Source organism: Streptomyces griseoviridis, from assembly GCF_005222485.1.
Classification (GTDB): Bacteria; Actinomycetota; Actinomycetes; order Streptomycetales; family Streptomycetaceae; genus Streptomyces; species Streptomyces hintoniae.
Map to the genome: position 1 here is coordinate 6,186,178 of NZ_CP029078.1, position 57,013 is coordinate 6,243,190.

Below are 57,013 nucleotides of genomic sequence, written 5' to 3' on the forward strand. Positions count from 1 at the left end.
CGCCGGTCAGCGCGGCCTGGTCGGGGACGACGGGCGCGGAGGTGGCGCTCGCGGGGGTGCTGTCGCTGTCGTTCTTGCGGCCGAAGATGCCCATGAGGTGCTCCTGGGGGACGGGTCGCGGCTCCGGGCGGAGGCCGCGGCGATGAGGATGTTTAATCTTCAACGAGGTCAACGAGGACGACCGTAGACCCATTCCGTTCAAGTTTCAACATCATCCGCAGTGTCAGCAAGATCTTACGCTCCGTGACCATTCCTCGCACGGCCGGTGACGCACGGCGAACGCCGGGGCGAGCGGCGAGGGATCATCCGGAAATCCTGTGACGATCCGCGCCGCCCCTCTGGCGGACGCGCGTAGACCTCGGGCACCATCGGCGGGCACCACCTGCACGGCCGCCCCACAGGAAGAACGGCCCCGCACGGCCGCCCGGTCCACGGTTCCCCGCAGGAAAGGCCCCCCATGAAGCTCAGGTCCGTCCTGACCGCGCTCGCCCTCGTCGTCGCCCCCGGCCTCGCCGTCGTCGGCACCGCGGGCGACGCCTCCGCCGCCACCAAGATCAGCCACGCCACCGCCACCTCGATGTTCAGCGCGGTCGGCGTCACCTGGTCGTCCTCCGGCGGCTGCACCGACCGCAACAACTCCACCTGTACGTCGTTCGACCAGCTCAACCAGGCCACCGCCCAGGGCGCCCAGACCCTCAAGCGGGCCACCGGCTGCGCCCTGAACATCACCGGCGGCACCGAGACCGGCCACGCCTCCGGCACCTACTCGCACTGGAACGGCTACAAGCTCGACTACGGCAAGAACACCTGCGTCACCACGTACATCAAGAACACCTTCACCTACATCGGGCTGCGCGGCGACGGCGCCGCCCAGTACCAGTCGGGGTCCGGCAACATCTACGCCGACGAGGGCAACCACTGGGACGTCCTCTACTACAACTGCGGCGGCTGCTGAGGCACGTGACCCGTCCGCCGCGGCGGAACCGGCACCCCGCCCGGTTCCGCCGCGGCGCCCCGCGTGGTACCCAGCTTGGGTATGTCCCCCACGCGCCGCACCTTCCTCTCGGTGGCCGCCCTCGCCGCCACCGCCCTCGGCACGGCACCCGCCCCCGCCCGCTCCGCCGACCCCTACGACACGCTCCGCGCGCGCTGGCTCGACCTCGCCCTCGGCACCGGCTACGACCCGGCCGCCGAGCCCTACGCCTCCCGCCTCGCCGACCTCGGCGCCCGCGCACGGGCCCTGCGCGCCGCCATGGCGCCCACCGCCGGCTCGCTGTGGCCGGGGCAGCCGTTCGACCCGCCGTCCGGCATCACCCAGAGCTACAGCCGGCTGTGGACCATGACCCAGGCTGTCGTCCAGCACGGCACCGGCTCCACCGGCGACCCGGAGCTGCTCGCCGCCGTCCTGCGCGGCCTCGACCACCTCGCGGACACCGTCTACCACCCCGGCACCACCCCGTACGGCAACTGGTGGGAGTGGCAGATCGGCAGCCCCCGGCTGCTCATGGACATCACGGCCGCCCTGTACGAGGTGCTCGGCGCCGCCAGGACCGCCGCCGCCTGCGCCGCCGTCGACCACTTCGTCCCGGACTCCGCGCTCGCCGACTACTCCGGCACCTCGACCGGCGCCAACCGGGTCGACCTGTGCCGCTCGGTCGCCCTGCGCGGGGTCCTCGGCCGCGACGGCGCCAAGCTCGCCCTCGCCCGCGACGCCCTCTCGCCGGTCTTCCCGTACGTCACCCGCGGCGACGGCCTGTACGCCGACGGCTCGTACGTGCAGCACACCTGGGTCGCCTACTCGGGCACCTACGGCCAGGTCGCGCTCGACGGGCTGGGGCGGCTGTTCACGCTGCTGGCCGGCTCCGACTGGCAGGTGACCGACCCCGGCCGCCAACTCGTCCTGGACAGCGTCGAACACGCCTACGCGCCGTTCCTGCACGACGGGCTGGTGATGGACTGCGTCAACGGCCGTGCCATCAGCCGGGGTTACCTCGCCGCCGACGAGCAGCACCTGATGCGCGGCGACCACTTCCACGGCCAGGCCCTCATCGCCGCCATCACCGTGCTGGCCGGCGGAGCGAGCGCCGCGGAGCGCGAGCGGTGGTACGGGATGGTCAAGGGCTGGGCCCAACGGGACACCGTCACACCGCTGCTGACGGCGCCTCAGTTCGGCGTCGCCGATCTTTCGCGGCTGCGCGCGGTCGCCGACTCGGCGGTGCCCGCCACCCCGGAACCCGTCGGCCACCGTCTCTTCCCCGCCATGGACCGGGCCGTCCACCGCGGCGCGGGCTTCACCGCGAGCATCGCCATGTCCAGCGACCGCATCGCCGCCTACGAGTGCGGCAACGGCGAGAACCCGCGCGGCTGGCACACCGGCGCCGGGATGGTCGCCTGGTGGGCCGAGGGGACGGGCGACCAGTACACCGACTGGTACTGGCCCACCGTCGACTGGTACCGGCTGCCCGGTACCACCGTCTCCACCCGGCGTCTCGCCGACCGCGCGGGCGGCGAGTGGGGCGCGGCCCGGCCCGACGTCCGCTGGGTCGGAGGCACCACCGACGGCGTCCACGCGGCCGTCGGACAGCACGTCAAGGGCCTCGACTCCACCCTTGAGGCCCGCAAGTCGTGGTTCTGCCTCGACGACGCCGTCGTCTGCCTGGGCGCCGGGATCAGCTGCGCCGACGGGGTGCCCGTCGAGACGATCGTGGACAACCGCAACCTGGGGGAGGGCGGCACCCGGCGGCTGGCCCAGGGGCCGGGATGGGCGCACCTGGAGGGGCACGGCGGCTGGCTGGTGCCGCGGGGGCGGCTGCGCACCCTGCGCGAGGACCGCACCGGCGCCTGGTCCGACATCAACTCCACCAGCACCGGCGAGCGCGCCACCCGCCGCTGGCAGACCCTCTGGCTCGACCACGGCACCGACCCCGTCGACGCCCGCTACCGGTACGTCCTGCTGCCGGGTGCCTCCCGCGCCGGGACCGCCGCCCGCGCCGCCGACCCGCACTGGCTGACCGTCCTCGCCAACGACACCATCGCCCAGGCCGTCCACGTGCCCGCAGCGGGCCTGACCGCCGCCACCTTCTGGGGGCCGGGCGGCGCCGGTCGGCTCACCGCCTCGGCGGGCGCGAGCGTGCTGGTCAGGGAGGTCGGCAGGAGCGCTACCCTCTGGGTGAGCGAGCCGCCGCGCACGGGTGAGCCGCTGGAGATCACCTGGGACCGTCCGGTGCGCGGGGTGGTCGGCCACGACCCGTCGGTGCGGGTGCTGTCGGCCGGGCGCCGGCTGACTCTAGGGGTTACCCCAGGAGTGTCGTGTTCGACGCACCGATGTGAGGTGGCTCTCCCCTGACGACTTTGTGCGACCTCCACAAGCGGGACGGCCCTTGAGCAGTCGAAAGGGCTGCATGCCGCGAAGGTTCTGTTCGGTGCTACCAGGAAAACGGGCCGGAGACTGTACGGAGTCGACGGCTCGCTTTTCTTCGTGTCCTTCGTAAGGTCGCTACATGACCGTTTTGGACGATGCACCGGGTGAGCCGACGGACGCCCGCGGGCGAGTGGCCGAGCTGCACGAGATCCGCGCCCGTGCGCTGGCCGGACCGAGCGAGAAGGCGACCGAGGCGCAGCACGCCAAGGGCAAGCTGACGGCGCGCGAGCGGATCGAGCTGCTCCTCGACCCGGAGTCCTTCCAGGAGGTCGAGCAGCTGCGGCGGCACCGCGCCTCCGGCTTCGGCCTCGAGTCCAAGAAGCCGTACACCGACGGTGTCATCACCGGCTGGGGCACGGTCGAGGGCCGCACGGTCTTCGTCTACGCCCACGACTTCCGGATCTTCGGCGGCGCGCTGGGCGAGGCCCACGCCACCAAGATCCACAAGATCATGGACATGGCCATCGCGGCAGGCGCCCCGCTGGTCTCCCTGAACGACGGCGCGGGCGCCCGCATCCAGGAGGGCGTCTCCGCGCTCGCCGGGTACGGCGGCATCTTCCAGCGCAACACCAAGGCGTCCGGCGTCATCCCGCAGATCAGCGTGATGCTCGGCCCGTGCGCGGGCGGCGCGGCCTACAGCCCCGCCCTCACCGACTTCGTCTTCATGGTTCGCGAGACCTCGCAGATGTTCATCACCGGTCCGGACGTCGTCAAGGCGGTCACCGGCGAGGAGATCAGCCAGAACGGCCTCGGCGGCGCCGACGTCCACGCCGAGACCTCGGGCGTCTGCCACTTCGCCTACGACGACGAAGAGACCTGCATCGCCGAGGTCCGCTACCTGCTCTCGCTGCTGCCGCAGAACAACCGCGAGAACCCGCCGACGGTGGAGTCGTCCGACGACGCCGACCGGCGCAGCGACGTGCTGCTCGACCTGGTCCCCGCGGACGGCAACCGCCCGTACGACATGGCCAAGGTCATCGAGGAGATCGTCGACGACGGCGAGTACCTGGAGGTCCACGAGCGCTGGGCCCGCAACATCATCTGCGCGCTGGCCCGCCTCGACGGCCGCGTCGTCGGCATCGTCGCCAACCAGCCGCAGTCCCTCGCGGGCGTCCTGGACATCGAGGCGAGTGAAAAAGCTGCGCGCTTTGTCCAGATGTGTGACGCTTTTAACATCCCGATCGTCACCTTCCTGGACGTGCCGGGGTTCCTTCCCGGCGTCGACCAGGAGCACGGCGGAATCATCCGTCACGGCGCGAAGCTGCTCTACGCCTACTGCAACGCGACCGTGCCGAGGATCTCGCTGATCCTGCGCAAGGCGTACGGCGGGGCCTACATCGTCATGGACAGCCAGTCCATCGGCGCGGACCTCACGTACGCGTGGCCCACCAACGAGATCGCCGTGATGGGAGCGGAAGGGGCGGCCAACGTCATCTTCCGCCGGCAGATCGCCGACGCCACCGACCCCGACGCCATGCGCTCCCGCATGGTCAAGGAGTACAAGTCCGAGCTGATGCATCCCTACTACGCGGCCGAGCGCGGCCTGGTCGACGACGTCATCGACCCGGCCGAGACCCGCGAGGTGCTCATCCGGTCGCTGGCCATGCTCCAGAACAAGCACGCCGACCTGCCGTCCCGTAAGCACGGCAACCCCCCGCAGTAATCCCGCGGAAACCTCTCTCACGGAGACTGACATCCATGAACCCGCCTGACATCCGCGTCGAGAAGGGCCACGCCGACCCCGAGGAAGTCGCCGCGATCACCGCGGTCCTCCTGGCCCGCGCGGCATCCCGGCCCGCCCTCACGGTGCCGTCCCGCAGCCACGCCAAGGCGCCCTGGCGCCGTCTGGAGCGCGAGGGCGGCTTCCGCGCCCCGCACAGCTGGCACTGAGCCGCACGGCGGCCCCTGCCGACGACGCACCCGACCCCGTCCTCCCGTCCGGAGGGCGGGGTCGGGTGCGTGCGGCGCCGCCTGCGGGCCCCTGACACGCCGAAGGGCCCCTCCCGACGGGAGGGGCCCTTCGCACGTCGTCCGGCTACCGCAGCCGCGCCATCAGGGCGTGCTCGACCAGGGTGATCAGCGCCGACTTGGCGTCCGCGCGGTGGCGGGCGTCGGTCGTGATGATCGGGGTGTCGGGACCGATCTGGAGGGCCTCACGGACCTCGTCGGGGTTGTACGGCTGGCTGCCGTCGAAGCCGTTGAGGGCGATGACGAAGGGGAGGCCGCTGTTCTCGAAGTAGTCGACCGCGGGGAAGCAGTCGGCCAGTCGCCGGGTGTCCACCAGGACGATCGCACCGATCGCGCCGCGCACCAGGTCGTCCCACATGAACCAGAAACGGTCCTGCCCCGGGGTACCGAAGAGGTACAGGATCAGGTCCTGGTCGAGCGTGATGCGGCCGAAGTCCATGGCGACCGTCGTGGTCGTCTTGTCCCCGGTGTGGGTGAGGTCGTCGATGCCCGCGCTGGCGGACGTCATGACGGCCTCCGTGCGCAGCGGGTTGATCTCCGAGACAGCACCGACGAACGTGGTCTTGCCCACGCCGAAGCCCCCTGCCACCACGATCTTCGCGGAGGTGGTGGAGCGACTCTGAGAAACCGGCCCTCCGCTAGAGCTTGCGAAGTCCACTGAGCACCCTTTCGAGCAGTGTCACGTCTGGCTGGCCGCCGGCGTTCTCGTCGCCGCCGGGCTGATGAATGGCGACCAGGCCCGCCTCCGCCAAGTCGGCGACGAGGATCCTGGCCACGCCGAGAGGGATGGTCAGCAGAGCCGAGATCTCGGCCACCGACTTGATCTCGCGGCAGAGTTGGCAGATCCGCTGATGCTCGGGCAACTGGCCCTGCATCTGGTGCGGTTGCGCGGTGGTGTGCACCAGTGCCTCGATGGCGAGCTGGTAGCGGGGGCGCGTCCGGCCGCCGGTCATGGCGTACGGACGCACCAAAGGGTTGCTCGCCGCCCCTGCGGGCGCGGGCTCAGGGGTGCGTCGTTGCGGTTCCACGGGCTGGATGCGCGGGGCCGGCGGCTGGTCGTACGGCGAAGGGCCGGGGCCCTGCGGACCCTGGGGTGCGTACGGCTGACGGCGGTGGCTCGGTGCGGAGGGGAAGTTGTAACGGTTCGGGTTCTGGGAACCCTCACCCTGGTCCTGGCCAGGACCGTACGACCAGTTGCCGGTATGGGAACCGCCTGGTGGTGTTGTCACTTTCTCCTCCTCCGACTGTGCCGGGCACCCATCCTTGTGGAGCCGCGTCCCGAAACCTTACGGCCACGGGCCGTGAAAACGCACCGTCTGTCTGTTAGTTGAGAAGGCTGCCCTGGAGCTCCTGCCGGAGATCCGGGGTCAGAACGGTGCCCGCACGGTCGACCAGAAGGGCCATCTCGTACCCGATCAGGCCGATATCGGCCTCCGGGTGGGCGAGAACGGCGAGCGACGAACCGTCCGAGACGGACATGATGAAGAGGAATCCCCGCTCCATCTCCACCACGGTCTGATTCACGCTGCCGCCCTCGAAGATGCGCGAGGCGCCGGCGGTCAGCGAGGTCAGGCCGGAGGCGACCGCCGCGAGCTGGTCGGCCCGGTCCCGCGGAAACCCTTCGGACATCGCCAGAAGAAGTCCGTCGGCGGAGACCACCACCGTGTGGGACACCCCCGGGGTGTTGTCCACGAAGTTGGTGATCAACCAGTTCAGGTTCTGTGCCGCCTGGCTCATCGGGCTCACACTAACGCTCCTGGTCGTAGGTGCTGTCAGGACCGAAGCCCTGGCCGTTCTTTTCACTTCCCGCGTTGCGTCCTCGTTGGACGCCCCGACGCAGGTTGCTCAGCCTGCCCCGGATGTCCTCCGGAGCACGGGAGATCTGTGGACCTCCCTGGGGGGTGCTTTCGGCGGCTCCCTCGACCAGGTTGGCCTTGGGTACCCGCCGCGGCAGGCCGGAGGAGGTGACCCCGCCCGCCTTGGGCTTGCGGAGCTGCGAGGCCTGCTGCCAGCGCTCGTCGTTCGCCGACTGCCAGAGGCCGCCGTCGCCGTTGCCCGCGCCGCCGTTGCCGCCGAACGCGACGAAGGCGCTGGTGTTGCCGCCGCCCGTGCCCGGAGCCTGTGCCTCCTGGCCCGTGGGCCGGGCGCCGCCCGCGCCCGAACCGCGACGCGGAAGCCCGGCGTCGGTGAGTTCGTGGGACGCGGACGAGGTCGGTCCCGGACGGTCGAAGCCTACGCGGTCGAGATCACTTGCGTCTGCGCCCGGTGCGGACTCCGCTTCCGGAGCGTACTCGGCCTGGTAGTCGTTGCGGTAGCCGTCCTGCTGAGGCCAGTCCCCCTGGTAGGACGGCTGGTCGAACGAGGGGAAACCGTCCTGCTGAGGCGGCCTGCCGCCACCGTGCTCGTCCTGGCCGGATTCCGGATGCCCCGGCTCCCGGTACCCGCCCGGGGCGGAGAACGCGTCGTTCTGCGGCAGCGTGCCGTTCTGGGCGTAGTACGGCTCCTCGTACGCCGGAGGCTGCTGCTCCCCGTACGGCGCCTGCTGGGGCTCCTCGTACGCCGCTGGGGCGTCGAACGCCCCGCCGGGCGCCGGGTAGCCGCCCTGGGCGGCGTCGAACGCCGGACGCGCGTCGAAGCCCGCGGAGCCGAACGTGACGCCCTCAGAGCCCTGTTGGGGGCTCTGCTCGCCCTGCGGACGGGGTTCGGACGGTCCCTGGCGCTCCTCGCGCGGCAACGGGCGCCCCGCGGGGTCCAGTTCCCTGATGTCGTCGGGGACCCCGGTGTACTGGCTGTCGTCGAAGCCGAGTTCGGCGGCCGTGCGCAGCGGCTGGGCCTGCTGCTGGGCGAAGTCCTCGCCGAGCGCCGGGTGGCCGCCCTGCTCGGGCATGATCTGCGAGACGGTGAACTCGTCCCGGTCGAGGCGCTGTTCACCGCCGCCACCGCCGTGCGTGATGGCGTCGGGGAGCATGACGAGCGAGGTGGTGCCCGCCTGCTCGCCCGAGGGGCGCAGCTGCACCCGGATGCCGTGCCGGTCGGAGAGCCTGCCGACCACGAACAGGCCCATCCGCTGGGAGATCGCGGCGTCCACGGTCGGCGGGTTGGCCAGCTTGTGGTTGATGTCCGCGAAGTCCTCGGCGGTCAGGCCGATGCCCTTGTCGTGGATCTCGATCATCACACGGCCGTCGGGCAGCCGGGTCGCGGTGACCCGGACCTTGGTCTGCGGGGAGGAGAAGGTGGTGGCGTTCTCCAGGAGTTCGGCGAGCAGGTGCACGAGGTCGGTCACCGCGCGGCCGTGGATCTCCGCCTCGGGGACGCCGGACAGCTCGACGCGCTCGTACTGCTCCACCTCGGACGAGGCGGCGCGCAACACGTCGACCAGCGGCACCGGCTGGTCCCAGCGGCGGCCGGGCTCCTCGCCCGCGAGGACGAGGAGGTTCTCGCCGTTGCGGCGCATCCGGGTCGCGAGGTGGTCGAGCCGGAAGAGGTTCTCCAGCTGGTCCGGGTCGGCCTCGTTGTTCTCCAGGTCGGTGATCAGGGTCAGCTGGCCCTCGATCAGGGACTGGTTGCGGCGCGAGAGGTTGGTGAAGATCGCGTTGATGTTGCCGCGCAGCAGGGCCTGCTCGGAGGCGAGCCTGACCGCCTCGCGGTGCACCTGGTCGAAGGCGCGGGCCACCTCGCCGATCTCGTCCTTGGTGTGGATCGGGATCGGCGCGACCCGGGTGTCGACCCGGCCGGGGTCGGTGCGGGAGAGCTGGTCGACGAGGGTCGGCAGCCGCTGCTCGGCGATGCTGAAGGCGGCGTTGCGCAGCCGGCGCATCGAGCGGCTCATCTGCCGGGCGACCGCGCCGGCCAGGATGAAGGCCAGCAGCAGGGCGACGACGACGGCGGCACCGGTGATGATCGCGTCGCGCTGGGCGCCGGAGGCGATGTCCGACGCCTCGCCGACCGCCTTGTCGGCGAGGTCCGCCTCGATCTGCCGGTAGGCGTTGTACTTGAGGGTGTTCACCGCCCACCAGTTCTGCGCGGTGATGCCCTGCCGGGCCAGGTCGGCGCGCTCGTCGGTGTCGGTGTTGCTCAGCGTCGAGAGCGCGGTGACCATGTCGGTGGGGTTGCTCGGCGGCGCGACGTACGTCTCGCCCTTGGCCGCCGCGTCCTCCTCCGCCTTCTTGGCGAGCGCGGCGCCGTCCGTCTTGAGCTTCGCCTCGGCCTCGGTGAGCTTCTGGGCGTCGGCCTCGGTGCCACCGCCGATGTACTCCTCGACGGCGATGCCTTCGAGGTAGGCGTAGGAGGAGAGGGCGACGCGCTGCTTGGCGAGGTTCTTGGCGTCGGGCCCGGGGTTGATCAGCAGGTGCATGCCGATGGCACGCTCCAGCGACAGGGCGGCCTTGGTCAGCGAGATCGCGTAGACAGTCCGGCCGTAGCTGGTGATGTTCCCGGTGCCGAGGCCCAGCTCGTTGGCGAACTCCATCAGCGGGTGGGCGACGGTGACGTAGCCCTCCTCGGTCTGCACGGCGGGCAGCTTCGAGGTGTACGCGGCCGCCCGCAGCGCGGCGATCCTGGGCTCCTCCGCCCGGAACAGCGTCAGCCTGCGTTCGAGGCCCGGCTTCGCGGGCATGCCCTGCGCCGCCCGGTCGAAGGCGTCGGCGGCCTTGTCGGTGGTGGCGCGGGCGTCGCTGACGGTCTTCTTGTCGGCGGCCGTCTGCGACGTGCCCTTCAGCAGCGGCGCCGTGGTGATGTCGCGTTCGTTGTAGAGGGCGTCGGCGTAGGAGAGCGAGGCCCGCACCAGGCGGGCCGTGCTCTCCGCGTCCTCGGCGTCCCGCCAGGTGTCGATCGAGCTCTTGACCTGGAAGCCGCCCATGACGAGGCCGACCACCACGGGTATCAGGAGAATCGCGTTCAGCCGGGTGGGCACCCGCCAGTTGCGGGGTGAGAAGCGGCCGCCCGACGTGGTGGCGCCGGTGGGCTGCGGGCCGGGCGCAGGGGCGGACGCCGCGCCGCGCGGCGGCGGGGTGAAGTTGCCCCGGGCCGACGGCTCAGGACCGTTCTTGCTTCGCCTCACTCGACCAACAACCTCTCGGCGGTCGGCACCAACCGTGTGCCGCAGTGTCTCAGAGCCCGGTACGTCCTCGCGCCCACAGTGCTACGGAGTACGTCTTCGACCAGTGGGCAGTTCAGGCATTCCAGCACGACGACCAGCGCACTTCCAAACAGTGGAACGCGCCGTTCCCCTGTGATGTAAGCCCCACGTAAAACGGTCATAAAGAGCGAGCCCCGCCAAATGACGGGGCTTCCGTGCGCACAGCGGCACCGGACGAACGCGACGCGTTGCGGGTTCGGTGCATTCCTCTGCCGAAACGTTATGAACACCGGGGCCTGCCGTGTCAAAACCCACAGCCGGCTCCGGTGCTCCTACGACAACTGCCGTATGCCACGGCTGACTTGGCTGCTACCGCAACCGCGCCATCAGCGCGTGCTCGACCAGCGTGATCAGCGCGCTCTTGGCGTCGGAGCGGTGCCGGGCGTCGGTCGTGATGATCGGGGTGTCGGGACCGATCTGCAGGGCCTCCCGCACTTCCTCCGGGGCGTACGGCTGGTGCCCGTCGAAGCCGTTGAGGGCGACGACGAACGGCAGCCCGCTGTTCTCGAAGTAGTCGACCGCGGGGAAGCAGTCGGCGAGACGCCGGGTGTCCACCAGCACCACGGCGCCGATCGCGCCGCGCACCAGGTCGTCCCACATGAACCAGAAGCGGTCCTGGCCCGGGGTGCCGAAGAGGTACAGGATCAGGTCCTGGTCGAGCGTGATGCGGCCGAAGTCCATGGCCACCGTGGTGGTGGTCTTGTCCCCGGTGTGGGTGAGGTCGTCGATGCCCGCGCTGGCGGACGTCATGACGGCCTCCGTGCGCAGCGGGTTGATCTCCGAGACCGCTCCCACGAACGTGGTCTTGCCGACGCCGAAGCCGCCTGCCACCACGATCTTCGCGGAGGTGGTCGCCCGCCCGCCGTCAGAGCTTGCGAAGTCCACTGAGCACCCTTTCGAGCAGTGTCACGTCAGGAGCGCCCGTGGTCTCGTCGCCGCCCGGCTGATGGATGGCGACGAGCCCGGCCTCGGCCAGGTCCGCGACGAGGATCCTCGCCACACCCAGCGGCATGGCGAGGAGTGCCGAGACCTCGGCGACCGACTTCACCTCACGGCACAGGTGGCAGATGCGCTGGTGCTCCGGGAGCAGCCCCATGAGCGCTGCCGGGTCGGCCGTGGTGCTGATCAGCGCCTCGATGGCGAGCTGGTAGCGCGGCCGGGTCCGGCCGCCGGTCATCGCGTAGGGACGTACCAGCGGCTGGTCGCCCTCGTCCTCGTACGGCTCCGCGTACGGATCATGAGAGGCGGTGGGCGGGGTCATGGATCCTCCGGGCGGGACAGCAGGTCGGTCAGTCATGCCGTCTGACGTGGCCGGTGGGGGGAGTGTGGCGGCCGGACGGTGAGGTGATGTGACGGGTGGTGCCTGGGCCTGTCAGTGCAGCAGACTGCCCTGGAGTTCGGCGCGCAGGTCCGGTGTGAGCACCGCTCCCGCGCGATCGACCAGGAGGGCCATCTCGTAGCCGACCAGGCCGATGTCGCACTCGGGGTGTGCGAGCACGGCCAGGGACGAGCCGTCCGAGACGGACATCAGGAAGAGGAAGCCGCGCTCCATCTCGACGACCGTCTGCGCCACGCTGCCGCCCTCGAAGATCCGGGAGGCCCCGGCCGTAAGGGAGGTGAGCCCGGACGCGACGGCCGCCAACTGATCGGCGCGGTCCCGTGGGAAGCCTTCCGACATCGCCAGAAGGAGACCGTCCGCGGAGACGACGACGGTGTGGGACACCCCCGGGGTGTTGTCCACGAAGTTGGTGATCAACCAGTTGAGATTCTGTGCCGCCTGGCTCATCTGGCTCAACTAACGCTCCTGCTGGTGAGTGGGGCTCGGGAAGCTGTCGGTCTGCGGGCCGTTGCCGGCCTGTCGACCTTGCGCGATGCCCCGACGGAGATTGGTCAGCCGGCCGCGTACGTCATCAGGCGCACGGGAGACCTGCGGACCAGTTTGGTGCTGTTGCTGCTGAGCCGTGCCCGGAACGAGGTTCGCCCGGGGCACCCGGCGCGGCAGGCCGGAGGTGGTGACACCGCCCGCGGCGGGCTGCCGCACGCGCTCCGCCTGCCGGACGAGATCGTCGTTCGGGGAGGTGCGCCAGGAAGCGGCGGCCCGCTGGGGAGCGGACGTGGGAGGGGTCGGGGCCTGAGCCTGCGACGGAACGGGCGGAACGGGGGCCTGGCCTTCGCCGTAGCCGTTGTTCTGGTGCCCGTTGAGGTTCTGGTTCTGGTGCTGCTGCTGTTCCTGCTGCCCGGCGCCGTGGAACCAGTTGGTCTCCAGGGTGTCGTACAGCGGGGTGCGGCCGTCGCCGGGACCCGCGGCGGGCGGCAGCGCCTCCTGCTCAGGGCGGCCCGGCCGCTGCGGACGCTGCGGGACCGGCGGGAGCGGGGCGCCGAAGTCGCCGCCCTGACCGCCGTTGACCTGACCGCCGTTGACCTGCGGACGCTCGAACTGCCCGGTGTCGCCGCCGTTCTGACGGCCGGGCAGCGCGTGGTGCCCGGTCGAGCCCACGCCGTTGTCGTAGCCCGGCACCGCGAACTGCCCGGTGGATCCCGGGTCGTAGGACTGCGGGACGGCGAACTGGCCGGTGTTGGCGGGGTTCGCCGGGTTGTGCTGGCCGCCGTTGTACTGACCACCGTTGTGCTGGCCGCCGTTGGGCTGGCCGGCCGGGGGCGTGCCGAACACGTCCGAGCGGACGAACGCCCCGGAGTCCTGCCCGCCCGCGCCGTTGGCGTCGCCCGCGGGGGCGTTGTTGCGGCGCGGCGGGCCGAAGTTGGGACGCTGGAGCGGACCACCGGACGGCGGGGTGTGCCCGCCCTGGGCCGGTACGCCGAAGTCGGGACGCTGGAACTCCGAGGTGGAGCCGGTGTCCTGCCGGTCGTCGAAGCGCGGGACGGCCGGCATCTCGCTGGTCGCGGCCGGACCCTGCCGGTCGTCGATCCGCGGGAACTGCGCCGTCTGGGCGGCCTGCGCCGGGTCCTGCTCGTCGTGGCCGCGCGGGGCGTCGAGCGCGGAACGCGGCATCGGCGGCTGGGCGTTCTCGTCGCTCCAGCTCGGCACCCGCGGCTGCTGCGGGTTGCCGCCCGGCAGCTCGGCGCGCGGACCGCCACGGCCCGGGAGCTGCGGCTGGCGCCTGCGCCTGCCGCCCTGCTGCTCGCCGCCCTGGTTCCCGGCCTGCGGCTGCTGCGGGACCTGGCCCTGGTGGGCCGGGCCGAGGCTGTTGCCGAAGGCGTCCTGGCCGCCGGCCGCCTGCATGCCCTGCGGGGCACCCGGGGCCTGACCGCCGAAGCCCGCGCCCGCGGGAGCGGGCCTGCCCTGCGGGGGCAGCGCCGGTGACTGCGGCCCGCGCGGACCGCCGGGCCCGCCGGGACGTCCGTTGCCGTTGCCGCCCGCGCCGGGCAGCGCGGCCCGCGGACCCTGACCGGCGCCGAGCAGCCCACCGGAGGGGGCACCGGCGCCGAGGGCACCGCCGCCCGCCTGCTGCGTCTGCCGACGGGCCGCGGCGGCACCGGCTGCGGCCTGCGCGGCGGCGGGACCGCCCACCGGGGCGCCCTGGCCGGGCTTCGGCTGCGGCTTGCGGCCGCCCTGGGCGACGTCGACGGGGAGCATGACCAGCGCGGTCGTGCCACCGGAGTCGGACGGGCGGAGCTGGATGCGGATGCCGTGCCGCTGGGAGAGCCGGCCGACCACGAACAGACCCATCCGGCGGGAGACCGAGACGTCCACGGTCGGCGGCGAGGCCAGCCGCTCGTTGATCGCCGCGAGGTCCTCGGGGGAGAGGCCGATACCGGTGTCGTGGATCTCGATCAGCACCCGCCCGTCGGGCAGCGCGTGACCGGTGACCTTGACCTTGGTCTGCGGCGACGAGAACGAGGTGGCGTTCTCCAGCAGCTCGGCGAGCAGGTGCACGAGGTCGTTGACGACGCGTCCCGCGACCTCGGTGGTCGGCACCGAGGCCAGCTCGATGCGCTCGTACTGCTCCACCTCGGAGGCGGCGGCACGCAGCACGTCGACCAGCGGGACCGGGCGGGTCCAGCGTCGGCCGGGCTCCTCACCTGCGAGGACGAGGAGGTTCTCACCGTTGCGGCGCATACGCGTCGCGAGGTGGTCGAGCTTGAAGAGGGAGGAGAGCTGGTCCGGGTCGGCCTCGCGGGACTCCAGTTCGGAGATGAGCGACAGCTGACGCTGGATGAGGCCCTGGGAGCGGCGCGAGAGGTTGGTGAACATCGCGTTGACGTTGCCCCGCAGCAGGGCCTGCTCGGCGGCGAGCCGGACGGCCTCGCGGTGCACGTCGTCGAAGGCCGCGGCCACCTGGCCGATCTCGTCCCTGGAGTGCACACCGACCGACTCGACGGAGGTGTCGACGTCCTGCGGGTCCGACTCCGAGAGCTGCTTGACCAGCTCGGGCAGCCGGTCCTGGGCGACCTTGGTGGCCGTCTCCTGGAGCCGGCGCAGCGAGCGGATCATGGACCGGGCGACGACGAAGGCGCCGACCAGCGAGACACCGAGCACGAGCAGGATCAGCGCACCCGAGATGATCGCCTCGCTCTCCGAGGCGGAGCGCAGCTCGCGGGCCTTCTGCTCCATGTCCTCGAGGAGCGAGTGCTCGATCTTCTTCATCTGCTCGATCTTGGTCGAGCTGTCGTCCACCCAGTCCTGGTAGGACCGCTTCTGGAGGTCGGTCAGACCGTCGTCACTGGCCAGGGCGCGGGACGCGTAGGTGTCCGTGGCCTTGATGTTGACGTTGTTCTCCTCAATGGGCTTGAGGAGGGCGGCGGCCTTGTCGGTGCCGTAGATGCTCTTGAAACCGCGCAGCTCGGAGGACTGGCTCTGGAGCGCCGACTGGGCGTACAGGCGGTCGTTGTCCGAGAGGTTGCCGAAGGTCGTGTTGTTCGCGGGGAGCGCCGCGGCGAGGACCGCGCGCTGCACCGACGCGTACTCCTTGGCGGAGGAGAAGGAGGCCAGCGCGCGGGTGCGCTGGATCATCTCCGGGTTGCTCGTGGCCTCGGCCATGTCCTGGGAGAGGTCGAGCAGGTGCGTGATGAGGCGGTGGTACGCCTCGACCGTCTGGGTCGAGTTGTCCTTGGCCTCGTAGGCGGTGTTGCGGATCTTGGCGAGCTGGTCGAGGTCGCTGACCACGCCGACCAGGCTCTCCCGGACGCCCTGGAGGTTGCCGTTCTTGCTGGAGGCGTCGATCTCCTCGGCGGCGTCGACGAAGTTCTGGACCGCCCGGTCCGACTTCTCGCGGTAGCCCTTGACCGTGTAGTCGCTCGCCTTGGAGCCGTGCGCCAGCGGACCGGCCGACTGGTCGCGCTCCTCCTGGAGCGCCGCGGCCAGCTCGGTGGCCTGCTTGGTCATGTCCGTCAGCAGCTTCATGTTGTCGAGCTGCTGGATGTCGTCCATGTTGTCGCTGATGCGCAGGGCGCCCAGCGAGGTGGCCGCGACCACGGGGAGCGCGAGCAGCGACACCAGGCGGGTGGAGATGCGCCAGTTGCGCAGGGCGACCCGCGGTCCCGGACCGGTCGGGCTCTTGGCCGGCTTGGCCGACGGAGCGGGTGACGCCGACGGGCCCGACCCGGGCGTGCCGGGGCGACCGGAGCGGTCACCGCCGTCGCCGGACGGGGTCTGGCCCTGGTTCTGGGCGTGCTGGGGCGAGGAGCTGCCTGTCATGGGACCAGTCCCGTCGCGCAGCTCCGGCTCCGCCGAAGCGCTGCCATCCCTCTTGAAACGTCCCTGCACTAGCGTCGCAACCTCTGGACCAGGCGCCCTTCCGTGAAACGGAAGGACACGGTGTCGGCGTTGTAGGGAGCGTCCTGAACACGCCCCCCGTCGTCGGTCTGAGTGACCGGCGCTGCTCCCCCCATCTCGCCGCCGCCGGCGATTCTCCGCGGCCCCCTGTGCGCCGGTCTCGATACCTGCGGCGGTCCGTGGAATTCCAGCACAGTGCAGGATCTCCAACAAGGCCCGTGGTCCACGTGGTCCCCTAGGTGACCCCTTGTGAGTGCCGGGTCACCTGACGTAGAAAGTGATCTCGTCCAAAGCGGGTCCAACTGCGCGAATCGTGAAGGCCCCGGGGGTGTCCCAGTCGCCATGATCAGGAGCGGAATGATGGCTTCAGGTGGCCAATGTCCGTTTCGTTGGGGTGGGTTGTAGGTCGGGATTGACCGAAACATTCCCTCTGTGGTGAGCAAAATCACACGTCGATCACGAGGTCTCCATGACTTCCGTGGGGAAGGGAATGTTTAACCTGACGCTTTACAAGACGTGACAAGTTGACAACCTCCAGCCTTCAACAGCGCCCGCGCGTGAGGCCCTTCGGACCTCCTCCCCCCGGACGCCCGGACACGACAAGGGTCTGTGACAACCGTGACAACCGAGAAGACGACCGTGACGACGACGGCGTTCCGCCCCACCGCCAACCCGCGCCGCACCACCCTCGTGCACGTGAAGGACGCCGGTGTCCCGCAGGCCCCCGCGCCCGCCGAGCACACCACCGAACTGCCGGCCCAGACCGCCAACCCGCGCCGCACCGTCCTCGTCGACGTCCCGGTCCGCACCCCGGTCGCCGACTGACCGCAGGCGGCGCCCGCCCCCGCCGCGTTAGCCTGGAGCGTCAGACTCCAGCCAGCTCAGTGAGGGGCGCAAGGATCCCGTGCGCATCGCCAGGTTCTCCATCGACGGGAACGTCGCCTTCGGCGCGGTCGAGGGCGACCAGCCCGACGAGCTCGTCCTCGACATCATCAAGGGCATCCCGTTCGCGGACTTCGAGCTGTCCGGCACGAAGGTCCCGCTGAGCAAGGTCAGGCTGCTGCCGCCGGTGCTCCCCAGCAAGGTCGTCGCCTTCGGCCGCAACTACGCCGAGCACGCGCGCGAGCTGGGCAACGAGGTACCGGACGCGCCCTTCGCCTTCTTCAAGCCGTCCACCTCGGTGATCGGTCCGGGCGACGCCATCCAGTACCCGTCGTTCTCCGAGGAACTGCACCACGAGGCCGAACTGGCCGTCGTCATCGGCCGGATGTGCCGTGAGGTGCCCCGCGACCGGGTCCAGGACGTGATCTTCGGCTTCACCTGCGCCAACGACGTCACCGCGCGGGACGTTCAGCGCCGCGAGAAGCAGTGGGCCCGCGCCAAGGGCTTCGACAGCTCCTGCCCGCTCGGCCCCTGGGTGGAGACCGGCCTCGACCTCGCCACCGCCGCGGACCTCACCGTCCAGCTCACCGTCAACGGCGAACAGCGCCAGCTCGGCCGGACGAGCGAGATGACCCACTCCATCGAGGATCTGATCGTCAACGTCTCCGAGGCCATGACGTTGCTCCCCGGTGACGTCATCCTCACCGGCACCCCCGCGGGGGTCGGCCCCCTGCACGTCGGCGACGAGGTCGCCGTCACCATCGAAGGCATCGGCACTCTCACCAACAAGGTTGTCAAGCGTGGCTAGCGCACCCGGCTCCCCCGTACGCGTCCGTTTCTGTCCCTCACCCACCGGCAACCCGCACGTGGGCCTGGTCCGCACCGCCCTGTTCAACTGGGCGTTCGCCAAGCACCACCAGGGCACCCTGGTCTTCCGCATCGAGGACACCGACGCAGCCCGCGACTCCGAGGAGTCCTACGAGCAGCTCCTCGACTCGCTGCGCTGGCTCGGCTTCGACTGGGACGAGGGCCCCGAGGTCGGCGGCCCGCACGCGCCCTACCGCCAGTCGCAGCGGATGGACATCTACCGGGACGTCGCCGACCGGCTCCTCGACGCCGGCCACGCCTACCGCTGCTACTGCTCGACGGAGGAACTGGACGCCCGCCGCGACGCCGCCCGCGCCGCGGGCAGGCCGTCCGGCTACGACGGCCACTGCCGCGACCTCACCGCCGAGCAGAAGGCCGCCTACGAGGCCGAGGGCCGCACGCCGATCGTCCGGTTCCGGATGCCCGACGAGACGATCACCTTCACCGACCTGGTCCGCGGCGAACTGACCTTCACCCCGGAGAACGTCCCGGACTACGGCATCGTCCGCGCCAACGGCGCCCCGCTGTACACCCTGGTCAACCCGGTCGACGACGCCCTGATGGAGATCACCCACGTCCTGCGCGGCGAGGACCTGCTCTCCTCCACCCCGCGCCAGATCGCGCTCTACAAGGCGCTGATCGACCTGGGCGTCGCCAAGGACATCCCGGCCTTCGGACACCTCCCGTACGTGATGGGCGAGGGCAACAAGAAGCTCTCCAAGCGCGACCCGGAGTCCTCGCTCAACCTCTACAGGGAGCGCGGCTTCCTCCCCGAGGGACTGCTCAACTACCTCTCCCTGCTGGGCTGGTCGCTCGCGGCCGACCGTGACGTCTTCTCCATGGACGAGATGGTCGCGGCCTTCGAGATCTCCGACGTGAACCCCAACCCGGCCCGCTTCGACCTGAAGAAGTGCGAGGCGATCAACGCCGACCACATCCGGCTGCTCGACGTGAAGGACTTCACCGAGCGCTGCCGGCCGTGGCTCGCCGCGCCGTTCGCCCCGTGGCCTGCCGAGGACTTCGACGAGGCCAAGTGGCAGGCGGTCGCCCCGCACGCCCAGACCCGCGTCAAGGTCCTCTCCGAGATCACCGACAACGTCGACTTCCTGTTCCTCGCGGAGCCGGTCCGCGACGAGGCGAGCTGGACGAAGGCCATGAAGGACGGGTCGGACGCGCTGCTGCGCACCGCCCGCGAGAAGCTGGACGCCGCCGACTGGAACTCCGCCGAGTCCCTCAAGGAAGCGGTTCTGGCCGCAGGTGAGGCCCACGGCCTCAAGCTCGGCAAGGCGCAGGCGCCGGTCCGCGTCGCCGTCACCGGCCGCACCGTCGGGCTGCCCCTCTTCGAGTCCCTGGAGATCCTGGGCAAGGAGAAGACCCTGACCCGCATCGACACGGCCCTGGCCAGGCTCGCCGCGTAGCCTCGCGTTCCCTGAGGGGCGGTATCCGGACCTGGTTGCGGATGCCGCCCCTTTCCGGTGCCGTGCCGGGTACCGTCGACGCCATGGTGATCAAAGCCGTCGTCTGGGACGTCGACGACACCCTCTTCGACTACACCACCGCCGACCGCGAGGGCATGCGCGCCCACCTCGTGGCCGAGGGGCTCCTCGCCCGGTACGGAACGGCCGAACAGGCCCTCGCGCACTGGCGGGAGATCACCGAACGGCAGTGGGCGCGGTTCTCGGCGGGCGAGGCGGACTTCGAGACCCAGCGCAGGGACCGGGTCCGGGTCTTCCTCGAACGGGAGCTGACCGACCCGGAGGCCGACGACTGGTTCCGGCGCTACCTCACCCACTACGAGTCGGCCTGGTCCCTCTTCCCCGACGTGCTGCCCGTCCTCGACGCGCTGGCCGGCCTCCGGCACGCGGTGCTGTCCAACTCCAGCCTCACCGTCCAGGACCGCAAGCTGCGCAGCCTCGGGGTGCACGACCGCTTCGAGGTCATCCTGTGCGCCGTCGAACTCGGCGTCTCCAAGCCGGACGCCGCGGCCTTCCGCGCGGCCTGCGACGCCCTGGAACTCGCCCCGCACCAGGTCGCGTACGTCGGCGACCACCCGGAGATCGACGGCCGTGGCGCGGCCGGCGCCGGACTGCTCTCGGTGTGGATCGACCGCACCGGCGCGCACGCCCCCAGCGCCCCGGAGGGCGGCCCGCACCGGATCGCCTCGCTCGCCGAACTCCCCGTGATCCTCGGCTCGGATACCCGTTTTGGAGCCCCGTCCACCTTCGGGTAATGTTCTTCCTGCGCCGCCGGGAAGCGGGCCGAAAGGCCGGAACCGGGGGAGCAAGCTAGAACAAGATCCCTCACAGGATTTGCGTTCCAGTGGCCTATGGTGTAATTGGCAGCACGACTGATTCTGGTTCAGTTAGTCTTGGTTCGAGTCCAGGTAGGCCAGCTCGCAGAGCTCATCTGTGCCAGCGGATCACATCCGCAAGCCCCCGTTGTGTAGCGGCCTAGCACGCTGCCCTCTCAAGGCAGTAGCGCCGGTTCGAATCCGGTCGGGGGTACTGATCTCGGCCGAGTCGAGATCGCTAGGGCCCCCGTTGTGTAGCGGCCTAGCACGCCGCCCTCTCAAGGCGGTAGCGCCGGTTCGAATCCGGTCGGGGGTACGAACTGGTCTAAACCACATTGGTCTATGGTGTAATTGGCAGCACGACTGATTCTGGTTCAGTTAGTCTTGGTTCGAGTCCAGGTAGACCAGCTCGGATCTGCGGAAACGTAGATCCTCGCCCCCGTTGTGTAGCGGCCTAGCACGCCGCCCTCTCAAGGCGGTAGCGCCGGTTCGAATCCGGTCGGGGGTACGTACGGCAGAGGCCCTCCACTTCGGTGGAGGGCCTTTCGCATGTCCACGGCCGCCAGCCGATTCCGTGGAGAGAGCCTGCCGCGGCGTTGAGGCCGGCTCCCTCCTCGGGTGGTACGGCTCAGCCCGTGCGGCGCAGGGCCTCGGAGAGGCGGTTCGCGGAATCGATCACGGCCTGCGCGTGCATCCGGCCCGGGTGCCGGGTCAGCCGCTCGATCGGTCCGGAGACCGAGACGGCCGCGACCACGCGGTTGGAGGGTCCGCGCACCGGCGCGGAGACCGACGCGACCCCCGGCTCGCGCTCGCCGATCGACTGGGCCCAGCCCCGGCGCCGCACCCCCGACAGGGCCGTCGCCGTGAAACGGGCGCCCTGCAGACCGCGGTGCAGCCGCTCCGGCTCCTCCCAGGCCATCAGGATCTGCGCCGAGGAACCGGCCTTCATGGTGAGGGTGGAGCCGACCGGGACCGTGTCCCGAAGGCCGGACAGGCGTTCCGCCGCGGCCACACAGATCCGCATCTCGCCCTGGCGGCGGTAGAGCTGCGCGCTCTCGCCCGTCACGTCCCTGAGGTGGGTGAGCACCGGTCCCGCGGTGGCCAGCAGCCGGTCCTCGCCGGCCGCCGCGGCCAGCTCCGCCAGCCTCGGGCCGAGAATGAAACGTCCCTGCATGTCCCGTGCCACCATGCGGTGGTGCTCAAGGGCCACGGCCAGTCGGTGGGCCGTGGGTCGTGCCAGTCCGGTGGCCGCGACCAACCCGGCGAGGGTGGCGGGTCCGGACTCCAGGGCGCTCAGGACAAGGGCCGCCTTGTCCAGAACGCCCACGCCGCTACTGTTGTCCATGAAACGATACTCCCGTCTCACTCTGTGAAACGCAAGTTCATTTTTCCGTGAGACGCGCAACCCTGGTAGGCACAGTGGCCCGTCCAGCGGCGGGCCCGGCGGCGGGTGCCCGGGTACAGGGGCGTGGGCGCCGTCACCTCATGGATCTCTAGTTGGGCCGACGCCTCCGTGCGGTCGGCCGGAGGGAAAGCGATGGGTAGGACACTCGCGGAGAAGGTCTGGGACGACCACGTCGTCCGGCGCGCCGAGGGCGAGCCCGACCTTCTCTTCATCGATCTGCACCTCCTGCACGAGGTGACCAGCCCGCAGGCCTTCGACGGACTGCGGCAGAACGGCCGCCCGGTCCGGCGCCTCGACCTCACCATCGCCACCGAGGACCACAACACCCCCACCCTCGACATCGACAAGCCCATCGCGGACCCGGTCTCCCGCGCCCAGCTGGAGACCCTGCGCAAGAACTGCGCCGAGTTCGGGGTGCGGCTGCACCCGCTGGGCGACGTCGAACAGGGCGTCGTGCACGTGGTCGGCCCGCAGCTGGGACTCACCCAGCCCGGCACCACGGTCGTCTGCGGCGACTCCCACACCTCCACCCACGGTGCCTTCGGCGCCCTGGCGTTCGGCATCGGCACCTCGCAGGTCGAGCACGTGCTCGCCACCCAGACGCTGCCGCTGGCCCGCCCGAAGACCATGGCCATCACGGTCGAGGGCGAACTGCCCGACGGCGTCACCGCCAAGGACCTCATCCTCGCGATCATCGCCAGGATCGGCACCGGCGGCGGCCAGGGCTACATCCTGGAGTACCGGGGCTCCGCCATCGAGAAACTCTCGATGGAGGCCCGCATGACCATCTGCAACATGTCGATCGAGGCCGGCGCCCGCGCGGGCATGATCGCCCCCGACGAGACCACCTTCGCCTACATCGAGGGCCGCGCCCACGCGCCCCAGGGCGCCGACTGGGACGCGGCGGTCGCGTACTGGAAGACGCTCAGGACGGACGACGACGCCGAGTTCGACGCCGAGGTCGTCATCGACGCCACCGCGCTCTCCCCGTTCGTCACCTGGGGCACCAACCCCGGCCAGGGCGCCCCGCTTTCGAGCGACGTCCCCGATCCCGCTTCGTACGAAGACGCTTCGGAGCGCTTCGCCGCCGAAAAGGCCCTGGAATACATGGGGTTGGAGGCCGGCCAGTCGCTGCGCTCCATCACCGTGGACACCGTCTTCGTAGGTTCGTGCACCAACGGCCGCATCGAGGACCTGCGCGCCGCCGCCGAGATCCTCAAGGACCGCAAAGTCGCCGACGGCGTACGGATGCTGGTCGTCCCCGGCTCCGCGCGGGTCGGCCTCCAGGCCGTCTCCGAGGGCCTCGACACCGTCTTCAAGGACGCGGGCGCCGAGTGGCGGCACGCGGGCTGCTCGATGTGTCTGGGCATGAACCCCGACCAGCTGGCCCCGGGCGAGCGCTCCGCGTCCACCTCCAACCGCAACTTCGAGGGCAGGCAGGGCAAGGGCGGCCGCACCCACCTGGTCTCCCCGCAGGTCGCCGCCGCGACCGCGGTCCTCGGCCACCTGGCCTCGCCCGCCGACCTGTCCGACGTCCTCGTGCCCGCTGGAGTCTGAGAGCCATGGAAGCATTCACCACCCACACGGGCCGGGCCGTCCCGCTGCGCCGCTCCAACGTCGACACCGACCAGATCATCCCTGCCCACTGGCTGAAGAAGGTCACCAGGGACGGGTTCGAGGACGGGCTGTTCGAGGCCTGGCGCAAGGACCCCGAGTTCATCCTCAACCGCCCCGAGCGGCAGGGCGCCACCGTCCTGGTGGCCGGCCCCGACTTCGGCACCGGGTCCTCCCGTGAGCACGCCGTCTGGGCGCTGCAGAACTTCGGCTTCAAGGCCGTGATCTCGTCCCGCTTCGCCGACATCTTCCGGGGCAACTCGCTGAAGAACGGCCTGCTCACGGTGGTGCTCGACCAGAAGATCGTGGACGCGCTGTGGGACCTCGCCGAGCGCGACCCGCAGGCCGAGATCACGGTCGACCTCGAAGCCCGCGAGGTGCGCGCCGAGGGCGTCACCGCCCCCTTCGAGCTGGACGAGAACTCCCGCTGGCGGCTGCTGAACGGCCTGGACGACATCTCCATCACCCTCCGCAACGAGCCCGACATCGCGGCCTACGAGGCCAAGCGCCCCTCGTACAAGCCGAGGACGGTCCAGGTCTGACCCACCCGGCCACCGCGCGGCGGGTTTCGGCCACCGATCCACCCCTCCTGTACCCCCGATCAGCCCGATCGGGGGTACAGGCGTGTCTGCACCCGAACGGCCCTGCGTGGACCAGGACCGTTCGTCAACTTCCCACGTTATAAGGGTTGTTGTCGGGGTAGTCGACCCTTGCGTCCGAGACTTCCGCACCCGCCCGGAAGGCCGTTTGAGGTACCAGTTGCGACCCCCGCAGGCGACAACTCGCCCCAGATGGCACAATCTGTGCATGGGACACGACGGCCAACTCAAGCTCCATGCGGCAGTCGCGGACCGGAGCAAGGAAGCGCACACACCAGTGCGCGCACTGCAAGTCCCGGAGGGCGTACGGATGGCGCTGACCCGGAAGCTGCCGGTCATTACGGCCGCGGCCAAGCACGATCTCACCGACGCGGCAAGGCGACTGGAGCGGTTCAGCACGGGCCTCGACGAGGGCCGATTTCCTCCGAAGGGGAACGTTGAAGACGTCACCGGCAGTCGAAACCGTTGCGGCACAAGGGTGATAAGCCCGTTTCGTGTTTGATTTGCGGTATATATCTGCCTAACGTGCGAAAAAGCCGGAGCGCATTCGTTCCGGCAATGTCTCCGAAGGGGAAGACGTGAACAAGGCGCAGCTCGTAGAAGCGATTGCCGACAAGATGGGCGGCCGCCAGCAGGCCGCCGAGGCCGTCGACGCCGTCCTGGACGCCGTCGTCCGCGCGGTCGTCAGCGGCGACCGGGTCTCGGTCACCGGCTTCGGTTCGTTCGAGAAGGTCGACCGCCCCGCCCGCTACGCCCGCAACCCCCAGACGGGCGAGCGGGTTCGGGTCAAGAAGACGTCCGTGCCGCGCTTCCGCGCGGGCCAGGGCTTCAAGGACCTGGTGAGCGGCTCCAAGAAGCTCCCGAAGAACGACGTCGCGGTCAAGAAGGCGCCCAAGGGCAGCCTCACCGGCGGTGCTTCGGCCACGGTCAAGAAGGCCGCCGCGAAGAAGGCCACCACCAAGGCCGCCGCCGCCAAGAAGACCACCGCGGCGAAGAAGACCACCGCGAAGAAGACCGCGACCGCGAGCGCCGCCAAGAAGGCCACCGCGAAGAAGGCGACGGCCAAGAAGGCCACCGGCGCCGCCAAGACCGCCGCCGCCAAGAAGACCACCGCCAAGAAGGCGACGGCCAAGAAGGCCCCGGCGAAGAAGGCGACCGCCACCACGGCGCCCGCCAAGAAGTCGACGGCTCGCAAGACCACCGCCAAGAAGGCCACCGCTCGCAAGAGGTAAGGGCTGCACGGGCACTCACGCGCCGGGCCGGACTCCCAGTCGGAGTCCGGCCCGCGGCGTGTCCGGGCGCCGCCCGCCCCGCTCCTGGCGCCGTCCGGCACCCCGAGTGCTGCCCGCCTCGCCCCTGGCGCCGTCCGGCACCCCGAGCGCTGCCCCTGTCCCGGGGCTCAGAACGTCTGGAGCGTCACCAGGGTGATCCGGCGCGCGTCGCCCTCGCCCTCGGTCTCGATCCGCACCCGCTGCCCCGGCCGCAGCAGCCGCAGACCGCCCGCGTCGAACGCCGGTGTCTCGAACGGCATCGGCGTCCCGTCGTCGAGCAGCACCTGTCCGCTGCGGTGGGCCGGGTCGTACGTGTATGCGGTCGCCTGCATGGCCGCAGCCTACTGCCCGGGGGCCGCGAGCCGCGCGGTCGCCGCCGCCGTCCTCGGCCCCACCCCGAGCCGCAGGGCGGCCCGCAGATCCCGCCCGGTGTCGACGTCCTGGCGCACCGAGTCCACGCCGTCGAGGCGCAGTTCGACGGCGCCCGACGCGCGGTGCCTGGCCCGCGAGTCCGTGCCGAATGCCGGAAGCAATTCCTGCCCGGAACGCGCCGCGAGCAAGGTGGTGCCGACCCCCGCCGCATCGGCGAGAAAAGCACGCGGGAATTCCGCGGCGGCGTTCAACACGCGCGACAATTCCGCGGACCGCAATGCGGGCAGATCGGCGTTGAGCGCCGCCACCCGACGGTCCGGACGCCCGGCGCGCACGACGGCCGCCGCGTGCGCCAGCGCCCCGTTCAGACCGCCGCCCGGCTCGTCGCCGACGATCCACGCGCCCAGCGCCGCGAGTTCCCGCCCGGCCAGTCCGTCGTCCGTGACGACTGCCACATCCCCGATGGCGGGGCAGGCCAGCGCGGCCGCCACGGTGTCCTGGGCGAAGGCGAGGGCGAGCGACGGGCGCAGTCCGTCGGCGGCGGTGTCCGACAGCCTGCTCTTGGCGTGAGCCAGCGGTTTCAGGGGTACGACCAAGGTCCACTGCACGGGCGTTCCGTCCCTCTCTTGTCGCGGCCATTGTCACTCAGCCGTCACCTGAGCCATCTGGCGGTCGCGGAGTCTGGGCGTACGGTGTTCTCGACAGACCGGCGGCCCGGGGCGAGACTTGTCCGCTCCCAGGCCCTGAAGGAAGGTGTCCGCGTGCCCCGCCGCAGAATCGGCTTCTGGTACCGCTTCGCAGCGGTCCTCTGCAAACCGCCACTGGTGGTTCTGATCAAGCGGGACTGGCGCGGAATGGAGCACATTCCGGCCGAGGGCGGATTTATCACCGCGGTGAACCACAATTCACACGTCGACCCCTTCGCGTACGCGCACTATCAGTACAACACCGGCCGGGTGCCGCGATTCCTCGCCAAGAGCGGCCTTTTCAAGAAGGGATTCGTCGGTGCCGCCATGCGGGGTACGGGACAGATCCCCGTCTACCGCGAGAGCACCGACGCGCTCAGCGCCTTCCGCGCCGCGATCGACGCCGTCGAGCGCGGCGAGTGCGTCGCCTTCTACCCCGAGGGCACCATCACCCGCGACCCGGACGGCTGGCCGATGACCGCCAAGACCGGTGCCGCGCGGGTCGCCCTGCAGACCAAGTGCCCGGTCGTCCCGGTCGCCCAGTGGGGCGCCAACGAACTGCTGCCGCCCTACAGCACCAGGCCGCACCTGCTGCCGCGCAAGACGCACCACGTGCTGGCGGGGCCGCCGGTCGACCTCTCCCGGTTCTACGACCGGGAGATGACCGCCGACCTCCTCAAGGAGGCGACCGAGGTCATCATGGCGGACATCACCGCGCTCCTTGAGCAGATCCGCGGCGAGAAGGCCCCGAAGACGCCCTACGATCCGCGTCGGGAGCGGATCGAGCAGCGCCGCCGCACCCGCGGTCAGACCGGTCGGAAAGAGGAGAGCGGCACGTGAGCAAGCCTGTCAAGGCGGCGGTTCTCAGCGCGGGTTCGTGGGGCACGTCCTTCGCGATGGTGCTCGCCGACGCCGGGTGCGAGGTGACCCTCTGGGGCCGCCGCCCCGAGGTCGTCGAGGCCATCAACTCCACGCGCGCCAACCCGGACTACCTGCCGGGCGTCGAACTCCCGGAGAACGTACGGGCCACCGTCGACCCCGCCGAGGCGGCCGCCGGCGCCGACTTCACCGTGCTGTCGGTGCCGTCCCAGACGCTGCGCGAGAACCTCGCCGCCTGGACCCCGCTGCTCGCCCCCGACACCGTCCTCGTCTCCCTGATGAAGGGCGTCGAACTCGGTACCACCATGCGGATGAGCGAGGTCTTCGAGGACGTCACCCGGTGGGGCCGGGACCGGATCGCCGTGGTCACCGGGCCCAACCTGGCCCGTGAGGTCGCCTCCCGCAGGCCGGCCGCCGCCGTGGTCGCCTGCACCGACGAGGCGGTCGCCCAGCGGCTCCAGACCGCCTGCCACACCCCCTACTTCCGCCCGTACACCAACACCGACGTGGTCGGCTGCGAGCTGGGCGGCGCCGTGAAGAACGTCATCGGGCTCGCCGTCGGCATCGCGGACGGCATGGGGCTCGGCGACAACGCCAAGGGGTCGCTCATCACCCGCGGCCTCGCCGAGACCACCCGGCTCGGCCTGGCGATGGGCGCCGACCCGCTGACGTTCTCCGGACTCGCCGGTCTCGGCGACCTGGTGGCGACCTGCTCGTCGCCGCTGTCGCGCAACCACACCTTCGGCACCAACCTCGGCAAGGGCATGACCCTCCAGGAGACCATCGCGGTCACCCGGCAGACCGCCGAGGGCGTCAAGTCCTGCGAGTCCGTCGCGGATCTCGCGCGCAGGCACGGCGTCGAGATGCCCATCACCGAGACGGTCGTGGACATCGTGCACGAGGGCAAGCCGCCGATGGTCGCCCTCAAGGAGCTGATGTCGCGCAGCGCGAAGCCGGAACGACGCTGAGCGAACGGCCCTGTCGGCGCTGTCTGTGGCCAGGAGCACCGGGTACTCTCAACGCGATATGAGCACCGAGAACCTCTCCCTCAGCCCTGAGCCGCAGCCTCGTAAGCCGCGGGTGGCCGTCGTGTTCGGCGGGCGCAGCTCCGAACACGGGATCTCCGTGGTCACCGCGGGCGCCGTCCTGCGCGCGATCGACCGGACCAAGTACGAGGTCCTGCCGATCGGCATCACGCGTGACGGCCGGTGGGCGCTCACCGCGGACGAACCGGAGCGGATGGCGATCACCGACCGCCGCACCCCGGACGTCGACGAACTCGCCGAGTCGAGCGAGGGCGGCGTGCTGCTCTCCGTCGACCCCGGCAACCGCGAAGTCGTCTACAGCGAGCCGGGATCGGTGCCCAAGGCGCTCGGCGAGGTCGACGTCGTCTTCCCCGTCCTGCACGGCCCCTACGGCGAGGACGGCACCCTCCAGGGCCTCCTGGAGCTGTCCGGTGTCCCGTACGTGGGTTCGGGTGTGCTCGCCTCGGCCGTCGGCCAGGACAAGGAGTACATGAAGCGGGTCTTCACCTCCTTCGGGCTGAAGGTCGGCCCGTACGTGGTGATCAGGCCGCGCGAGTGGGAGCGCGACGAGTCCGCGGCCCGCCGGAAGATCGTGGACTTCGCCGCCGAGCACGGCTGGCCGCTGTTCGTGAAGCCCGCCCGCGCCGGCTCCTCGATCGGCATCACCAAGGTCGACGGCCCGGCCGGTCTGGACGACGCGATCGCCGAGGCCCAGCGCCACGACCCGAAGATCCTCGTCGAGGCGGCGCTCACCGGCCGCGAGATCGAGTGCGGTGTCCTGGAGTTCGAGGACGGCCCGCGCGCCTCCCTGCCGGCCGAGATCCCGCCGCCCGACGCGCACGCCTACTACGACTTCGAGGCCAAGTACATCGACTCCACCCCGGGCCTGGTGCCGGCCCCGCTGACCGACGAGGAGACCGCCGAGGTGCGGCGGCTCGCGGTGGCGGCGTTCGACGCGGCGGCCTGCGAGGGGCTGGTGCGCGCGGACTTCTTCCTCACCGACGACGGCGAGTTCGTCATCAACGAGATCAACACGATGCCCGGCTTCACGCCGATCTCGATGTACCCGCAGATGTGGCAGGCCACCGGCGTCGGCTACGCCGAGCTGGTCGACCTGCTGGTGAGCGCGGCGCTGCGGCGCCCGACCGGGCTGCGCTGAGCCGCCCGCGGCGCCGGCCCGACCGGCGCCGCCCGTGTGACCCGTGTGACCCGAGGGGCAGTCCCTGATCGGACCCTAATCGGCGATGCCCTCGGGGATCGCCTTCTTGACGGCGGGCGCCACATCCACCAGGGGCGCCATGCCGTCGCCCGTGCGGGCCTTCGGGATGGTCACCTCGACGTACGCCCTGCGCAGCGTCGTGGTGAAGCGGTACGAGCCGTCGTCGCGCTTCTGGAGCAGCCAGCCGACGCCCTCCACCTCGACGCCGTCGGCCTCCGGATCGTCCATCTCGGCGGGCCGCGGCACCCCGCAGCGCAGTATGATCGCCGGGTTCCCCCAGCCCGCGGTCAGCGCGGACGCGGGTTCGGGATCCCGGCGGCCTTCTCCGTCGACCTCGGACGGCAGCGTTCCGTCCAGGTTCTGGCACAGCTCGGTGACCTTCGCGCCCGGGTCGGGAACCGCCGCCCGGGTGCCGTCGTCCGCCGAGGAGCAGCCCGCGGCGGTGATCAGCAGGGCGAGTGCGGGCAGGCCGATGGGCCGGTGACGGAAGAAGTTCACCGGCTCAAGGGTAGACGGGGGCTACAGATGGACGACCGGGCAGGTCAAGGTGCGGGTGATGCCGTCCACTTGCTGGACTTTCGCGACCACCATGCGGCCGAGGTCGTCCACCGTGTCCGACTGGGCGCGCACGATCACGTCGTACGGCCCGGTCACGTCCTCGGCCTGGATGATCCCAGGGATCTTGCTGATCGTCTCGGCGACGGCGGACGCCTTGCCGACCTCTGTCTGGATCAGGATGTACGCCTGTACCACGGAACCTCCAGGGCGGCGACGAGGATCATGTGGGGGGAAGGAACGCCACGGTATCGCGTCGCCGCTCGCCGCGGGGAGACCCGCGAGGGGCGTGACCCGCGCGCCGGGGCGCCGATGCCGCGGACACCGGGGAGCCCGACGGTCGGGTCGAGGGCGGGGAGAGCACCACGACCGTCCAGAGCACCGCGACCGTCCAGAGCACCGAGAGCACCGAGAGCACCGAGGCCGTCGAGAACACCGGGACCATCGGGGAGACTGATGGGGCGCGACCGGGCACGGCACGGGGACAGTCACCCGACAGAAGGGCAGCCAGGGCAATGAAGGGCACTGTTGGCGAGCTGGGGGAGTTCGGGCTCATCAGGGAGCTCACCTCCCGTCTCACCACCACCCCGGCGGTCCGGGTCGGTCCTGGCGACGACGCCGCCGTGGTCGCCGCACCCGACCGCAGGGTCGTGGCCAGCACCGACATCCTGCTCGAAGGCCGGCACTTCCGCCGCGACTGGTCCACGGCGTACGACGTCGGCCGCAAGGCCGCCGCGCAGAACCTCGCGGACATCGCCGCCATGGGCGCCGTGCCGACGGCGCTGCTGCTCGGCCTGGTGGTGCCCGCCGAACTGCCGGTGACCTGGCCGAGCGAGCTGATGGACGGGCTGCGCGACGAATGCCAGGTCGCGGGCGCCTCGGTGGTCGGCGGCGACGTGGTGCGCGGCGACACCATCATGGTGTCGATCACCGCCCTCGGTGATCTGCGCAACCACGAGCCGGTGACCAGGGCCGGCGCGAGGCCGGGCGACCTGGTCGCGGTGACCGGCTGGCTCGGCTGGTCGGCGGCCGGGTTCGCGGTCCTGTCCCGCGGCTTCCGTTCGCCGCGCGCCTTCGTGGAGGCGCACCGGCGTCCCGAGCCGCCGTACCACGCGGGACCGGCCGCGGCCGCGCTCGGGGCGACCGCGATGTGCGACGTCAGCGACGGGCTGATCGCCGACCTCGGGCACATCGCCGAGGCCAGCAAGGTCCGCATCGACGTGCGGTCGGGCGCGATCGACATCCCGACCCAGATGAACGACATCGGGCAGGCCGTCGGCGTCGATCCGATGCAGTGGGTGCTGACCGGGGGAGAGGACCACGCGATCGTGGCGACGTTCCCGCCGGACGCGAAGCTGCCGGCCCGCTGGAAGGTGATCGGCGAGGTGCTCAACCCGTCGGCGCTGCCCCAGGTGACGGTCGACGGGGCGCCCTGGACCAGCAAGGGCGGCTGGGACCACTTCGGGGACCCGGGCGGCCTCGGGGACATCGAGTCATGACCCCGCCGGGCGTGCTCACCGTGGCCGGCTCCGACTCCGGGGGCGGGGCCGGGATCCAGGCCGACCTGAAGACGATGCTGGCGCTCGGCGTGCACGGCATGAGCGTCGTCACCGCCGTCACCGCGCAGAACTCCCTAGGTGTGCAGGGCGCTTGGCCGCTGCCGGTCGACGTGGTGCGGGCGCAGTACCGCAGTGTCGTCGACGACATCGGGGTGCGGGCCGTCAAGACCGGGATGCTCGCCTCGGCCGAACTGGTCGAGGCGGTAGCGGAGTTGATCGCGGGTACGGACGCGCCCGCGGTCGTCGACCCGGTGGGTGTCTCCAAGCACGGCGACCCCCTGCTGGCCGCGTCCGCCCTCGACTCGGTCCGTACGAAGCTGCTGCCGGTCGCCACCGTCGCCACCCCGAACCTCGACGAGGTCGCCCAACTCACCGGGGTGCGCGTCGAGTCGGAGGAGCAGTTGCGGGAGGCCGCGGCGGCGGTACTGGCGTTCGGGCCGCGGTGGGTCGTCGTCAAGGGCGGCCATCTCGCGGGCGACGCCGTGGATCTGCTCACCGACGGGGTGCGGGAGCACTGGCTGCGGTCACCCCGGCACGACAATCGGCACACCCACGGCACGGGGTGCACCCTGGCCTCCGCGATCGCCTCGGGGCTGGCCAAGGGGCAGTCGGTGCCCGACGCGGTGCGGGCGGCGAAGGAGTACGTCACCGGGGCCATCGCGGCGGGCTTCGCGCTCGGCGCCGGTATCGGCCCCGTCGATCACGGGTGGGCGCTCGGGCGCCGGGGGCCCGAGGATCCGGTCGGGTCCTGACGGCCGGGGGCCGGTGGCCCGGAGCCGGGCGGGAGCCGGGGGCCGGTGGTCCGGTCTCCCGGTCAGGCGTCAGGGACCGCCGTTACGGGCCGCCGTCACGGGCAGGCCGTCGCCGAGCACAGCGGGGCGCGGCACGGCGCAGCACACAGCGGGCACAGCAAAAAGCCGATCCACGACAAGTGGACCGGCTTTTCACAGCGAACCGGCAGTGGCCGCGCGCTCACTGAGCGTCAGCGCGAGACCTTGCCGGCCTTGATGCAAGAGGTGCAAGCGTTCACGCGCTTCGGCGTCCCGCCCACCACGGTACGCACACGCTGGATGTTCGGGTTCCAGCGACGGGGCGTACGGCGGTGCGAGTGCGAGATGTTGTTGCCGAAGCCCGGCCCCTTGCCGCAGACGTCGCAGTTGGCAGCCACGGGTCACTCCAAAGACTTCAGATGCACTTACGGATGATCCCGGCATGCCGGGATCGAGATCTAGGATCTGAGTGGCGCTGCCAGGGGAACGGCCCGATCGGATCGGGCAACCGGAGCAGCATACAACGACTGCGCCAGTACAACGAAACTACCATGGCTGCTCGGGCTCCCGTCCCGGCCCTCTTCCGGTGGACGGCACCCCGGGGTCTACGCTGCGTTCCGTCCAGCAGCTCAAGGAGGCGCAGGTGGCGCAGGTGCCGCAGACATTCTTCGATGCTCTCGCGGTGCGCACCTGGTGCGGTCTCGCGCTCGAGGCCCTGGGGCGGGCGCGCGAGGAGATCGACGCCATCAACGTCTACCCGGTGGCCGACGGGGACACCGGCACCAACCTCTACCTGACCATGGAGTCGGCGGTCACGGCTGTCGAGGCGGTGTTCGGCGCCCACGAGCTGGAGCCCGGTGCCCGGCAGCGGCCGACCCTCGCCGACGCCGCGCGCGCGATGGCGCACGGCGCGCTCATAGGCGCCCGCGGCAACTCGGGCACGATCCTCGCCCAGCTGCTGCGCGGCCTGGCCCAGGTGCTGGCCGCCGACGGTGAGCGGCCTCACACCGACGGCCCCGGACTCCGCCTCGCCCTCCGCCAGGGCGCCGACCGGGCCCGCGAGGCCGTCGCCCACCCCGTCGAGGGCACGGTCCTGACGGTCGCCTCGGCCGCCGCCGACGCCGCCGCGACGGCGGATGGCGGCTGCGCGGCCGTCGCCGAGGCGGCCTACCGGGGCGCCTGGGCCGCCCTCGCCGCGACCCCGGGCCAGCTCGCGGCCTTGGAGCGGGCCGGGGTGGTCGACGCGGGCGGGCGCGGCCTGGTGGCGGTGCTGGGGGCGCTGGTGGAGACGTTCACCGGGCAGGCGCCGGGCGCGGGGGGCCCGGGGACGGGCGTGCACGCGCGCGCGGACGCCGTCGAGGCACCGGACGGCCACGGCACCGGGGGGCAGGGCTCCGGGGCGCAGGGCTCCGACGGGCAGGGCTCCGGCGGGCAGGGCTCCGGCGGGCACGGTTCCGGGGGGCACGGCTCCGGGGGGCACGGTGAGGACGGGCCCGCCTTCGAGGAGTGCGGCGAGGACGGCGCCGGCCCCGACTCACCCGCCTTCGAGGTGATCTACCTGCTCGAGGCGGGCGACCGCGCCGTCGCCCGGCTGCGCACCCGGCTCGACGCCCTCGGCGACTCCCTGGTCGTGGTCGGCGGCGACGGACTGTGGAACGTCCATGTGCACGTCGACGACGCCGGAGCCGCCGTGGAGGCGGGCGTCGAGGCCGGACGCCCCTACCGCATCCGCATCACCCACTTCGGGCTCGGCGACGCCCACACCACGCACCGCCGGCCGCCCCGCGAGCGGGTCCAGCGGGCCGTCGTCGCCGTCGTGCCCGGTGAGGGCCTCGCCGGGCTGTACACCGAGGCCGGCGCCACCACCGTGCTCGCGCGCCCCGGGGAGCCGCCCGCGAGCGGCGAGCTGGTCGAGGCGGTACGGCGGGCCCACGCGCGCGAGGTCGTGCTGCTGCCCAACGACGCCGACCTGCGCCACACCGCCGCGGCCGCCGCCGAGCAGGCCCGCACCGAGGGCATCAGGGTCGCCCTCATCCCGACCCGCTCCGCCGTGCAGGGCATCGCCGCGCTCGCCGTCCACGAACCGGAACGCCGCTTCGACGAGGACGTCGTCGCGATGACCTCGGCGGCGGGCGCGACCCGGCACGCCGAGGTCGTCGTCGCCGAACGCCAGTCCTGGACGATGGCCGGCATCTGCCAGGCAGGCGACATCCTCGGCCTGATCGACGGCGACGTCGCCGTGATCGGCGAGGACGTCACCGTCACCGCAGCCGCCGTCCTCGACCGGATGCTCTCGGCCGGCGGCGAACTCGTCACCCTCGTCCTCGGCGACGAGGCACCCGAGTCGATCGCGGGACACCTCGAGACCCGGGTGCGGGAGTCCTACCTGGCCGTCGACACGATGGTGTACCGGGGCGGCCGGCAGGGCTCCCTGCTGCTCATCGGCGTGGAGTGAGAGCCGGGCCCGCGCCGGCCCGGTGAGGCGCTCACTCCCCGCCCGACTCCGCCACCACCTGCATCATCTGCTCCGCCTCCGCCCGGCGTTCCCGCGCCGTCCCGTCGTCCTGCGGGGCGTCCGCGTACGCCGCGAGCACCGCACGGGCGCGGGCCGCCGCCTCCGCGGGGCGGCTGAGGTCGGCCGCCAGCCAGCCCGCCGCGAGTTCCGCGCCGGTCCGGCTGTGCAGGGCGTCCGCACCCAGCGACGCGAAGACCGCGACCGCCTCGGTGACATGGCAGAGGGCCGCCTCGAGAGCGTCGTTGATGGAGTCGTCGTCGGCGTCCTCGGTCGCCGACCGCGCCAGCAGGTCGCCGAACTGCCGCTGCGTGTGCCCGAGTTCGGCGACCAGCCGGTCCCGGGCCCGCTCGTCGCCGCCGACGCCCTCCAGCGCCGTCGCGCACGCGTCCACCGCGCGGGACATCAACTCGCCCGCCGCGTCGGCCGCGTTGACCGCGTGCTCGGCGGGCTCGGCGCGCAGCGCGAGCCACGCGCGGGCCCGCAACGCCCGCACCAGACCGTGGACGTTGCCCAACTCCCGCCACAGCTCGCCCGCGCGCGTGTAGGCGCGGTCGGCGTCCTCGGCGAGACCCGCCTGCCCGAGCGACTCGGCGGCGAGGTGCGCGAGCGTCGCGTGGTCGTGCTGCTCAGGCCAGTGCCGGGCGATCTCGGCGGCCTGGAGCCGCCGTTCGGCCGCCGCGTGGTGCTCGCCCAGCTCGCTCAGGCAGTCCCCGAGCCACCACAGCGTCTGGACGACGGCGCCGTCGCCGTGGGTGTCGGCGCTCAGGTCGGGCAGCGCCGACTCCAGCACCTCCGCCGCCTCCGCCCACCGCTCCTGGCGCAGCAGGAACCCGCCCAGCTGGTGCCGGGCCCACGCGCCGAGGGTGCGGCCCTCGCCCGCCTCGTCGGCCCAGTGCGCCGCTTCGAGCGCGTGCTCGGCGGCCTCCGCGAACGCGGTCCTGCCGCCGAGCACCTCGGCGAGCTGGAGGTGCAGCTGCGCCCGCCCGACCGGCTCCAGTTGGGCCCCGCCGTGGTCGAGGGCGGCCCGCAGCGCCCGTTCCGCCTCGGCGGTGTCGCCCAGATGGTGCGCGAGCGACGCCAGCCTGGCCTCGTACTCCACCGCGTACCACGGCAGCCCGGCCGCCTCGAACGCCTCAGCGGCCCGCGCGAACAGCTCGGCCGCCGCCTCCAGGTCCCCGGCGTGCGCCGCCAGGTCGGCGAGCATGGCCCGCGCCTCCGCGGCCCGCGCCAGCAGCCGCACCTCGCCGCCCGCCCGCCCGTCGACCAGCGCGAGCAGCTCCCGCACGGCCGCCCCGGCGTCGGCCAGGGCGCGGCCGAGACCGTCGTCGAGGGCCGCGTCCTGGTCGCCGTCCGTGCCGTCCGCGGCCGCCGCGCTGTGTTCGGCGGCCGCCTGCACCCGCCGCATCAGGGTCCTGGCCCGCGCGATCAGCACCGACGCCGTCTGCCGCAGCCCGGTGCCGTCCTCCGCGTACAGCGCGAGGACCCGGTCGTACAGGACGGTGACGGCGGCCGTCGCCTCCTCGACCTCCCCGCCCAGGGCCCGCACGTAGGCGCCCCGCGCGCGGGCCGCGAGCGCCTCCCCGGGGTCGCCCGCCGCCGCGTACAGCTCCGCCGCCCGCTCGAACAGCTCGACGCCCTCGGGACCCAGGCCCATCGCCTCGTGGTCGACGACCTCCGCGCGGTCCCGGGCGGACAGCTCGCCGCCCCCGCCGTCGCCGTCGTCGCCCGCGTCCCGCACGTACCGTCCGACCGCCGCCCACGCCTCGACCGCGTTCGGCCGCAGCGTGTCCGACAGCCGCCGCGCCTCGGCCAGCAGCGCGGCCAGATCCTGTCCGCCGGCCCCCGCCGCCCCGGCGTCCCGCGTCGGCGCCACGGGTCCCGGGGCCGCGGGACGGGTCGCCCGCAGCCCCAGCGGCAGCCGCCGCGCCAGCGGAACCCGCGCCATCCGCGCGCGTGCCCGCTCACTCACGTGCGAGGTGCCGTTGCGCGCGTCGAACCGCGCGGCCAGCTCAAGCGCCTGACCGCGCGCGTGCCCGGCGAGGTCGAGCGCGGTCCACGACCGGCCGGGCGGGCCGGGCACCTGCCGTTCGCCCAGGCCCAGTTCGACCAGCCGGTCCATCAACAGGGCCACCACGCAATGGAAGTCCAGCGCGCTGCGCGGGTGCCCGGTGTCGGTGAAGTACGCGGGCCGCTCCGCGAGCAGTTCGAGCCCACGCGCCTCGTTGCCGGACAGCGCGCAGAACTCCACGTGGTCCGCGTACGCGGACCGCATGCTCTCCATGGACCGCACCAGGCGGACGCCCCGCAGATGGTTGGCGCGCGCCTCGTCCGCGCGGCCGAGCCGCAGCAGCGGCACAAGCGAGGTCGCGAGCACCGAGTGCGGCTCGTGCGCGCAGCTGAACTCGCCCTCCAGGACCGGCCGCCACAGGTCGAGCGCCTCCGCGTCCCGCCCCTGCTCGGCCCGCCACCAGCCCTGCTCGTGCAGCTCGCACGCGTGGCAGTCGGCCATCGTGTCCCGGTCGGCCGCCAGCCACGCGTCGTACGCCCGCTCCGCGCGCGCCAGGTCGCCCAGGTGCGCGGCGACCGTGAACTCGGCTCCGCGCACCGCCCGTTCGGAGTGGCCGGCCAGCCGGTAGCGGTGCTCCATCTCGCCGAGCCACTTCTCTATGGAGGCCAGCGGGATGTGCGGCTGGTCGAGCATGCCGGACGACATCCACTTGAAGACCCAGTGCAGCGCGTGCGTCTCGTACTCGTCGAAGTCCTCGGGCCGTTCGTCCCACATGCGCAGCAGCCGCGCGAAGGGGACGAACATCTTGTCCTTCTCGGAGCTGTAGTTGTAGACCTTCAGCTGGTGGCCGAGCGCCTCGATCACGGCGAGCGGGACGCCGAGCCGCTCCGCCGCCACGAGCAGCTCCTCCGCGCGCGCGTTGCGCGCCGGGCCCTCCGGCCGCTCCGCGTTCTTCGCCAACGCCCGCCGCAGCGCGTCGAAGTCGGCGATTCCGCTGTTTCCGTCGATGCCGCTCATCAGTGACCGTCCTCGCCGTGCGTCGCCCATTCCAGAAGCCCGATGAACGCGCGGTTCAACAGGGCGGTGTCCGCGGGCCGCAGCGGACGCTGGGCCATCAACAGCGCCTGTCCGTACAGGGACTCCGTCGCGGTGCCGATCAGTTCCCTGTCGCCCAGAGAACCGATCCTGCGGATGAGCGGGTTGAGATGGTTGAGCACCAGGCGCGCCCGGGGCGCGGTGCCGCGCAGCGAGCCCAGGATGCCCGCCCACAGGTCGTCGGCCTGCTCCTCGGCCGCCGCCCGCGCCTGCTCGTGGCGGGCCGCCCGGTCGTCCAGGTGCAGCGCGGGCACCGACAGTGGGTGGAAGGCCCGCAGCACCACGTCGCAGCCCAGCGGGTCGAGCCTCGCGCGCGCGGCGGCCAGGAAACCGGCGAGCGCCAGCTCCTCCGCCGGGTCGACGGCGTCCAGATGCGCCGTCACGGTGTCCGCGTCCAGCTCAGCGACCACCGTCCCCGGCCGCACCGAGGGCAACGCCTCGACCAGCTCGCTGTCGTACGTGTAGCCGCCGTTGACCACACCGACGCCCTGCGCGGACGCGATCGGCGCGACCTGCCGGTACTCCTCCACGCTCCGCGTGAAGTGCACCACCGGGTGCCGCTGCGCGAACTCCTCAAGGGACAGCTGCCCGTCGGTCGTCTCGAACGGCAGCCACGGCAGCATCGTCCGCAGCATCTGCGGATCGTGCCTGGCCAGCGACTTGACCCCGAGGTGGTGCACCGACAGGAACGCCGACAGCCGCTCGGGGTCGTTCGCCGCGAGCGCCGTCAGCCAGGACCTGATCCGCTCACCGAGCGCCTCCCGCACCGCCGCGAGCGTCTCGTCCTCGTACAGCGACTCGCGCGACGCGGTCGGCCGCAGACTGTCCGTGTCCAGCACACAGCGCACGAAGAACGCCCAGTCGGGCAGCAGCTGTTCGGCCCGCTCGGTCAGCAACATGCCCTTGAGGTGCACCCGGTGGGTGGCCCGCTGCGCCGGACTGACCGCCGAGGGCAGCACGTACGCCACCCCGCGCACCCCGGCGAGCGGCACGTCCAGCTCGATCGAGTCCAACGGCGTGAACCCGAACAGCTCGTGGCAGTGCCTGGCCAGCGCCACCCGCCTGCCGGCCGGGGACGGGTAGGCACGGTCCCACGGCGGCGGCAGATCCGTGACGGCCTCCTCGCCGACCCGCACGTCGTAGGGGAGCAGCGACCCGAAGTCCCGGGCCAGCGCCATGACCCGGTCGGGCGCCAGCCACTCGGCGGCCCCGGGACGCGCGGTGAGGTGCACGGTGGTGCCCGGCTCGGGCCGCGCCGCGTCCGGCAGCGTCCGCACGGTGTACGAACCGTCGTCGCTCGCCGTCCACTCCACCGGCGCCGCGTCCGGGGTGCGCGCGCTGCGGCTGACCACCCGGATCCGCTCGGCGACCACGAAACAGGCCAGCAGACCGATGCCGAACTGCCCGAGGAAGTCCGAACGCGCCTCCTGGATGCCGTCGGAGCGCTTGGAACTGCGCCCGATGGTCGCCAGCAGCGCGTGCACGTCCGACTCGGTGAGCCCGATCCCGGTGTCCTCGACCCGCAGGACGCCCGCCTCGGCGTGCAGCCGTACCCGGGCCGGGGCGTCCGGCTGCCCGGCGCGGCGGGCGGTGATCGCGTCCACGGCGTTCTGGAGCAGCTCCCGCAGATAGACCTTGGGGCTGGAGTAGAGGTGATGGGAGAGCAGGTCCACCAGACCGCGCAGGTCGACCTGGAAGGTGTGAGGTGACTGGGGTGCCTGGGATGGCTGTGAGGTCTGGGAGTCCATCGTCGCAGCGCCGGTGGGGGGAGGTTCGACGGCGCGGGGTCGGGCGGTCCCGTGTGAGGCGGTACCGCGGGGGATGGCCGGAGCGCGCCATCCTAGGGCCCGAACGAGCCGTCTGACCAGGGGTTTCGGGGGACGTATACGGCGATGTCAGTCCCGTGGTGTGCAATGGATCTCGTGCCCGCACTGGAAGAACCACTGGACCAGCCCCTGAAGTCGGTGCTCGGCCCCGCCACCGCGAAGGTGATGGCCGAGCACCTCGGCCTGCACACCGTCGGCGACCTCCTGCACCACTATCCGCGCAGATACGAGGAGCGCGGCCAGCTCACCCACCTGGCCGACCTCCCCATGGACGAGCACGCCACGGTGGTCGCCATGGTCGCCGACGCCCGGCTGCACACCTTCGCCTCGGCGAAGGCCCCGCGCGGCAAGGGACAGCGCCTCGAAGTCACCATCACGGACGGCAGTGGCCGCGTCCAGCTTGTCTTCTTCGGCAACGGCGTGCACAAGCCCCACAAGGAACTCCTGCCGGGCACCCGCGCGATGTTCGCGGGCAAGGTCTCCGTCTTCAATCGCCGGCTGCAACTGGCGCACCCGGCGTACGAGTTGCTCCGCGGCGACCCTGAAGGCCCCGAAGGCCCCGAAGGCCCCGAGAGCATCGACGGCGGCGGTGACGGCGTCGGCGGTGGCGGTCTCGGTGGCGCGGAAGGGCTCGACGCCACCGCCGGGGCGGTCGAGACCTGGGCCGGCGCCCTCATCCCGATCTACCCGGCCACCGCCAAGCTGGAGTCCTGGAAGATCGGCAAGGCGCTCCAGACGGTGCTGCCCGCCGCCCGGGACGCGATCGACCCGCTGCCCGAGTCGCTGCGCGCCGGCCGCGGGCTGCTGCCCCTGCCCGAGGCCCTGCTCAAGATCCACCGCCCGCGGACCAAGGCCGACATCGCCGACGCCCGCGCCCGCCTCAAGTGGGACGAGGCGTTCGTCCTCCAGGTCGCCCTGGCCCGCCGCAGGCACGCCGACGCCCTGCTCCCCGCCGTCCCGCGCGAACCCACCCCCGACGGCCTGCTCACCGCCTTCGACGCCCGGCTGCCCTTCACCCTCACCGACGGCCAGCTGAAGGTCTCCCGCGAGATCTTCGCCGACCTGGCCACCGCCCACCCGATGCATCGGCTGCTCCAGGGCGAGGTGGGCTCGGGCAAGACGATGGTCGCGCTGCGCGCCATGCTCGCCGTCGTCGACGCGGGCGGCCAGGCCGCGATGCTCGCCCCCACCGAGGTGCTCGCCCAGCAGCACCACCGCTCCATCACCGAGATGATGGGCGAGCTGGCCGAGGGCGGCATGCTCGGCGGCGCCGAACGGGCCACCAAGGTGGTGCTGCTCACCGGCTCGATGGGCGCGGCGGCCCGGCGCCAGGCGCTGCTCGACCTGGTCACGGGCGAGGCCGGGATCGTGATCGGCACGCACGCGCTGATCGAGGACAAGGTCCAGTTCCACGACCTCGGCCTGGTCGTCGTCGACGAACAGCACCGGTTCGGCGTCGAGCAGCGCGACGCGCTGCGCGGCAAGGGCAGGCAGCCCCCGCACCTGCTCGTCATGACGGCCACCCCGATCCCGCGCACGGTCGCCATGACGGTCTTCGGCGACCTGGAGACGTCCGTCCTCGACCAACTGCCGGCCGGCCGCTCGCCGATCGCCAGCCATGTCGTCCCGGCCGCCGACAAACCCCACTTCCTGGCGCGCGCGTGGGAGCGCGTGCGCGAGGAGGTCGCGGGCGGCCACCAGGCGTACGTGGTCTGCCCGCGCATCGGCGACGAGGACGACGACCCCAAGGGCAGGGCCAAGAAGAAGGCGGCCCCCGAGGGCGACGGGGACAAGCGGCCCCCGCTGGCCGTCCTCGAGGTCGCCGACCAGCTCGCCAAGGGCCCGCTGCACGGCCTCACGGTCGAGGTCCTGCACGGCAGGATGGCCCCGGACGACAAGGACGCCGTGATGCGCCGCTTCGCCGCGGGCGACACGGACGTCCTGGTCGCCACCACCGTCATCGAGGTCGGTGTGAACGTCCCGAACGCGACCGCGATGGTCATCATGGACGCCGACCGCTTCGGCGTCTCCCAGCTCCACCAGCTCCGGGGCCGCGTCGGCCGCGGCTCGGCACCCGGCCTCTGCCTGCTGGTCACCGAGATGCCCGAGGCGAGCCCGGCCCGCGCCCGGCTCACCTCCGTCGCCGCGACGCTCGACGGCTTCGAACTCTCCCGCATCGACCTGGAGCAGCGCCGCGAGGGCGACGTCCTCGGCCAGGCCCAGTCCGGAGCCCGCACGTCCCTGCGGATGCTGACGGTCATCGAGGACGAGGAGATCATCGCGCAGGCCCGTGAGGAGGCCACCGCCCTGGTGACGACCGACCCCGACCTGACATCCCTCCCGGGCCTGCGCACGGCGCTCGACGCCCTGCTGGACGAGGAGAGGGAGCAGTACCTGGAGAAGGGCTGAGGGGAGGGGGAGGGGGAGAGGCTGAGGTGGGCGAGGGGGACGAGGGGGAGAGGGGATGAGCGGACGGGCCGGCGGGTGGGGACTGTCGGGGTGGTCGGCGGGGGTGTCGGCGAGCGTTCGTCGGGCGCGGCGCGGGGTGCGCCGGGCCGGTGGGGGCGTTGGCCGCTGGGGTGGTGGGGGCGGGCTGGGGCGTCCGCCGAGCCGGGTGCGGGCGGTGGTCGAGGCGGCGGCGAGCGTCCGCCGGGCCGGAACATGGTCGCCGGCCAAGCGGTGGGTGTTCGCCGAGCAAGACGGGGGACGCCGTCCGCTTCGCCGCAGTCTGACCGCCCGCCGACCCGAGGCATCCCCACCGGGCCCGCGTGCTTCTGGCGGGCCCACAGCCCGCAGCGCTCCCGCGCCGGGGTCCGAAGGCGCCCCCTCGCCGGGTCCACAGCGCCTCTGCCGGGCCCGCAGCGCTCCCGCGCCGGGGTCCGGAGGCGCCCCCTCGCCGGGCCCGCAGCGCCTCTGCCGGGCCCGCAGCGCTCCCGCGCCGGGGTCCGGAGGCGCCCCCTCGCCGGGTCCACAGCGCATCCGCCGGGCCCGCAGCGCTCCCGCGCCGGGTCCAAAGGCGCCCCCTCGCCGGGCCCACAGCGCCTCTGCCAGGCCCGCAGCGCCCCCGCGCCGGGGTCCGGAGGCGCCCTCGCCGGGTCCACAGCGCATCCGCCGGCCCACGGCGCCCCCGCCCGGTCCAAGGCGGCGTCCCCGCCCGGCCCAAGGCGGCGCCCCCGTAGCCCCCAAGACACCCTCGCCGTCCCCGCCGGGCCCGAGCCGCCCTCGCTGCCCCCCCGCACCCCCTCCGTCAGCCCGCGGCCGTCCCCTCCCCCCAGCCCGTCGCCCCCGTTCGCCTGCCAGACTGGGGCTGAGCAGTCGCCCACGGACAAGGACTTCCGACATGACCCGCGTGATCGCCGGCGTGGCCGGTGGCCGGCGCCTCGCCGTTCCGCCGGGGACCGGTACCCGCCCCACCTCCGACCGCGCGCGGGAAGGACTCTTCTCCACCTGGGAGTCCCTCCTCGGCGGCCCGCTGGCGGGCGAGCGCGTCCTCGACCTGTACGCGGGCTCCGGGGCGATCGGCCTCGAAGCGCTGTCCCGGGGCGCGGGGCACACCCTGCTGGTCGAGGCCGACGCCCGCGCCGTCCGCGTCATCAAGGAGAACGTCCGGGGCATCGGCCTGCCCGGCGCCGAGGTGCGCGCGGGCAAGGCCGAGCAGGTCGTCCGCACCGGGCCTCCCGCGCGGCCCTACGACATCGTCTTCCTCGACCCCCCGTACGCCGTCTCCGACGACGATCTCCGGGAGATCCTGCTCACACTCCGCACCGGAGGCTGGCTCGCGGCGGAAGCCCTCGTCACCGTGGAGCGCAGCACCAGAGGCGGCGATTTCGGCTGGCCCGACGGCTTCGCACCACTGCGGGCCCGCCGCTACGGCGAGGGAACGTTTTGGTACGGTCACGCCGCCTCTACGTGCGACGCCGCACGATGACCGGACCGGAGAGCGAGGGATCACTAGTGCGCCGCGCCGTCTGTCCCGGGTCTTTCGACCCGATCACCAACGGACACCTCGACATCATCGCCCGCGCCTCACGCCTCTACGACGAGGTGTACGTCGCGGTGATGATCAACCAGTCCAAGAAGGGACTGTTCGAGATCGACGAGCGGATCGACCTGATCCGCGAGGTCACCGCCGAGTACGGCAACGTCGTCGTGGAGTCCTTCCACGGACTGCTCGTCGACTTCTGCAAGCAGCGCGACATCCCCGCCATCGTCAAGGGCCTGCGCGCGGTCAGCGACTTCGACTACGAACTCCAGATGGCCCAGATGAACAACGGGCTCTCCGGCGTCGAGACCCTCTTCGTGCCCACCAACCCCACCTACAGCTTCCTCTCGTCCTCCCTCGTCAAGGAGGTCGCGACCTGGGGCGGCGACGTCGCGCACCTGGTGCCGCCGCTCGTCCTGGAGGCGCTCAACACGCGTCTGCGCAAGGACTGATGGGGCTACAGTCGTCCCGTCCGTCTCCAACACCCCTGTAGAGAGTGGCGAGCACACGGTGGACGTGCAGAAGAAGCTCGACGAGATCGTCGCGGCGGTCTCCCATGCCCGAGCCATGCCCATGTCGGCGTCGTGCGTGGTCAACCGCGCCGACCTGCTCGCCCTGCTCGAAGAGGTGCGCCAGGCCCTGCCCGGCTCCCTCGCCCAGGCCCAGGAGCTGATCGGCGACCGCGAGCAGCTGGTCGAGCAGGCCCGCCAGGAGGCCGACCGGATCATCGGGCAGGCGCACGCCGAACGCGGCTCGCTGGTCTCCGACACGGAGGTCGCCCGCCGCTCCCAGAACGAGGCCGACCGCATCCTCGCCGAGGCCCGCCAGGAGGCCGAGGAGGTGCGCGCCGAGGCCGACGACTACGTCGACTCCAAGCTCGCCAACTTCGAGGTCGTCCTCACCAAGACCCTCGGCTCCGTCGGCCGCGGCCGGGAGAAGCTCCTCGGCACCGGGCCGGGCGTCGACGCGCAGGGCTACGAGGACGAGGACGCCCCCGAGCGCAGCCACGACCCGGAGACCCTGCGCCGCGACGCCGACGCCTACGTCGACGTCAAGCTGGGCGCCTTCGAGGCGGTCCTCGCCAAGACCCTGGAGGCCGTCGGGCGCGGCCGGCAGAAGCTGCACGGCCGGATCGCGAGCGACGACCTCGGCGCCCTCGCCGACGACCTCAGCTCCTTCCAGCACTCCAGCGACGCCGACTACCTCGCCGACCTCGCGGCCCTCGCCGAGCGGGACACCTCGGCCGCCGCCGGGCAGCCCGCCCAGCAGCAGCAGCCGCAGCGGCAGCAGGACTACGCCCCGACCGCCGAGGCGCAGCAGCAGGACCTGTACGGCTACCCGCAGCAGTCCGACCCCTACGCGGGCGCCGCGGGCGGCTACCCGCAGCAGGGCTACGGCCAGCAGGACCCCTACGGCTACCCGCAGCAGGCCGACCCGTACGCCGCGTACCAGGGCTACGACGGCCGGCAGGCGGCCTACGACACCCCGCAGACCCCCCAGCAGGCGCAGATCCCCGAGCAGGGGTACGCGCTCGACGAGACCAGCCTCTTCGACACCAGCATGATCAGCGCCGAGCAGCTGAGGGCGTACGAACAGGGGCGCGGTCAGTGACGAACCAGCGGATTGGGCCGACAGCGAAAGGTCCAGTACCCTGGTCCTTCGGTCGCGTGTACGTCCGTGATCAGCGCTGCCCGAGCACACCGACGGGCCGCGTCCCCTGAGCTGAGAAGATCGAAAGCAGGAATGGCCCTGAACGCCCGCCTCGACCACCGCAACCCTCTCGTGTTCGACACACACGAGCTGGGGCGGCGTCCTGGCGCGATGCAGCGCCTGACCCGCTCGATCGACGCCCCCCTGGACCTCGGCGTCCAGGGAGTCATCGGAGTGCCGGAAGGCGCCCCGGTGGAGCTCTCACTCCGGCTTGAGTCGGTCATGGAAGGGGTGCTTGTCACAGGCACCGCCCGTGCGTCGGCCAAGGGGGAGTGCGTAAGGTGTCTGGAGCCGCTGGAGCAGCAGCTCGAAGCGGACTTCCAGGAGATGTTCTCGTACCCTGACGCCGATGACCGGGGCCGCCCCAAAGCGGAACCGGCCGACGACGCCGAGGAAGACGAGGACAGGCTCTACATCGAGGACGGTCTTTTCGACCTCGAACCCGTGCTGCGTGATGCGGTGGTGCTCGCACTGCCGATGCAGCCGGTGTGCCAGGACGACTGCCCCGGCCTGTGCTCCGAGTGCGGAGCCCGGCTGGCGGACGACCCGGACCACCACCACGATGCCGTCGACATCCGTTGGGCGGCACTGCAGGGACTCGCCGGCACCATGAAGGACGGCGAGAAGGACGAGATGAGCGGCGACGCGCCCCGATCAGCACGCGCCGCCGAGAAGCAGGAGAAGTAGCCGTGGCTGTTCCGAAGCGGAAGATGTCGCGCAGCAACACGCGCCACCGCCGGTCGCAGTGGAAGGCTGCGGTCCCCACCCTGGTTGCGTGCGAGCGCTGCCACGAGCCCAAGCTGCAGCACATCGCGTGCCCGTCTTGCGGCACCTACAACAAGCGCCAGGTCCTCGAGGTCTGAGCGGCTGGTGAGAGGCACCGTGTCCACGGCGAAGAAGAATTCTCCCCGCGCGAGCGGGGTTGGCCCATCGGACAGTACGGCCTCGTCCCACACGCTTCTGGAAGGGCGGCTCGGGTACACACTTGAGTCCGCCCTTCTGGTGCGTGCGCTGACCCACCGTTCCTACGCGTACGAGAACGGCGGTCTGCCGACGAACGAGCGCCTCGAGTTCCTCGGGGACTCCGTGCTCGGACTCGTCGTCACCGACACGCTGTACACGACCCACCCCGACCTGCCCGAAGGCCAACTGGCCAAGTTGCGGGCCGCGGTGGTCAACTCGCGTGCGCTGGCGGAGGTCGGTCGCGGACTTGAACTCGGCTCCTTCATCCGGCTCGGCCGGGGCGAAGAGGGCACGGGTGGCCGGGACAAGGCGTCCATCCTCGCCGACACCCTTGAAGCGGTGATCGGCGCGGTCTATCTCGACCAGGGCCTCGACGCGGCCTCCGAACTGGTGCACCGCCTGTTCGACCCGCTGATCGAGAAGTCCTCGAACCTCGGAGCCGGCCTGGACTGGAAGACCAGTCTCCAGGAGCTCACCGCGACCGAAGGGCTCGGCGTCCCCGAGTACCTGGTCACGGAGACCGGCCCCGACCACGAGAAGACCTTCACTGCTGCCGCCCGCGTCGGAGGCGTCTCGTACGGCACCGGCACCGGCCGCAGCAAGAAGGAGGCGGAGCAGCAGGCCGCCGAGTCCGCCTGGAGGTCCATCAGGGCCGCGGCGGACGAGCGCGCCGAGGCGGCGGCCCGGCCCTCCGTCAAGGAGGCCGAAGCCGAAGCCGAGGCTGTTGCCGACGGAGCCGACGGAGCCGACGGAGTCGATGTCGACGGCGCCACCGGCAACGGGCCTTCGGCCGTCTCCGCCTGACCGGAACGAACGAACAGAGCACTCCGAGCGCCCACCCCGTCAGGGGCGGGCGCTCGGGTCGTGCGCCAGGTACGTCACGGGGGAACGCATGCCCGAGTTGCCCGAGGTCGAGGTCGTCAGGCGGGGGCTTGAGCGGTGGGTCGCCCACCGGGTCGTCGCCGACGCCGAAGTGCTCCATCCGCGGGCCGTGCGGCGGCACATCGCGGGGGGCGACGACTTCGCGCACCGGCTCAAGGGTCACAGGATCGGCGTCCCCAGCCGGCGCGGCAAGTATCTGTGGCTGCCCCTGGAGGACACGGGGCAGGCGGTCCTCGCCCACCTCGGGATGAGCGGACAGCTGCTGGTGCAGCCGCTCACCGCGCCCGCCGAGAAGCATCTGCGGATCCGGGTGCAGTTCGCCGACGCGCTCGGCACCGAGCTGCGGTTCGTCGACCAACGCACCTTCGGCGGGCTGTCGTTGCACGACACCACGCCCGACGGGCTGCCCGACGTCATCGGGCACATCGCCCGCGACCCCCTCGACCCGCTCTTCGACGACGACGCCTTCCACCAGGCGCTGCGCCGCAAGCGCAGCACCGTCAAACGGGCCCTGCTGGACCAGTCGTTGATCAGCGGGGTCGGCAACATCTACGCGGACGAGGCCCTCTGGCGCGCTCGCGTCCACTACGAACGCCCCACGGCCGGGTTCACCCGCCCGCGCACCGCCGAACTCCTGGGCCACGTACGGGACGTGATGAACGAGGCGCTCGCGGTCGGCGGCACCAGCTTCGACAGCCTGTACGTCAACGTGAACGGCGAGTCAGGCTACTTCGACCGTTCGCTCGACGCCTACGGACGTGAGGGGCTGCCGTGCAAGCGGTGCGGGACGCCGATGCTGCGGCGGCCGTGGATGAACCGCTCCAGCTACTTCTGCCCGCGCTGTCAGCGGCCGCCGCGGGCGTCGTAGCGCCGGCGGGCGGCGAGGACGTCGTCCATGCTGCCCTCCAGGAAGTGGATCAGGCCCAGCAGCCGGCCGGCGACCTCGCGGCCCAGCGGGGTCAGTTCGTAGTCCACCCGGGGCGGGTTGGTGGTCTGTGCCTCGCGGAGCACCAGTCCGTCGCGCTCCAGCGCGTGCAGGGTCTGAGACAGCATCTTCTCGCTCACGCCCGCCACCCGGCGGCGCAGCTCGTTGAAGCGCAGCGAGCCCTCGGAGAGGGCGCCGAGAACGAGGGCGCCCCAGCGGCCCGTGATGTGTTCGAGCGTGCCGCGCGAGGGGCACTCCTTCGCGAACACGTCGTACGGGAGGTTCCGCGCCGCTGGGCACTCGTCGATGCGGTTCATCCTTCAAGCGTACTTGAGCGCAGCGCTCACCGACAGGTTGCACTAACCAGAAGTTAGCGCTCGCCTGCGGTTGGCGTCGCTGAGCTGCGAGAACGCGGGTGGCGGAGAGCGGCGAGGTGGCCTGCGGCCGACCGGGGGCCTGAATCGGGACCCCCGGCGCCCGCGCGGAAGCCCTAGTAGCCGAAGTCCTGCGTCCACCACGGGCCGCCCGACCCGAACTGCACGCCGACGCCCAGCGTCTTGAAGTCGCAGTTCAGTATGTTCGCCTTGTGGCCGGGGCTGTTCATCCACGCCTCCATCACCGCCGCCGGGTCGGCCTGGCCGCGGGCTATGTTCTCGCCGCCCAGGTTGCCGATGCCCAGCTTCGCCGCCCGGTCCCACGGCGAGGCGCCGCTCGGGTCCGTGTGGTCGAAGAAGTCCTGCTCGGCCATGGCCTGGCTGAAGTCCTCGGCGAGCCCGGTGAGCGCGCTGTTCGCGGCCACCGCTGAGCAGCCGACCTTGGCGCGCTCCTCGTTCACCAGCCTGAGCACCTCCGCCTCGGCCGCCGCCTGGGTGGAGACCGCGGCCTGGGTGGGCTCCGCGGCCGGCGCCTTGGGCTCGGGGGCCCGCGTGGTGGGGGTCGGATCCGGGGCCGGCTTCTCGGAGGGGGTCGCCGACGGCTTCTTCGTCGGCGTCCTGCTGGGCGCGGGCGAGGAGGACGACGGGGCGGCCGAAGGGGACTCGGCGCGCTCCGCGTCCCGGCTGGTCGCGCCGGAGCCCGCGCGGTTCTGCGCGCTGCCCGACGTGCCGCCCTGCTCGGTCGCCGAGTTCGTCGGCGTACCGGCGGCGGCCTGCGCCTTCTGGCCGCCGCCACCGCCGCCGAGCTTGTAGTTGTCGAGGCCGGGCACCGCGCCCGTGGCCACCGCGACGGTACCGAGCGCGACGGCCGCGGAGACCCCCAGCAGACCGGTGCGCACGGGCGTCGCGACCCGCTTCTTCCGTCGGCGGTGCGCGCCGCCGGGACCGCCGTCGGGCGCGAAACCGTCCGACGGGAAGACGGTGCGGAAGTCGTCCTCGGTGGCGAAGAGGTACGCGGCACTGCGTGCCGAGGCCGCGGCCTGCTTGTCGTCGCTCAGGGGGCGACCCCCCTGCGGGCCCTCGGCGCGGGGGGCCGGTGCGTCGTGTTCGAAGTCGTGCGAGTCCAGCGGAGCGTTCCCGCCCGGGTAAGAGCCGTGTGGCGCTGTGACCCCCGTGGCGCGGCCCGTGGCGGCGCGGCCGGCGTCGGAGCGTCGGTGGCGTCCCATGTCCTTGCCTTCCTCGTCATCGCGGTCGACGCGTCCCCCCGGGTCAACCAAACTCACTCGATGGAGTGGGTTTCATATGAGATTCATTGGGTCGGGACGGTACCGCATGGCGGGGGAGGCGGATGTGTCCCGCGAGACATTGGGCCGTTAGGTTTCCTCCATGAGCGAGGATGCACGGCTGGTCGCCTGGGTGCGAGGACACGTCCAAGGTGTGGGTTTCCGCTGGTTCACCCGGGCCAAGGCCCTGGAGATCGGCGGCCTGAGTGGCTTTGCTCTCAATCTGGAGGACGGCCGGGTCCAGGTGGTCGCGGAGGGCGCCAGAAGCGGCTGCGAGGCGCTCCTCGACTGGCTCCAGGGCGATGACACGCCCGGACGCGTGGACGGCGTCACCGAGATCTGGGACACACCGCGCGGCGGCTATGACGGCTTCGCCATGCGCTGACCGAGACCGCCCCAGCGGCCGGGACCGGGTGCCCCGGCACACCGTGGGCACCCGCCGGGAACGGCGGTGACCTGGTGGTTGCCAAGAACGGGAGGAAGTGGCAGGCTCCCTGGGTACGACTGATCGAGTCAGCCCGCAGGGCCCCGAAGGAGAAGCGACGCCGCCTGTCACCGGCCGCGCGCACCGGGTCGCCCGCCAATACGGGGCGTGATCGTGTTGACCGTCAAACTTTTTGGTGAGACGCTGAAAGCCCCGCGCACCTTAGCTGTTTGGCATGGCAGAACGGCACCAAAAACTCAACAGTGCCAAGCACCGCGGGTGCGATTCCCTCACGACCCAACCGCTTCGGTCGGTCACTCATTGTGGAGGACCATCCATCATGGCAAAGGCGCTTCTCGGTTACGTCGGCGGCTCCGACCCGCGACTCCTCGCCGAGATGCGACGGCTCCAGCAGCGTGTCCAGGACCTGGAATCCGAGCTCGGACGGATCCAGGCTCAGAACGACGCACTGACGGCTGCCGCTTCTCACGACTCGCTTCTCGAGAGCATCGACGCACACCAGGCGGAGCCTGCGCTCACCTGATCACCGCATGACAGCAGTGGTCGGGCCGCCCGTGTCAACCGCTCACTCCGTCAGATCTGCAAGGGACGCTTCGGCGTCCCTTCTTTCTTGACGCCCTGACGCCCTCGGCTTCTCTGGCTCTCTCGGCTTCCCCTGCCCCCATCCCCTCCCGCTCTCCTCAACGTCTGATGTGCCCTGCGCGTTCACGGGTGAAACCGCGGGCGACCGCGCGTTCATGGAGTGAGATACCGCCGGAAGGTAGAGTCCGGCGGCGTGCACCTCAAGGCCCTGACCCTGCGCGGCTTCAAGTCGTTCGCCTCCGCGACCACGCTCCGCTTCGAGCCGGGGATCACCTGCGTCGTCGGCCCCAACGGCTCGGGCAAGTCCAATGTCGTGGACGCGCTCAGCTGGGTCATGGGCGAGCAGGGCGCGAAGACGCTGCGCGGCGGCAAGATGGAGGACGTCATCTTCGCCGGCACCACGGGACGGCCGCCGCTCGGCCGCGCCGAGGTGTCCCTGACCATCGACAACTCCGACGGCGCGCTGCCCATCGAGTACGCCGAGGTCACCATCACGCGGATCATGTTCCGCAACGGCGGCAGCGAATACCAGATCAACGGTGACACCTGCCGGCTCCTCGACATCCAGGAGCTGCTCTCCGACTCCGGCATCGGCCGCGAGATGCACGTCATCGTCGGCCAGGGCCAGCTCGACTCCGTCCTGCACGCCGACCCCATGGGCCGCCGCGCCTTCATCGAGGAGGCGGCCGGCGTCCTCAAGCACCGCAGGCGCAAGGAGAAGGCGCTGCGGAAGCTGGACGCGATGCAGGCCAACCTCGCGCGCGTGCAGGACCTCACCGACGAACTGCGCCGCCAACTCAAGCCGCTGGGCCGGCAGGCCGCCGTCGCCCGCAGGGCCGCCGTGATCCAGGCCGACCTGCGCGACGCCCGGCTGCGGCTGCTCGCCGACGACCTGGTCAGGCTGCGCGAGGCGCTGAGCCTTGAGGTCGCCGACGAGGCCGCCCTCAAGGCCCGCAAGGAGTCGGCCGAGCAGGAGTTGCGGAAGGCGCTCCAGCGCGAGGCGCTCCTGGAGGACGAGGTGCGGCAGCTCGGCCCGCGCCTGAAGCGCGCCCAGCAGACCTGGTACGACCTCTCCCAGCTCGCCGAACGGGTGCGCGGCACGGTGTCGCTCGCCGACGCCCGGGTCACCAGCGCCACCGCGGCGCCGCTGGAGGAGCGCCGCGGCCGTGACCCCGAGGACCTGGAGCGCGAGGCCGCCCGGGTCCGGGAGCAGGAGGCGGAGCTCGCGGCGGCCCTCGAAGCGGCCGAACGGGCGCTGGAGGACACCGTCGAGCACCGCGCCGACCTCGAACGCGAACTGACCGTCGAGGAACGGCGCCTCAAGGACGTGGCCCGCGCCATCGCCGACCGCCGCGAGGGGCTGGCCCGGCTGAACGGGCAGGCGGGCGCGGCGCGTTCGCGGGCCGCCGCCGCCCAGGCCGAGATCGACCGGCTGGCCTCGGCCCGCGAGGAGGCCCAGCAGCGGGCCGCCGCCGCACAGGCGGAGTACGAGACGCTCCAGGCCGAGGTCGACGGCCTCGACGCGGGCGACGCGGAACGCTCAGCGCGGCACGAGGAGCTGAAGCGGGCTCTCGCCGAGGCGGAGACCGCCCTGACGTCGGCCCGCGAGGCGGCCACCGCGACCGAACGACGACGGGCCGCGACCCAGGCCCGCCACGACGCCCTCGCCCTCGGCCTGCGCCGCAAGGACGGCACCGGCGCCCTGCTCGACGCGCGGGACCGCATCACCGGGCTGCTCGGTCCCGCCGCGGAACTCCTCACGGTGACCCCGGGCCACGAGGTCGCCCTGGCAGCGGCCTTCGGCGCGGCGGCGGACGCCCTCGCGGTGACGAACCCGACGGCGGCGGCCGACGCGATCCGCCTGCTCCGCAAACAGGACGCGGGCCGGGCGGCACTGCTGCTGACGTCCGCACCGGAGGAGACCGCGCGCGAGGACGGGCCCGAGGACGAGCCTGTGGACACACCCGAGGACGAGCCTGCGGGCGCATCCGAGGACGGGCCCGAGGCTGGGCCTGTGGGCGCATCCGAGGACGGGCCCGAGGTCGGCCCCGCGTACGGGCCTGCGGGTACACCCGAGGACGAGCCCGCGGGCGGCCCCGGGGACGGGCCTGGGAGCGCATCCGCGTACGGGCCTGAGGGCAGCCCTGAGGCCGGGCCTGCGGGCACACCCGAGGACGGACCCGAAAGGACCGGCAGCCCGGATGCGGCCGGCCCGGGGGACGACGGCGCCCTCACGAGCCCCGCCGACCCGGCGCATGCCCGCACGATCCCCACGCCCCCCGCCGACCCTGCCCGCGCCCACGCCGCCCCCACGCCCCACGCCGACCCCACCCGCGCCCGCACACCCCTCACGAACCCCGCCGCCCCCACCCCCACTCGCGCCCGCCCCGCCCCGCCGTACGCCGCCGATCTGGTCCGTGCGTCCGGCGAGTTGATGCCCGCCGTGCGGCGGCTGTTGCGCGGGATCGTCGTCGTCGGGACGTTGGAGGACGCCGAGGAGCTGGTCAGGGCGCGGCCCGGTCTCATCGCCGTCACCGCCGAAGGGGATCTGCTCGGGGCGCACTTCGCGCACGGCGGGTCCGCCGGGGCGCCGAGCCTGCTCGAGGTGCGGGCCTCCGTGGACGAGGCCGCCGCCGAGCTGACGGAACTCGCCGTCCGGTGCGAGGAGCTGGCCGAGGCGCAGCACGTGGCGGGGGAGCGGCGCCGGGAGTGCGCCGCGGCCGTCGAGGAGCTGGGGGAGCTGCGGCGGGCCGCCGACCGGGAGAAGTCGGCCGTGGCCGCGGAGCTGGGGCGGCTCGCCGGGCAGGCGCGGGGCGCGGCGGGCGAGGCCGAGCGGGCGGTGGCCGCCGCCGCCCGCGCGCAGGACGCGTTGGACCGGGCGCTCCAGGACGCCGAGGAACTCGCCGAACGGCTCGCCGTCGCCGAGGAGACGCCGGTCGAGGAGGAGCCCGACACCACGGTCAGGGACCGGCTCGCGGCCGACGGCGCCAACGCCAGGCAGACCGAGATGGAGGCCCGCCTCCAGGTCCGTACCCACGAGGAGCGGGTCAAGGGGCTGTCGGGCCGCGCCGACCAGCTCGACCGGGCCGCCCGCGCCGAACGCGACGCACGCGCGCGTGCCGAGCAGCGCAGGGCCAGGCTGCGCCACGAGGCGGCCGTCGCCGGGGCGGTCGCCTCCGGCGCGCGCCAGTTGCTCGCGCACGTCGAGGTGTCGCTGGCCCGCGCCGACCGGGAGCGGTCCGCCGCCGAGGCCGCGAGGGCGGCGCGCGAGCAGGAGCTGTCGGCGGCGCGGGGCGCGGGCCGCGACCTCAAGGCGGAGCTGGACAAGCTGACCGACTCCGTCCACCGGGGCGAGGTGCTGGGCGCCGAGAAGCGGCTGCGGATCGAGCAGCTGGAGACGAAGGCGCTGGAGGAGCTGGGCGTCGAGCCGGCCGGGCTGGTCTCCGAGTACGGTCCGCACCAGCCGGTGGCGGCGTCCCCCGCGGCCGACGGCGAGGAGTTGCCGGACGATCCCGACCACCCGCGCAACCGGCCGAGGCCCTTCGTCAGGGCCGAGCAGGAGAAGCGGCTGCGGTCGGCCGAACGGGCGTATCAGCAACTCGGCAAGGTGAATCCGCTGGCCCTCGAGGAGTTCGCGGCGCTGGAGGAGCGCCATCAGTTCCTGAGCGAGCAGCTCGAAGACCTGAAGAAGACCCGGGCCGATCTCCTCCAGGTCGTCAAGGAGGTCGACGAGCGCGTCGAGCGGGTCTTCACCGACGCCTTCCGTGACACCGCACGGGAGTTCGAGGGCGTCTTCGGGCGGCTGTTCCCCGGCGGTGACGGCCGGCTGATCCTGACCGATCCCGACAACATGCTCACCACCGGGGTGGACGTCGAGGCCCGCCCGCCGGGCAAGAAGGTGAAGCGGCTCTCGCTGCTGTCGGGCGGCGAGCGGTCGCTGACGGCGGTGGCGCTGCTGGTGTCGATCTTCAAGGCCCGGCCGAGCCCGTTCTACGTGATGGACGAGGTCGAGGCGGCCCTCGACGACACCAACCTCCAGCGGCTGATCCGGATCATGCAGGAGTTGCAGGAGGCGTCGCAGCTCATCGTGATCACGCACCAGAAGCGGACCATGGAAGTCGCCGACGCGCTGTACGGCGTCGCCATGCAGGGCGACGGCGTCTCGAAGGTCATCTCGCAGCGGCTGCGGTAACTCTTCCTTCTGCCTTCACTAAGTGAACTCAAACCTGCCGGGCGGACCGGTTCTGCTGTCTGTTTCTTCACAGTCCACCCTGTGTTGGCGTCGAAACTTGAAGGCATATCCTCTGCAACGTTGCTTTTACCTTCAGGTGGTGAGCGACGTGAAGCTATGCGCCACTGGATACCACCACTTGGAAGGGCTCACCCCCACCCGGCAGCGCTGCCGGTGGCCCGAGGAGTTGATCGTGACCAGCACCGCGCAGGCACCCCAGCCGGGATCAGTACCGCCGCACCCCGAACATCTCGGACATGTCATCTTCATCGCGGCGGCCGCCGCGATGGGCGGCTTCCTGTTCGGCTACGACAGCTCCGTCATCAACGGCGCCGTCGAGGCCATCCGCGATCGCTACGACATCGGCTCCGCGACCCTGGCCCAGGTCATCGCCGTCGCCCTGATCGGCTGCGCCATCGGCGCCGCGACCGCCGGCCGGATCGCGGACCGCATCGGCCGCATCCGCTGCATGCAGATCGCGGCCGTGCTGTTCACCATCAGCGCCGTCGGGTCGGCCCTGCCGTTCGCGCTCTGGGACCTCGCCTTCTGGCGGATCATCGGCGGTTTCGCCATCGGCATGGCCTCCGTCATCGGCCCCGCCTACATCGCCGAGGTCTCGCCGCCCGCCTACCGGGGCCGGCTCGGCTCCTTCCAGCAGGCCGCGATCGTCGTCGGCATCGCCATCTCGCAGCTCGTCAACTGGGGCCTGCTGAACGCGGCAGGCGGCAACCAGCGCGGCAAGCTGCTCGGCCTCGAGGCATGGCAGGTGATGCTGGGCGTCATGGTGATCCCGGCCGTCCTGTACGGCCTGCTCTCCTTCGCCATCCCGGAGTCCCCCCGCTTCCTGCTCTCGGTCGGCAAGCGCGACCGAGCCCGCGCGATCCTCGCGGAGGTCGAGGGCGAGCACATCGACCTCGACGCGCGGGTCGACGAGATCGAGACGGCGATGCGGCGCGAGCACAAGTCCACCTTCAAGGACCTGCTCGGCGGCTCGTTCCTCTTCCAGCGGATCGTCTGGATCGGTATCGGGCTCTCCGTCTTCCAGCAGTTCGTCGGCATCAACGTCGCGTTCTACTACTCCTCGACGCTGTGGCAGTCGGTCGGCATCGACCCGACGGACTCGTTCTTCTACTCGTTCACGACGTCGATCATCAACATCATCGGCACCGTGATCGCGATGATCTTCGTGGACCGCGTCGGCCGCAAGCCGCTCGCCCTGATCGGCTCCGTCGGCATGGTCGTCGGCCTCTCGCTGGAGGCGTGGGCGTTCTCGTACCACCTCGTCGACGGCAAGCTGCCGGCCACCCCGGGCTGGGTCGCCCTGGTCGCCGCGCATGTCTTCGTCCTCTTCTTCGCCCTCTCCTGGGGCGTCATCGTCTGGGTCTTCCTCGGCGAGATGTTCCCCAACCGGATCCGCGCCGCCGCCCTGGGCGTGGCCGCCTCCGCGCAGTGGATCGCCAACTGGGCCATCACCGCGAGCTTCCCCTCGCTCGCCGACTGGAACCTCTCCGCGACCTACATGATCTACGCGTTCTTCGCCGCGCTGTCGATCCCCTTCGTGCTCGCCTTCGTCAAGGAGACGAAGGGCCGGACGCTGGAGTCGATGGGCTGAGCGCCCCCCGGACCCGAGGAGAGGGCCACCCCCCCGCCGCCCTCTCCTCGGTATCTGCCCCGGCTCACCCCCCGAGCCGGGGCAGCACCTCCTCGCAGAACAGCCGCAGGCTGCGCCACCCCTCCGCCACCGGCATCCCGCCCACCAGCGGATGCAGCACCAGGTTGGCCAGCGACTGGGCCACGCACTCCTCGGGCGTGACGACCCGGTAGACGCCCTCCGCGCGCAGCGCCGCCACGTCCTGGGCGCCCGACCGCACCGCCGAGTGGATCGCCCCCGACTGCCACGACGCGTACGTCCTGGCCTCGTGCAGGAAGTGCCCGCCGT

Annotated in this window: 50 protein-coding genes and 5 tRNA genes (2 of these 55 running past the window's edge); 35 read left to right on the top strand and 20 right to left on the bottom strand. The window is 72.0% G+C overall.

What is annotated here, in order from left to right:
- Positions 1–94 carry the 5' end (the start) of a YceI family protein gene (locus DDJ31_RS26865; protein WP_127177796.1) on the bottom strand. It extends 521 nt beyond the left edge of the window, so the window shows 94 of its 615 coding nt (coding positions 1–94); the start codon lies at positions 92–94; the stop codon falls past the left edge of the window.
- Positions 95–457: 363 nt separating this feature from the next.
- Here DDJ31_RS26865 and DDJ31_RS26870 point away from each other — a divergent pair, with 363 nt between their 5' ends.
- The 4 genes from DDJ31_RS26870 (at position 458) to DDJ31_RS26885 (ending at position 5,311) form a co-directional block, all read left to right on the top strand.
- A complete protein-coding gene (locus tag DDJ31_RS26870) occupies positions 458–955 on the top strand; it encodes a hypothetical protein (RefSeq protein ID WP_127177795.1) in 498 nt (165 codons plus the stop codon).
- An 81-nt stretch (positions 956–1,036) separates the two neighbouring features.
- Positions 1,037–3,346 carry a polysaccharide lyase 8 family protein gene (locus DDJ31_RS26875; RefSeq protein ID WP_127177794.1) on the top strand — a complete coding sequence of 770 codons (2,310 nt, stop codon included), beginning with the start codon at positions 1,037–1,039 and terminating at the stop codon, positions 3,344–3,346.
- Positions 3,347–3,500: 154 nt separating this feature from the next.
- Entirely contained in the window at positions 3,501–5,084 is a 1,584-nt protein-coding gene (locus DDJ31_RS26880) for an acyl-CoA carboxylase subunit beta (RefSeq protein ID WP_127177793.1), read from the top strand.
- A 35-nt stretch (positions 5,085–5,119) separates the two neighbouring features.
- Complete coding sequence (locus DDJ31_RS26885; protein ID WP_127177792.1) at positions 5,120–5,311, top strand: acyl-CoA carboxylase subunit epsilon; 192 nt, start codon at positions 5,120–5,122, stop codon at positions 5,309–5,311.
- A gap of 145 nt (positions 5,312–5,456) precedes the next feature.
- Here the strand turns inward: DDJ31_RS26885 and DDJ31_RS26890 are convergent, their stop codons facing one another.
- The 8 genes from DDJ31_RS26890 to DDJ31_RS26925 all read right to left on the bottom strand — a co-directional run bounded on the left by DDJ31_RS26890 (position 5,457) and on the right by DDJ31_RS26925 (position 16,251).
- Positions 5,457–6,047: a GTP-binding protein gene (locus tag DDJ31_RS26890; RefSeq protein WP_093825732.1), complete on the bottom strand. Its 591-nt coding sequence runs from the start codon at positions 6,045–6,047 to the stop codon at positions 5,457–5,459.
- Positions 6,028–6,618 carry a DUF742 domain-containing protein gene (locus DDJ31_RS26895; RefSeq protein ID WP_127177791.1) on the bottom strand — a complete coding sequence of 197 codons (591 nt, stop codon included), beginning with the start codon at positions 6,616–6,618 and terminating at the stop codon, positions 6,028–6,030. The genes DDJ31_RS26890 and DDJ31_RS26895 overlap by 20 nt, the downstream gene beginning before the upstream one ends.
- Positions 6,619–6,712: 94 nt before the next feature.
- Positions 6,713–7,126, bottom strand: coding sequence for a roadblock/LC7 domain-containing protein (locus DDJ31_RS26900; protein ID WP_093825739.1), 414 nt, complete (start codon positions 7,124–7,126; stop codon positions 6,713–6,715).
- Positions 7,127–7,136: 10 nt separating this feature from the next.
- Positions 7,137–10,448, bottom strand: coding sequence for a sensor histidine kinase (locus DDJ31_RS26905; RefSeq protein ID WP_127177790.1), 3,312 nt, complete (start codon positions 10,446–10,448; stop codon positions 7,137–7,139).
- Positions 10,449–10,835: 387 nt separating this feature from the next.
- The gene (locus tag DDJ31_RS26910) at positions 10,836–11,411 is read right to left on the bottom strand and encodes a GTP-binding protein (RefSeq protein ID WP_015657619.1); all 576 of its coding nucleotides are present in this window, start codon (positions 11,409–11,411) and stop codon (positions 10,836–10,838) included.
- The gene (locus DDJ31_RS26915) at positions 11,392–11,787 is read right to left on the bottom strand and encodes a DUF742 domain-containing protein (protein WP_016432454.1); all 396 of its coding nucleotides are present in this window, start codon (positions 11,785–11,787) and stop codon (positions 11,392–11,394) included. The genes DDJ31_RS26910 and DDJ31_RS26915 overlap by 20 nt, the downstream gene beginning before the upstream one ends.
- A 111-nt stretch (positions 11,788–11,898) precedes the next feature.
- Entirely contained in the window at positions 11,899–12,312 is a 414-nt protein-coding gene (locus DDJ31_RS26920; RefSeq protein ID WP_003993189.1) for a roadblock/LC7 domain-containing protein, read from the bottom strand.
- Positions 12,313–12,321: 9 nt separating this feature from the next.
- Positions 12,322–16,251 (bottom strand): sensor histidine kinase, encoded by a 3,930-nt coding sequence (locus DDJ31_RS26925; RefSeq protein WP_127177789.1) that lies wholly within the window; start codon positions 16,249–16,251, stop codon positions 12,322–12,324.
- Positions 16,252–16,878: 627 nt separating this feature from the next.
- Between DDJ31_RS26925 and DDJ31_RS26930 the strand changes: the two genes are divergently transcribed.
- The 9 genes from DDJ31_RS26930 (at position 16,879) to DDJ31_RS26970 (ending at position 20,807) form a co-directional block, all read left to right on the top strand.
- Positions 16,879–17,085 carry a hypothetical protein gene (locus tag DDJ31_RS26930; protein ID WP_240678069.1) on the top strand — a complete coding sequence of 69 codons (207 nt, stop codon included), beginning with the start codon at positions 16,879–16,881 and terminating at the stop codon, positions 17,083–17,085.
- A gap of 79 nt (positions 17,086–17,164) precedes the next feature.
- On the top strand, positions 17,165–17,950 hold the full coding sequence (locus DDJ31_RS26935) for a fumarylacetoacetate hydrolase family protein (RefSeq protein ID WP_127177788.1): 786 nt from the start codon (positions 17,165–17,167) through the stop codon (positions 17,948–17,950).
- On the top strand, positions 17,943–19,427 hold the full coding sequence (gene gltX, locus DDJ31_RS26940; RefSeq protein ID WP_127177787.1) for a glutamate--tRNA ligase: 1,485 nt from the start codon (positions 17,943–17,945) through the stop codon (positions 19,425–19,427). Before DDJ31_RS26935 ends, gltX begins: the two co-directional genes overlap by 8 nt.
- An 83-nt stretch (positions 19,428–19,510) precedes the next feature.
- Positions 19,511–20,239 (top strand): HAD family hydrolase, encoded by a 729-nt coding sequence (locus tag DDJ31_RS26945; RefSeq protein WP_127177786.1) that lies wholly within the window; start codon positions 19,511–19,513, stop codon positions 20,237–20,239.
- A 90-nt stretch (positions 20,240–20,329) separates the two neighbouring features.
- Positions 20,330–20,401, top strand: a tRNA-Gln gene (locus DDJ31_RS26950).
- Between the two features lie 39 nt (positions 20,402–20,440).
- Positions 20,441–20,513: transfer RNA gene (locus DDJ31_RS26955), tRNA-Glu, on the top strand.
- Positions 20,514–20,542: 29 nt separating this feature from the next.
- A tRNA-Glu gene (locus DDJ31_RS26960) sits at positions 20,543–20,615 on the top strand.
- A gap of 20 nt (positions 20,616–20,635) precedes the next feature.
- Positions 20,636–20,707, top strand: a tRNA-Gln gene (locus tag DDJ31_RS26965).
- Between the two features lie 27 nt (positions 20,708–20,734).
- Positions 20,735–20,807 (top strand) — tRNA-Glu (locus tag DDJ31_RS26970).
- A 120-nt stretch (positions 20,808–20,927) separates the two neighbouring features.
- Here the strand turns inward: DDJ31_RS26970 and ndgR are convergent.
- A complete protein-coding gene (gene ndgR, locus DDJ31_RS26975; RefSeq protein WP_093836065.1) occupies positions 20,928–21,644 on the bottom strand; it encodes an IclR family transcriptional regulator NdgR in 717 nt (238 codons plus the stop codon).
- Between the two features lie 192 nt (positions 21,645–21,836).
- Between ndgR and leuC the strand changes: the two genes are divergently transcribed.
- From leuC to DDJ31_RS26995, 4 genes are all read left to right on the top strand, one after another.
- Entirely contained in the window at positions 21,837–23,261 is a 1,425-nt protein-coding gene (gene leuC, locus DDJ31_RS26980) for a 3-isopropylmalate dehydratase large subunit (protein ID WP_127177785.1), read from the top strand.
- A gap of 5 nt (positions 23,262–23,266) precedes the next feature.
- Positions 23,267–23,860: a 3-isopropylmalate dehydratase small subunit gene (gene leuD / locus DDJ31_RS26985; protein ID WP_127177784.1), complete on the top strand. Its 594-nt coding sequence runs from the start codon at positions 23,267–23,269 to the stop codon at positions 23,858–23,860.
- A 265-nt stretch (positions 23,861–24,125) separates the two neighbouring features.
- Positions 24,126–24,419, top strand: a complete 294-nt coding sequence (locus DDJ31_RS26990; protein WP_240678068.1) for a hypothetical protein — start codon at positions 24,126–24,128, stop codon at positions 24,417–24,419.
- 76 nt (positions 24,420–24,495) lie between these two features.
- Entirely contained in the window at positions 24,496–25,149 is a 654-nt protein-coding gene (locus DDJ31_RS26995; RefSeq protein ID WP_127177783.1) for an HU family DNA-binding protein, read from the top strand.
- A gap of 167 nt (positions 25,150–25,316) precedes the next feature.
- Here the strand turns inward: DDJ31_RS26995 and DDJ31_RS27000 are convergent, their stop codons facing one another.
- Both DDJ31_RS27000 and cofC read right to left on the bottom strand, forming a co-directional pair.
- Positions 25,317–25,520: a hypothetical protein gene (locus DDJ31_RS27000; RefSeq protein WP_127177782.1), complete on the bottom strand. Its 204-nt coding sequence runs from the start codon at positions 25,518–25,520 to the stop codon at positions 25,317–25,319.
- 9 nt (positions 25,521–25,529) lie between these two features.
- The gene (gene cofC, locus DDJ31_RS27005; protein ID WP_127177781.1) at positions 25,530–26,168 is read right to left on the bottom strand and encodes a 2-phospho-L-lactate guanylyltransferase; all 639 of its coding nucleotides are present in this window, start codon (positions 26,166–26,168) and stop codon (positions 25,530–25,532) included.
- Between the two features lie 153 nt (positions 26,169–26,321).
- Here cofC and DDJ31_RS27010 point away from each other — a divergent pair, with 153 nt between their 5' ends.
- Genes DDJ31_RS27010 through DDJ31_RS27020 form a run of 3 tightly spaced genes read left to right on the top strand, consistent with a single transcriptional unit; the run spans position 26,322 to position 29,309 of the window.
- The gene (locus tag DDJ31_RS27010) at positions 26,322–27,086 is read left to right on the top strand and encodes a lysophospholipid acyltransferase family protein (protein ID WP_127177780.1); all 765 of its coding nucleotides are present in this window, start codon (positions 26,322–26,324) and stop codon (positions 27,084–27,086) included.
- Positions 27,083–28,093: an NAD(P)H-dependent glycerol-3-phosphate dehydrogenase gene (locus DDJ31_RS27015; protein WP_127177779.1), complete on the top strand. Its 1,011-nt coding sequence runs from the start codon at positions 27,083–27,085 to the stop codon at positions 28,091–28,093. The genes DDJ31_RS27010 and DDJ31_RS27015 overlap by 4 nt, the downstream gene beginning before the upstream one ends.
- A 58-nt stretch (positions 28,094–28,151) precedes the next feature.
- A complete protein-coding gene (locus tag DDJ31_RS27020; protein ID WP_127177778.1) occupies positions 28,152–29,309 on the top strand; it encodes a D-alanine--D-alanine ligase family protein in 1,158 nt (385 codons plus the stop codon).
- Between the two features lie 75 nt (positions 29,310–29,384).
- Here DDJ31_RS27020 and DDJ31_RS27025 read toward each other — a convergent pair whose 3' ends face one another.
- Both DDJ31_RS27025 and DDJ31_RS27030 read right to left on the bottom strand, forming a co-directional pair.
- A complete protein-coding gene (locus DDJ31_RS27025) occupies positions 29,385–29,867 on the bottom strand; it encodes a DUF3515 domain-containing protein (RefSeq protein WP_127177777.1) in 483 nt (160 codons plus the stop codon).
- Positions 29,868–29,888: 21 nt separating this feature from the next.
- Positions 29,889–30,122 (bottom strand): Lrp/AsnC family transcriptional regulator, encoded by a 234-nt coding sequence (locus DDJ31_RS27030; protein WP_127177776.1) that lies wholly within the window; start codon positions 30,120–30,122, stop codon positions 29,889–29,891.
- A gap of 317 nt (positions 30,123–30,439) precedes the next feature.
- Here DDJ31_RS27030 and DDJ31_RS27035 point away from each other — a divergent pair, with 317 nt between their 5' ends.
- Together DDJ31_RS27035 and thiD are read left to right on the top strand one after the other, a co-directional pair.
- On the top strand, positions 30,440–31,423 hold the full coding sequence (locus tag DDJ31_RS27035) for a thiamine-phosphate kinase (protein ID WP_127177775.1): 984 nt from the start codon (positions 30,440–30,442) through the stop codon (positions 31,421–31,423).
- Entirely contained in the window at positions 31,420–32,235 is an 816-nt protein-coding gene (thiD, locus tag DDJ31_RS27040) for a bifunctional hydroxymethylpyrimidine kinase/phosphomethylpyrimidine kinase (protein WP_127177774.1), read from the top strand. Before DDJ31_RS27035 ends, thiD begins: the two co-directional genes overlap by 4 nt.
- A gap of 230 nt (positions 32,236–32,465) precedes the next feature.
- Here thiD and rpmB read toward each other — a convergent pair whose 3' ends face one another.
- Positions 32,466–32,651: a 50S ribosomal protein L28 gene (rpmB, locus tag DDJ31_RS27045; RefSeq protein WP_004924906.1), complete on the bottom strand. Its 186-nt coding sequence runs from the start codon at positions 32,649–32,651 to the stop codon at positions 32,466–32,468.
- Between the two features lie 245 nt (positions 32,652–32,896).
- Between rpmB and DDJ31_RS27050 the strand changes: the two genes are divergently transcribed.
- The gene (locus DDJ31_RS27050) at positions 32,897–34,708 is read left to right on the top strand and encodes a DAK2 domain-containing protein (protein WP_127182590.1); all 1,812 of its coding nucleotides are present in this window, start codon (positions 32,897–32,899) and stop codon (positions 34,706–34,708) included.
- Positions 34,709–34,739: 31 nt separating this feature from the next.
- Here the strand turns inward: DDJ31_RS27050 and DDJ31_RS27055 are convergent, their stop codons facing one another.
- A complete protein-coding gene (locus tag DDJ31_RS27055; protein WP_127177773.1) occupies positions 34,740–37,793 on the bottom strand; it encodes a tetratricopeptide repeat protein in 3,054 nt (1,017 codons plus the stop codon).
- Positions 37,793–39,619: an HSP90 family protein gene (locus DDJ31_RS27060; protein ID WP_127177772.1), complete on the bottom strand. Its 1,827-nt coding sequence runs from the start codon at positions 39,617–39,619 to the stop codon at positions 37,793–37,795. Before DDJ31_RS27060 ends, DDJ31_RS27055 begins: the two co-directional genes overlap by 1 nt.
- 165 nt (positions 39,620–39,784) lie before the next feature.
- On the opposite strand from DDJ31_RS27060, the gene recG reads away from it, so the two are divergent.
- From recG to mutM, 8 genes are all read left to right on the top strand, one after another.
- On the top strand, positions 39,785–42,106 hold the full coding sequence (gene recG / locus DDJ31_RS27065) for an ATP-dependent DNA helicase RecG (RefSeq protein ID WP_127177771.1): 2,322 nt from the start codon (positions 39,785–39,787) through the stop codon (positions 42,104–42,106).
- Between the two features lie 55 nt (positions 42,107–42,161).
- Positions 42,162–43,625: a 16S rRNA (guanine(966)-N(2))-methyltransferase RsmD gene (rsmD, locus tag DDJ31_RS39715; protein WP_276319303.1), complete on the top strand. Its 1,464-nt coding sequence runs from the start codon at positions 42,162–42,164 to the stop codon at positions 43,623–43,625.
- Positions 43,626–43,651: 26 nt separating this feature from the next.
- Positions 43,652–44,131 (top strand): pantetheine-phosphate adenylyltransferase, encoded by a 480-nt coding sequence (gene coaD, locus DDJ31_RS27080; protein ID WP_206280652.1) that lies wholly within the window; start codon positions 43,652–43,654, stop codon positions 44,129–44,131.
- A 58-nt stretch (positions 44,132–44,189) separates the two neighbouring features.
- Positions 44,190–45,290 (top strand): cell division initiation protein, encoded by a 1,101-nt coding sequence (locus DDJ31_RS27085; RefSeq protein WP_127177768.1) that lies wholly within the window; start codon positions 44,190–44,192, stop codon positions 45,288–45,290.
- A 132-nt stretch (positions 45,291–45,422) separates the two neighbouring features.
- On the top strand, positions 45,423–46,076 hold the full coding sequence (locus tag DDJ31_RS27090; protein ID WP_127177767.1) for a YceD family protein: 654 nt from the start codon (positions 45,423–45,425) through the stop codon (positions 46,074–46,076).
- Between the two features lie 2 nt (positions 46,077–46,078).
- Positions 46,079–46,252, top strand: coding sequence for a 50S ribosomal protein L32 (rpmF, locus tag DDJ31_RS27095; protein WP_007493396.1), 174 nt, complete (start codon positions 46,079–46,081; stop codon positions 46,250–46,252).
- Positions 46,253–46,271: 19 nt separating this feature from the next.
- Positions 46,272–47,156 (top strand): ribonuclease III, encoded by an 885-nt coding sequence (gene rnc, locus DDJ31_RS27100; RefSeq protein WP_127182589.1) that lies wholly within the window; start codon positions 46,272–46,274, stop codon positions 47,154–47,156.
- Positions 47,157–47,244: 88 nt separating this feature from the next.
- The gene (mutM, locus tag DDJ31_RS27105; protein ID WP_127177766.1) at positions 47,245–48,102 is read left to right on the top strand and encodes a bifunctional DNA-formamidopyrimidine glycosylase/DNA-(apurinic or apyrimidinic site) lyase; all 858 of its coding nucleotides are present in this window, start codon (positions 47,245–47,247) and stop codon (positions 48,100–48,102) included.
- Here mutM and DDJ31_RS27110 read toward each other — a convergent pair.
- Both DDJ31_RS27110 and DDJ31_RS27115 read right to left on the bottom strand, forming a co-directional pair.
- Positions 48,078–48,476: a winged helix-turn-helix transcriptional regulator gene (locus DDJ31_RS27110; protein ID WP_127177765.1), complete on the bottom strand. Its 399-nt coding sequence runs from the start codon at positions 48,474–48,476 to the stop codon at positions 48,078–48,080. The genes mutM and DDJ31_RS27110 overlap by 25 nt on opposite strands.
- A gap of 173 nt (positions 48,477–48,649) precedes the next feature.
- Complete coding sequence (locus DDJ31_RS27115; protein WP_127177764.1) at positions 48,650–49,759, bottom strand: CAP domain-containing protein; 1,110 nt, start codon at positions 49,757–49,759, stop codon at positions 48,650–48,652.
- Positions 49,760–49,919: 160 nt separating this feature from the next.
- Between DDJ31_RS27115 and DDJ31_RS27120 the strand changes: the two genes are divergently transcribed.
- The 4 genes from DDJ31_RS27120 (at position 49,920) to DDJ31_RS27135 (ending at position 56,686) form a co-directional block, all read left to right on the top strand.
- On the top strand, positions 49,920–50,201 hold the full coding sequence (locus tag DDJ31_RS27120; RefSeq protein WP_127177763.1) for an acylphosphatase: 282 nt from the start codon (positions 49,920–49,922) through the stop codon (positions 50,199–50,201).
- Positions 50,202–50,580: 379 nt separating this feature from the next.
- The gene (locus DDJ31_RS27125) at positions 50,581–50,784 is read left to right on the top strand and encodes a hypothetical protein (protein WP_127177762.1); all 204 of its coding nucleotides are present in this window, start codon (positions 50,581–50,583) and stop codon (positions 50,782–50,784) included.
- Between the two features lie 252 nt (positions 50,785–51,036).
- Positions 51,037–55,035, top strand: coding sequence for an AAA family ATPase (locus DDJ31_RS27130; RefSeq protein ID WP_171480909.1), 3,999 nt, complete (start codon positions 51,037–51,039; stop codon positions 55,033–55,035).
- A gap of 232 nt (positions 55,036–55,267) precedes the next feature.
- Entirely contained in the window at positions 55,268–56,686 is a 1,419-nt protein-coding gene (locus tag DDJ31_RS27135; protein ID WP_127177760.1) for a sugar porter family MFS transporter, read from the top strand.
- Between the two features lie 64 nt (positions 56,687–56,750).
- Here the strand turns inward: DDJ31_RS27135 and DDJ31_RS27140 are convergent, their stop codons facing one another.
- On the bottom strand, positions 56,751–57,013 hold the 3' end of the coding sequence (locus DDJ31_RS27140; protein ID WP_127177759.1) for an LLM class flavin-dependent oxidoreductase. It continues 709 nt past the right edge of the window; only the last 263 of its 972 coding nucleotides appear in the window; the start codon falls outside the window, past its right edge; it ends in the stop codon at positions 56,751–56,753.

Bases quoted from the DNA above. Each gene is read 5' to 3' on its own strand.
- DDJ31_RS26870 (WP_127177795.1), top strand. From the start codon at position 458: ATGAAGCTCAGGTCCGTCCTGACCGCGCTCGCCCTCGTCGTCGCCCCC.
- DDJ31_RS26875 (WP_127177794.1), top strand. From the start codon at position 1,037: ATGTCCCCCACGCGCCGCACCTTCCTCTCGGTGGCCGCCCTCGCCGCC.
- DDJ31_RS26880 (WP_127177793.1), top strand. From the start codon at position 3,501: ATGACCGTTTTGGACGATGCACCGGGTGAGCCGACGGACGCCCGCGGG.
- DDJ31_RS26885 (WP_127177792.1), top strand. From the start codon at position 5,120: ATGAACCCGCCTGACATCCGCGTCGAGAAGGGCCACGCCGACCCCGAG.
- DDJ31_RS26900 (WP_093825739.1), bottom strand. From the start codon at position 7,126: ATGAGCCAGGCGGCACAGAACCTGAACTGGTTGATCACCAACTTCGTG.
- DDJ31_RS26915 (WP_016432454.1), bottom strand. From the start codon at position 11,787: ATGACCCCGCCCACCGCCTCTCATGATCCGTACGCGGAGCCGTACGAG.
- DDJ31_RS26920 (WP_003993189.1), bottom strand. From the start codon at position 12,312: ATGAGCCAGGCGGCACAGAATCTCAACTGGTTGATCACCAACTTCGTG.
- DDJ31_RS26945 (WP_127177786.1), top strand. From the start codon at position 19,511: ATGGTGATCAAAGCCGTCGTCTGGGACGTCGACGACACCCTCTTCGAC.
- ndgR (WP_093836065.1), bottom strand. From the start codon at position 21,644: ATGGACAACAGTAGCGGCGTGGGCGTTCTGGACAAGGCGGCCCTTGTC.
- leuC (WP_127177785.1), top strand. From the start codon at position 21,837: ATGGGTAGGACACTCGCGGAGAAGGTCTGGGACGACCACGTCGTCCGG.
- leuD (WP_127177784.1), top strand. From the start codon at position 23,267: ATGGAAGCATTCACCACCCACACGGGCCGGGCCGTCCCGCTGCGCCGC.
- DDJ31_RS26990 (WP_240678068.1), top strand. From the start codon at position 24,126: ATGGGACACGACGGCCAACTCAAGCTCCATGCGGCAGTCGCGGACCGG.
- DDJ31_RS27000 (WP_127177782.1), bottom strand. From the start codon at position 25,520: ATGCAGGCGACCGCATACACGTACGACCCGGCCCACCGCAGCGGACAG.
- DDJ31_RS27020 (WP_127177778.1), top strand. From the start codon at position 28,152: ATGAGCACCGAGAACCTCTCCCTCAGCCCTGAGCCGCAGCCTCGTAAG.
- DDJ31_RS27035 (WP_127177775.1), top strand. From the start codon at position 30,440: ATGAAGGGCACTGTTGGCGAGCTGGGGGAGTTCGGGCTCATCAGGGAG.
- thiD (WP_127177774.1), top strand. From the start codon at position 31,420: ATGACCCCGCCGGGCGTGCTCACCGTGGCCGGCTCCGACTCCGGGGGC.
- DDJ31_RS27055 (WP_127177773.1), bottom strand. From the start codon at position 37,793: ATGAGCGGCATCGACGGAAACAGCGGAATCGCCGACTTCGACGCGCTG.
- DDJ31_RS27060 (WP_127177772.1), bottom strand. From the start codon at position 39,619: ATGGACTCCCAGACCTCACAGCCATCCCAGGCACCCCAGTCACCTCAC.
- recG (WP_127177771.1), top strand. From the start codon at position 39,785: ATGGATCTCGTGCCCGCACTGGAAGAACCACTGGACCAGCCCCTGAAG.
- rsmD (WP_276319303.1), top strand. From the start codon at position 42,162: ATGAGCGGACGGGCCGGCGGGTGGGGACTGTCGGGGTGGTCGGCGGGG.
- DDJ31_RS27090 (WP_127177767.1), top strand. From the start codon at position 45,423: ATGGCCCTGAACGCCCGCCTCGACCACCGCAACCCTCTCGTGTTCGAC.
- mutM (WP_127177766.1), top strand. From the start codon at position 47,245: ATGCCCGAGTTGCCCGAGGTCGAGGTCGTCAGGCGGGGGCTTGAGCGG.
- DDJ31_RS27110 (WP_127177765.1), bottom strand. From the start codon at position 48,476: ATGAACCGCATCGACGAGTGCCCAGCGGCGCGGAACCTCCCGTACGAC.
- DDJ31_RS27115 (WP_127177764.1), bottom strand. From the start codon at position 49,759: ATGGGACGCCACCGACGCTCCGACGCCGGCCGCGCCGCCACGGGCCGC.
- DDJ31_RS27120 (WP_127177763.1), top strand. From the start codon at position 49,920: ATGAGCGAGGATGCACGGCTGGTCGCCTGGGTGCGAGGACACGTCCAA.
- DDJ31_RS27125 (WP_127177762.1), top strand. From the start codon at position 50,581: ATGGCAAAGGCGCTTCTCGGTTACGTCGGCGGCTCCGACCCGCGACTC.